Raw genomic sequence first — 44,244 nt, forward strand, 5'->3', positions numbered from 1 at the left:
GACGCTTCCCTTCCAGACCGTCTGCCACGGACCGTAGCACTCAGGCAGGTCACGCCACGGGATCCCGGTCCGGAAACGGTAGATGATGCCCTCCATGACCAGCCGGTGGCCCTGAAACGGACGCCCCCGACGCCCGGAGGAGTCCGGCATCAGGTCCTCAATCAGAGCCCACTGGTCATCAGTCAAAACGGAAGTACGTGACACCCGTCCACTATTTCAAAAACCACGCCCCGAATTAGGAGACACGCCCTAGTTGGGTGTGGCGTTTCCGGCCGCCGTCTCCTGGTCGCCGGGGTTGGCACGGGGCGCCAGCTGCTGCCGGAGCCAGGCCGCGACCTGCCGGTCCCAGCGCTCCGGATCCACGTTCCATTCCTTGGTGTGCAGGGCCCTGTCGAAGGGCTCGAACGTGACCATCTCCGGATTCTTCTCGGCCAGCGCGGCGGAAGGCCCGAACGGCACGTATTCGTCGTCCACGCTGTGCACAATGAGGGTCGGCGTCCGCAGCTCAACGGCCCGCGAAACCCAGTCCATCGCCTTGAGGTCAACGGGGGCGGCCAGCCCGGTCAGCCGCCGGCCGAGGCGGTGGCTGAGCATCAGCTGTCCGTAGCGGCCCACGGACGACGGGATCCGGTTCAGCTCCGCGTGGTGGGCCAGCACGTTGACCCAGCTGATGACCGGCGCGTCCAGGACCATTGCCCGGATCAGGTGGCGATGGCGGGAGAGGTCAGCCGTCTGGAGGCAGATCGCGCCGCCCATCGACCAGCCGAACAGGACTACCTCGCGGGCGCCCTGTTCCAGGGCATAGCCGATGGCGGCCTCGACGTCGCGCCATTCGGTGGAACCCAGGCCGTAGCGCCCGTCGCTGGCTGACGGGGCCAGTCCGTCGTTTCGGTAGGAGATCAGCAGACTGGACATGCCCAGTTCCCTGGCGGCCCGGAGTGCCCGCAGTCCCTCCTGCCGGGTGGCACCGCGGCCGTGCACCATGATCGCCCAGACATCCGGGGCCAGATCCTCCGCCGGCGTGGCGCGGACCAGCCAGGCCGGCGCGGTCCCGGCATCGACATCGATCAGCACGTCCTCCACCGGAAGCCCCAACGCGGCCGGATCCGGATAGGCCGCCCCGCTCCACCATCCGCGCCGGGCGGTGGCAATGTCCCCGCTGTAGACGTGCTCAACCTCGCGCAGCACGGTACGTTCGGCCGGCGAGTAGGACAGGATCCGGCCGATCCGCGCATGGCCACGGCCGCCGTCGAAGAAGAAACCATAGACCCCGTCCACTGTGGAATCCGGGGTGGCGGCGAGAATGACCTGCAGCGCCCGGCCTTCGCGGATGACGGCCAGCACTTCCTGGTCCTCAGCGCGGAACCGGGCCGGGGTGATGACGCGACGGGCGAAATAGAGCGCGAGGGCGGAGGACCCGGCGGCCAGCACGCCCGCAGCGGCGCTGCCGCCGATGATGCCGCCCACCGCCCACTTGGCGCTTCCGGACGCGGTGGCGCCGGTGGCCACTGCGAGGTGGACTGCTGTTTCGCGGGCAGCGGTCCGGCGGGCGGCGGTCCGGCGAAGATCCGGGCGGAGGTCCGGGCGGAGGTCCGGGCGGAGGTCCGGGCGGAGGTCCGGGCGGAGGCGCAAGGAGGATGCCATGGCACCATTCTGACTGAACCGCAGCCCAACCGTGGCATTGGCACGGCAGCCGGCATGGACACGCCAGGCTGCCGCGGGGCACAACCATGCGGGGCAACACGAGCGCGACTAGGCTGGGGTCATGAGTGATCCAATCGTCATTTTGACAGAAGAGCCCCTCGGTGCGGATGACCGCGTCAATATTGAAACCCTGATTGCCGGCGGTGATGCGCCCGTGCTGATCCTGGTGCCGGCCAACACCGAGCGGCACCTGGTGGTGGATTTCCTGGAGAACCTTTCCTTGCTTGAAATCGCTAAAGCCTTCCGTGAACTGACGGCACACTCCGACCCCGCCGTGGAGCGGGCCGAAGCCGCCGACACCCTGGCCGCGTCGCTGGCCGCACTGGCCGGCCTGGGCGGCGGCGTCTCGGGCGAAGTCGTCGAGGGCAAGGCCGTCGACGGCCTGGTTGCCAAGGTCAAGGAACTCAGTGCCGGACAGGCTGTGGTCATCACGCGCCCGCACGCTGTCGCAGACACTTTCCACACCGACTGGGCCACCAAGGCACAGGACAAGCTGGGGCTGCCCGTCCTGCATCTGTACGCCGGTTCGGGATTTATCGGGGACTCCTGAGCGTTATTGAGGCTATGAGCATCTTTAACAGGTCCAAATCCATGCCCTCCGCAGTGCCCGCCGCTGACCCCGCCGCGGCGCCTGCCGCTGCGCCGCTTGAACAGCCCTCCGGCGAACACACGCCGGGCCAAAAGCCGGTCGAAAAGACGGACGCCCAGTGGCGCGAGGAACTGACGCCCGAGGAGTACCGCGTACTCCGCCAGGCCGGCACCGAGCGGCCGTACACCGGCGAATACTGGGACACCCACACCCGGGGCGTCTACCAGTGCCGGGCCTGCGGCGCCGAGCTCTTCACCAGCAACGAAAAGTTCGACTCGCACTGCGGCTGGCCGTCCTTCTGGGCTCCGCTCGCCGAGGGAACCGTGCGCTACATCCATGACCGCACCATGGGCATGGACCGGGTGGAAGTCCGCTGCGGCACATGCGATTCCCACCTGGGACACGTGTTCGACGGCGAGGGCTACGGCACCCCCACGGACCAGCGGTACTGCATCAACTCGGTCTCCCTGAAACTCGTTCCCGCGGACGGCGCCGGGCAGTAGCCCGCAGCCCTTCCTCTCCTTCCGCTGGAACGGGCTTTCAGAATCACTTGCCCCAGACTTTCTTATGCTCGAAGCAATTTTGCATTAGCGCCTCTGTTTGCTTGCTACGCTCGATTCAGATCCAGCGACACGCTCCACAGCAACCAGAAAGGCGACCGTCGACGATGACCACGACTGCTCTCACCGCCCCCGCCCCGATCACTGCCAGCAACCAGGAATGGCTGCGGCTCAAGGCTGCGGCCACGGCCCTGCAGGCCCTCCAGGTCAAGGACGGATCCGTGCCGGATGCCGAAGCCCACGACGCCGCGGCCGGCCACGTTGGAACCATCACCGCGGCGGTCACGGCCCTGGCCCCGTCCTTCCCGCACGATGCCCGTTACCTTGACCTGCTCGTCACCGACTTCGGCCGGTGGGCCGACGCCGGCTTTGGCGTGCCGGACTTCCTGGATTCCCTGCAGGCCTTCCAGCCGCAGCAGCACCGGGTCAACGGGCTCCAGCACCTCGTCGTGTTCCCGATGTACACCCAGAACGGCAGCAGCAGCCGCCTCGTCGAGGCCGTCCTGATCGAGGTCATCTGGCCCGAGTTCATAGGCGGCCTGGAAACGGGCGAATACTCCAACAAGCTCTTCGTCCCGATCCGTTTCCTCGACTTCACCCCGGGCTACAACACCAACTCAGCAGTCCTCTTCCCGGAGACCGTCGCTGTCCGCGAGACCCCGACGTTCACGTGGGGCGCGATCTTCGCCGACCGCGAGGCCGCCCGCTTCCGCCGCGTCCTGCGTGCCGCCGCCGAGATCACTTCCCTGCAGCTGCCCAAGGACGCCGCCGGGCTGCTGGAGGACCAGGAGCTGACGCAGGAAACGTTTGTCATGTGGGACCTCATCCATGACCGCACCCACATGCGCGGGGACCTGCCCTTCGACCCGTTCATGATCAAGCAGCGCATGCCGTACTTCCTCTACTCGCTGGAGGAACTGCGCTGCGACCTCACCGCCTTCCGCGAATCGGTGAAAATCGAGAAGGACGAGGACGCCGACCCGGAGGCCCGCCGGCACGCCAAGCTTGTCCAGTACGCCGTGATCTTCGACCGCATCTTCCGCTTCGCCATCACCGGCACCCGCGTCCGCAATTACGACGGCCTCGGCGGCCAGCTGCTCTTCGCCTGGATGCACCAGCACCACGTCCTGCACTGGACCGACAGCAAACTCAGCATCGACTGGGACGAGGCGGCCGGGGTCGTGGTTGAACTCGGCGCCAAGATCGAGGAACTGTACTGGCGCTCGATCGACCGCCCCAAGATGGCCCACTGGCTCGCCGCCTACGAGCTCATCTCCGGCACGGTCACGCCCAACCCGGCCTCGGTCTGGGCCAAGGGTCCGGACGCCCTTCCCCTGGACGGCCCGCCCCGCGGCCTCACGGACCAGGTCCTCGACGACGAGTTCCCGCTCTCCATGTTCTACGAAGCGCTGGAGAAGAAGATGCGGCCGGTCATCGAATCCACTGCCGGCATCACGGGATCTTCAGACACCGGATCTTCAGACACCGGCGAGGCCAGCGGCGCCCGGGCCCTGAACGCCGGATGAGCAACGGACGCACCTTGAACGTGCTGGTCACCGGCGGCAGCGGGCCGTCTGGGATCGCCACGGCCCGGGCCCTTCGCGACGCCGGCCACAGGGTCTTCACCGTCGGGTCGAATGCCGCCCGCATCGAGGCCGCCGCCGCCGAAGCCGGCGGCGGCGTCACCGCGCTGGTGAGCGACCTCGCCAGCCTGGCGGAGGTAAGGGCCTTGCGGGCGAGCGTTGCGGGCATGGCCGGAAACGTCGACGGCGTCATCCACCTGGTGGGCGGCTGGCGCGGCGCCAAAGGCATCACGGACCAGAGCGACGAGGACTGGGACTTCCTGGAACGCAATGCCGTCACGACACTGCGGAACGTCACGCGCGTGTTCTTCGACGACCTCGCCGCGTCAGACACCGGACGCTTTGCCATGGTGTCCTCCACGGCCGTGAGCACCCCGACGGCGGGCGGGGCCAGCTACGCCGCGGCCAAGGCCGCCGCGGAAGCCTGGACGCTCGCGGTCGCTGACGGCTTCCGGCGGGCCCACGCCGCGGCCGCCGGTGCCGGCAACACCGGGCAGGAAAGCCCGGATCAGGAAAGCACCCAGCAGGAAAAGCCGGAGCTGCGCAGCGCCGCCACCATCTTCGTGGTGAAGGCCCTCGTTGACCCCGGAATGCGGGCCAAGGCCCCGGAACGGTCGTTCCCGGGCTTCACGGACGTGGCTGACCTGGCGGCTGCCGCAGCCGGGCTCTTCAGCACTCCTGCCGGCGAGCTGAACGGCCAGCGGCTGCTGCTCAGCCGCTGAACAGATCCGGATCCACTGACCCCGGCTCAGTGGCCCGGACTGCCGCCGGACTTAGCCCCCTGACTTAGCCCTTGGGGCCCGACCTCTTAGACTGAAAGCGTGAGCAAAACGATGACCAGCACAGTTGAAACTGTCCCTGCCAGCACTTCGGTGCGGCTCCACGATCCTTCCGTCCGCGGCTTCGCCTCGGACAACTATTCCGGCGTGCACCCGGAGGTCCTCGCGGCCTTGGCCGCCGCGAACGAAGGCCACCAGGTCTCCTACGGCGAAGACGACTACACCGCGCGCCTGCAGCAGCTGATGGAAGGGCACTTCGGCGAAGGCATCGAGTGCTTCCCGGTGTTCAACGGCACCGGCGCTAACGTCCTGTCCCTGCAGTCCCTGCTGCCGCGCTGGGGCGCCGTCATTTGCGCCTCCACCGCCCACATCAACATGGACGAAAACGGTGCACCGGAGCGGATCGGCGGCATCAAACTGCTGCAGGTCCCCACCCATGACGGCAAACTCACGCCCGCGCTGATCGACCAGGAGGCCTGGGGCTGGGGCGACGAGCACCGCGCCCAGCCGCTGGCCGTCTCCATCACCCAGACTACCGAGCTGGGTACCTGCTACACCCCGGACGAGGTCCGGGCCATCGCGGAGCATGTCCACGCCAAGGGCATGAAACTGCACATGGACGGCGCCCGGCTGGCCAACGCCGCCGCGCACCTGGGCGTCCCGCTGCGGGCCTTCACCCGCGACGCCGGYGTGGACATCCTCTCCTTCGGCGGCACGAAGAACGGCCTGCTGTTCGGCGAGGTTGTGGTCGCGCTGAACCCCGAAGCCGCCCACGGCCTGGTCTACCTGCGCAAGATGAACATGCAGCTGGCGTCCAAGATGCGGTTCATGTCCGCCCAGTTCATTGCCCTCCTCGAGGGGGACCTGTGGCTGCGGTCGGCCTCGCACGCCAATGCCATGGCCGCCCGGCTGCGCGCCGGCGTCGAGGCGATCCCGGGCGTCGAACTGAGCCAGAAGACCGAGTCCAACGGCGTCTTCGCCGTCCTGCCTGCCGGTGTCGCGGACCGGCTGCGCAAGTCCTTCCGCTTCTATGACTGGAACGAGGCTGCCCGCGAGGTCCGCTGGATGTGTTCCTTCGACACCACCGAGGAAGACGTTGATTCCTTCATTGCGGCCATCAAGCGCGAGCTCGCCGCGGCCTGAGCCCTGCACGGCTTCCCCTGCCCGGCGGCGAGTCTGCCGGGCGGGGGCCTGGCCGTTGCATAACCTTCCAAGGTGAGCTCCCTTGATCAGGTTCCGGCAGATTTCCTCTTCGCCTTGGGGACCCTTCGACAGGCACGCTGCCGCAGCGAGCTGCACCTGGACGAAATTCCGGCCCCGTCGCGGCTGGCGCCGTTCGCGGTGGCCCTGGGTGCCGAGGTGATCGGACCGGGCGAGTCCCCCGCCGGCGGGCCGGTCCACGGCCCGGCTGCCGCGGCCCTGGAACGGGCGTCCGGCAGTGACGACGTCGAACTGGCCACTGGCCGCTTTATTCTGCTCCACGATCCCGACGGCTCCGCCGTGTGGGACGGGGAGTTCCGGATCGTCACCTACATCCGTGCCCAGCTGGAACCGGAGATGGGCAACGACGAACTCCTGGGGTCCGTGGCGTGGACGTGGCTGGTGGAGGCACTGGACAACCATCAGGCCCCGTACCGCTCCGCCGGCGGCACCGCCACGAGGGTGCTCTCGGAGAGCTTTGGAACATTGTCGGACCGGCCGAATTCAATCGACATTGAGCTCCGGGCCTCCTGGACCCCGGCCACTCCGGACATCACCTCGCACCTGGAGGCGTGGTCGGACATGGTCTGCACCTTCGCCGGACTGCCGCCGCTGCCCGAGGGCGTGACGCCCCTTCCCCGGCGCCCCCGCGGATACGCATGAGGCGCTTGTTCGGCCACGGTCACGGCCTTAGACGCCATGTTGTCGGTAAACTGTAGAGACCATGACCCCTCAGAATCCGGAAATCAGCACGGCCGCCGCCATTCGCAATACGGCCGAGGCTGCTGACACCACAGCCCACATCACCGTGGAAGGCTTCGACAGCCTGGTCCCTGAAGTGATCGACCTCGACGTTCCCCGCGATGGCGTGCCGCTGGTCATTGAAACCCAGTCCGGACTCGAACGCTGCGCCGCGGCCCTCGCCGCCGGCCACGGCCCTGCGGGCGTGGACGCGGAGCGGGCCTCAGGCTTCCGCTACGGCCAGCGCGCCTTCCTGGTCCAGATCCGGCGCGAAGGCTCCGGGACCTGGCTGATCGATCCAGAGCCCTTCGGGGACCTGAGCATCGTCAATGACGCATTGCGCGGCGTCGAATGGATCCTCCACGCCGCCAGCCAGGATCTGCCCTGCTTGTCCGAACTCGGGATGTGGCCGGACAAGCTCTTCGACACCGAGCTCGCCGCGCGCCTGGCCGGACTGCCCCGGGTGGGCCTCGCCGCCGTCATTGAACAGCTCCTGGGCTTCGGCCTGGCGAAGGAACATTCCGCCGCCGACTGGTCCACCCGCCCGCTGCCGGAACCGTGGCTGCGCTATGCGGCCCTCGACGTCGAAGTCCTGACCGAGCTTCGCGAGGAACTGATCGAACTCCTCGTCGCGGACGAAAAGCTGGAATACGCCGAGCAGGAATTCGCCGCCATCCTCGAGGCCGGACAGGCCCCGCCACGCGTTGATCCGTGGCGCAAGACGTCCGGACTGCACCAGATCCGGGACCGCCGCCAGCTGGCCGCAGTCCGGGAGCTGTGGCTGGAACGCGATTCCCTGGCCCAGAAGCGCGACGTCGCCCCCGGCCGACTGATCCCCGACTCCGCCCTCGTCGCTGCCGCGAAGGCGATGCCCTCCACGGTTCCCCAACTTCTGGGCACCAAGGGGTTCCACGGCCGCGCCGCCCAGCGCGAGGCGCCCCGCTGGCTGCGCTGCATCGGCATTGCCAGGGCCCTGGAAGACCTGCCGCCGCTGCACCTGCCCACCAACGCTCCCCCACCCCCGCGCGTCTGGGCAGACCGGGACCCGGAGGCGGCCGCCAGGCTTGCCACCGCACGTCCGAAACTCCAGGCCAGGGCCGAGGAGCTGAACCTGCCGGTGGAAAACCTGCTGACTCCGGACTATCTTCGGCGGGTCGCGTGGCGTCCGCCGGCAGAGCTCAGCGAGGAAGGCGTCGCCGAGGAACTGGCGAACCTCGGGGCGCGCCAGTGGCAGATCGAAATTACTGCCCCGCTCATTGCCGAGGCCTTCCTGCACCCCGAGCCGTTGCCCGTGAAGGAGCCCAAGGCCCCCGCAGAGGCGCCATCGGCTTCCACGCTCTAGCAGATCCTCCCGGGGCGGTACCCCCCTCCTCCTTGCCAGCCATGTTACTGGCGAGTAACATAATTCATGATGTCGTTCGGATCCCTCCCGCCCGTGGCAAGCCCGGCCACCGGCGGGGTTCCGGCAACCATGTCTCAATGAGGAGTAACACGTGAGCCAAGCCCACAGCAGTGGAACCCCCGGCAGCGGAACAAACAAAAGCGGACAAAACAGCAGCGGAACAAACAGCGGCGCGAGTCCGCGCGGCGCTAGTCCCCGCGGCGCGAGTCCCCGCACGGTCCGCGACGTCGTCTTTGTCGACGGCGTCCGCACCCCCTTCGGCCGCGCGGGCGAAAAAGGCATCTACGCCGGCACCCGCGCCGATGACCTGGTGGTCAAGTGCATCCGCGAACTGATGCGCCGCAACCCCTCTCTACCTGCGGACCGGATCGACGAAGTCGCGATCGCCGCCACCACCCAGACCGGCGACCAGGGCCTGACCATCGGCCGCACCGCCGCGCTGCTGGCCGGACTCCCCCGGACCGTGCCCGGCTTCGCGATCGACCGCATGTGCGCCGGCGCCATGACGGCCGTAACCACGACGGCCAGCGGCATCGGCTTCGGCGCGTACGACGTCGTCATCGCCGGAGGCGTCGAACACATGGGCAACCACCCGATGGGCGTCGGCGCGGACCCCAACCCGCGCTTCATGTCCGAACGGATCGTGGACCCCGCCGCCCTCAACATGGGCAACACGGCCGAGAACCTGCACGACCGCTTCCCGGCCATCACCAAGGACCGCACGGACGCCTACGCCGTCGCCTCGCAGGACAAGCTCGCCGCCGCCTACGCCAGCGGCCAGATCCAGCCCGACCTCGTGCCCGTCGCCACGATGAAGCCGGGCAGGGGCTGGACCGTCAACACCGTGGACGAACCCCCGCGCCCCGGAACCTCACTGCAGGACCTGGCGGCCCTCAAGACCCCGTTCCGCGCCCACGGCCGGGTCACGGCGGGCAACGCCGCGGGCCTGAACGATGGCGCAACGGCGGCCCTGCTGGCCTCCGCCGATGCCGCCGAGGAACTCGGGCTGCCGGTCAGGATGCGCCTGGTCGCCTACGCTTTCGCCGGCGTGGAACCCGAGGTCATGGGCATCGGCCCGGTCCCGGCGACCGAAAAGGCCCTCAAGAACGCCGGACTCGGCATCGGGGACATCGGCCTCTTCGAAATCAACGAGGCCTTCGCCGTCCAGGTCCTCAGCTTCCTGGACCACTTCGGGATCGCCGACAACGACCCCCGCGTCAACCGCTACGGCGGCGCGATCGCCGTCGGGCACCCGCTGGCGTCCTCGGGGGTCAGGCTGATGAACCAACTGGCCCGGCAGTTCGAGGAGGACCCCTCGGTCCGCTTTGGCATGACCACGATGTGCATCGGCCTGGGCATGGGCGCCACCATCATCTGGGAGAACCCGCATCACGCGGACTACGGCACCGACGCCCACAGCACCGAAACACACAGCACCGAAGCAGATCAGGCAGAGACTACGACCACCGAGACTGGAGCCACAGCATGAGCGCCGCTGATTTCCGCAAGCTTGCCGACCTCTTCCCGAACGAGACGGTCACCCACTCCTATGTCCAGGACATCGAACTGCCTCCCGTCGACGGCACAAGCCCCGGCACCTTCGCACTGGTCACCCTCGACAACGGCCTGGACCACTCCAAGCCCACCACCCTCGGACCCAACACCCTGATCGAGCTCGGCACGGTGCTCGAGGGGCTGAAGGAACGCGCCGCCCGCGGCGAGATTGCCGGCGTCGGCGTCACCGGCAAGCCGTACTTCCTCGTGGCCGGCGCAGACCTGTCAACGGTCAAGTCGGTCAGCGGACGCGAGCAAGGCAAGTGGATGGCCCAGCTCGGCCACGACGTCTACTCCACCCTGGCCACCCTGGGCGTGCCGAGCTTCGCGTTCATCAACGGCATTGCCCTGGGCGGCGGCCTGGAGATCGCACTCCAGTCCACCTACCGCACAGTCTCCACCGGCGCCGGAGCGCTGGCCCTTCCCGAGGCGTTCATCGGACTCATCCCGGGCTGGGGCGGGGTCTACATCCTGCCGAGGCTGATCGGGCCGGAGAACGCCCTCAAGGTCATGATCGAAAACCCGCTGACCAACAACCGCACCCTCACCGGGCCGCAGGCCTACCAGCTCGGCATGGCGGACGCGATGTTTGAACCGGCTGACTTCGTGGAACAGTCCCTCGCGTGGGCCGCGAAAGTCATTGCCGGCGCCGTGGCGCCGGAGCGGGCGAACGCCGTGGACCCGTCCGCCCCAGAGGTCGCCGCACGCTGGTCGGCCGCCGTCGCCAAGGGCCGGGCCTTCGTGGAGGCCAAGACCTCCAACGCCTCACCGGCGCCGGCCAAGGTCCTGGACGTAATGGAAGCCAACCGCACCCTGACCCAGGCGCAATCCGCCGGGCTCGAATGCGAGACACTGGCGGACCTCATGCAGACTGACGAGTTCCGCTCCACCGTCTACGCCTTCCTGGACCTCGTGCAGCGCCGCTCCAAGCGTCCCGCCGGCGCCCCGGACCGCAAGCTCGCACGCCCGGTCACGAAGATCGGCGTCGTGGGCGCCGGACTGATGGCGAGCCAGCTGGCACTGCTCTTCGCCCGCCAGCTCAAGGTTCCGGTTGTACTGACGGACATTGACCAGGCCCGCGTGGACAAGGGCGTGGGCTACGTCCACGCCGAGGTGGACAAGCTCCTTGCGAAGGGCCGGATCAGCCCCGACGCCGCCAACCGCACCCGCGCGCTCGTCACGGGATCCGTTTCCAAGGAGGCCTTTGCCGACGCCGACTTCGTCATTGAGGCCGTCTTCGAGGAACTCAACATCAAGAAGCAGGTCTTCAAGGAAGTCGAGGCGATCGTCTCGGCCGAGTGCATCCTCGCCACGAACACGTCCTCGCTGTCCGTCACCGCGATGGCGGAAGATCTGGAGCACCCGGAGCGCCTGGTGGGCTTCCACTTCTTCAACCCGGTGGCCGTGATGCCGCTGCTGGAGATCGTGCGCGCACCGAAGACCGACGACGCCGTGCTGGCCACCGCGTTCGAGCTCGCCAAGGGCCTCAAGAAGTCCGCCGTGCGGGTCTTGGACGCCCCGGCGTTCGTGGTCAACCGCGTCCTGCTGCGCCTCATGGGCGAAGTCACCGCGGCCTTCGACGAAGGCACGCCGGCCGAAGTGGCGGATAACGCGCTGCGGCCGATGGGCTTGCCCATGACTCCCTTTGTGCTCGGTGCCATGGTGGGCCTGCCCGTGGCCCAGCACGTCCAGGAATCGCTGCACGCGGCGTTCGGGGACCGCTTCAGGGTTTCGAGGAACCTGCAGGCGCTGATCGACAACGGTGTGACGTCCATTTGGGCCGTGCAGAATGGGGCGCCGGTGCCGGGCCCGGACGGCAAGCCATTCATCCCGGCCGAGACCCTGGCGCTGATGTCCTTTGGCAGCGCACCGTCCACCGGCGAGGAAGTGCTGCGCCGGACGCAGGACGCGCTGGCTGAGGAAATCGGACTCATGCTCGAGGAGGGCGTCGTGGCCGGCCCCGAGGACATCGACCTCTGCATGATCCTTGGCGCGGGCTGGCCGATGTTCCTGGGCGGCATTACGCCGTACCTGGACCGGGTGGGCGCCTCGGAGCGGGTCAACGGGAAGAAATTCCTGGCGCCGGGCGTGGCGTCCGAACCGGCCTAACTCCGGCGTTCGGCGGTCAGGCGCCAGCCTGAACCGGCCCTGCCTTATGGCGCCGCTGCCTGGACTTTGGTCCGGGCGGCGGCGCCGCTTTCGTTGGTGCCGCGCGTGTTCAGGCTGAGTGTGCCTGTGCCGCGTGATTGTCAGGTACGGCGATCATTTTCCGGGTGCCAGCGAGGCATCGATGCGCTGGCGGATCTGGTGGAGAGCGTGTGCAGCGATCGCTCCCTCGAACGCGAGTAGCGGAGAAACCCCGCCGGAGTCAGATCTCGCTCAGCCGGCCGTCCGTGAGTTCCAGGACGCGGTGCGCGTTCATCCGCGCGTAGGCCAGGTCATGGGTGACCATGACGACCGCGGCGCCCCGCGCGGCGGCGCGGACAACGGCGGCCTGCAGCGCCTCGAGCCCGTGCCGGTCCAGCCCGACGGTGGGCTCGTCCAGGGCCAACACTGCCGGTTCACGGGCCAGGACCGTGGCCAGGGCGAGCAGACGTTGCTGGGAGGCCGACAGTTCAGCCGGGTGGACCTCCCCGGTACCGGACAGCCCCACCGCCGCCAGCGCCGCCCGGGCCTTGCCCTCGGCTTCGGCTTTCCCGAACAGCTGCCGGAGTCCGAACGCGGCTTCGCGCAGGACGGTCCGTTCGAACAGCTGGTCCCGGGGGTGTTGGAACAACAGGCCCATGGAGGCCGCGACGGTTCCCACCGGCACGCCGGCAATACTGCGCCCGCAGACCCGCACGTCCCCGGCCGAGGGCCGGAGCAGTCCGTTGAAGTGACGCAGCAGTGTCGACTTGCCGGCGCCGTTGGGCCCGGTCACGGCGATGATCTCGCCCCGCTGCACGGCGAAGTCCACGTCCCGGAGGACCCGAGCCTGCGTAGCGGTGCCTGGCCGCCGCGGGTCCTGGCCGTAGCCGAACCCAACCCCGTGCAATTCCAGCGCTGCCGGCCCGGGGCCGGGCGCAGCGACAGGCACCGGACCGGGGCCGCGGGCTCCGGCGGTAACACCGGGCCCCAGAACGCCGGGACCAGATACGGGAGGGCCAGGAATGCCATGGCCGCGCACGCCAATCACACCGGCCCGCTCCAGCTCGGCCGAGCCGGACAGCTGCGCCGGCGTTCCCGCAGCGGTGACCGTCCCGCCGTCGAGAACTGTCCAGTGCGTTGCTTCGCCGGCGAGGCGGTCCGCCGCCTGGCTCAGCAGGACGACGCCGGTCCCGGTGCCGCGGAGGCTGCGGACCAGATCCTCAACCTGTGCGGCTCCGGCCGCATCCAGCGATGCCAGCGGCTCGTCCAGGATGAGGATGTCCGGTTCCGCGATGACGGCGCAGCCCACGGCGAGCCTGCGCAGCTCTCCTCCGGAGAGCGTGGCCGGGTCCCGGTCCAGCAGGTTCGAGAGTCCCGTGCGCGCAGCCGTCCGCCCCACCGCGCGGAGCATGTCGTCCCGCGGCGTCGCACGGTTTTCCAAGCCGAAGGCCAGCTCTTCGGCGACGGTGGCGCGAACCGAGGAGAGCATCGCGGCGGGGTCCTGCGGGACGAAGGCCACGCGGCGCGACCATTCGGCGGGGTTGATCCGGGGATCGTCAGGGGCGCCGCGGAATTCCAGCAGGGTGCCGTCAAGCTCCAGGCTGCCGCGGAATGCTCCCGCGTGACCGGCCCGGAGCCAGCCGGCCATGAGTTTGCCCAGCGTGGATTTTCCGCTCCCGGAGCCGCCCAGGACAGCGGTCAGGGAGCCGGGCGTGACCGAGACCGACGCACTGCTCAGCACCGGGGTGCCCTCGCCGTGGAACGTGAACGCCTCGATCCGGATCTGGAGCGCCGTCCGGGTGGTGGCCGTCACGTCGGCACCCCGGCAGGCCAGGAGGCCACTATCCGTCCGGCGACGGCGGCTGCCGCGAAGAGCAGCGCGGCAGTCCGGAAGCGACGCTGGCCGGGCGGGTCGGCGACTTCGCGGTAACTGGTGCGGGGTCCCGGGCTGCCGAAGCCGCGGGCGTCGAGCGCCTGGGCGCGGCTGCCGGCGTCGTCGATCAGGGCCAGGACCAGCGGCACTATCTGCAGGCGGAGCGCGCCGAGGCGGGACAGCAGGCCGCGCCGGACCTCCATCCCGCGCGTTTCCTGGGCCTGCCGGATCCGGTCCAGGCGGACGGCAACGGCGGGCAGGAGGGTGAGGGTGGATGCCAGGACAAAGCCGAACTGCGGCGGGATCCTGCGCCCGGCGAGGGCTGAGACAAGGTCGGGAACGCTCACGGCGAAGGAAAAGAGCAGGAAAACCAGGACGCAGGCGGTGGTCCGCGTTCCGAGTTCCAGCGCGAAGCCCAGGCCCTCGGCCGTGACCCTGGCAGGGCCCCAGTGGGCCAGCACGATCTGGCCTTCGGGGAAGAACAGGCCGTGCAGCACCAGCAAGGACAGGCACAGGGGCGTCAGGATCACCGCCGCGGCAGGCAGGACCCGGCCCGCAACTCCAGTGCGCACCGCGAGAAACACCGCGGCGAGGGCCACGGCGACAGACAGCGGCCAGTAAGCAGCCGCCGTCGTGACGACGGCGGCACTGGCGGCGGCGGTCAGCGCGGTGAAGGGGTGGAGACGCGGTTTCATAGGCACGGTCTCATAGGCACGGTGTCAGGGTCTCACTGTCACGAGGTCACAGTGGTCACAGGGCTCAGGCCTCCGGCGCTGCCGGAGCCTTGCCGGCGAGCACCCGGTAGCGGCGCACGAAGGGGAACTGGAAGGTGGTGCGGCGGGGCAGGGCGTAGGCGAGCAGCGCCGCGATCGTGAAGACGATCGCCTTGTCCATGGGATCGGAAATCAGCGCCTGCTTGGTGATGGCGGCCAGGAGGGTGTCCCCCATGGCCCGGAAGGCGCTGACGATCGCCCCGGTGCCCAGGCCCGAGGTACCGCCAAAGACGAAGGCTGCGATCGGGGCGGAGACGACGCCGGCCAGGATGCCGGTGACGAACCCGGCGATGGGGGCGAAGTAGAAGCGGCGGAACAGGCCGCCGCGGGCGGCCATGCCGGCCAGGAAACCGATGAGCGCAGCACCGGCGGCGAAGGGCAGCACGGTGGGGTTGAAGAAGGACCAGACGATGCTGCTCAGCGCGCCCGTGGCGGCACCGGCCGCGGGGCCGGCGAGAACGGCGATCAGGACGGTGCCGATCGCGTCGAGGTAGAACGGCAGGCCGGTGCTGCCCATCAGCTGTCCGAGGACAACGTTCAGGACCAGCGCCACCGGGATCAGGACCACGGTGGAAGTGGGGAGAACGGGCAAGACGGCCACAATCAGCAGCACCGCGCCAAGCAGGAAGCCGCCGAGGGCCACGAGTGCGGAGAAACTGGCCGGGCCGTTGGCAATGTCCACAGGCTGGGTCAGCACCAGGAAGATGTACGTGGCGGCGATGGCGGCGGCGCCTGCGATTTCGAGCAGGCGGCGCCTGCGGCCGGCCGCCTGTCCAGGGGCAGTGACGGTGAGGGCTGGCTGTGACATGGGCGGTGTTCCTTTGGCTGGGTGCAACAAGTTCCGCCTCATGTCACCTCGGCGCAGCTACCATCCTAGCGAGCAGCGACGGTTCTAGCGATCTGCAGACCCGCCCGGGAACTCCCCGCGTTGACCCAGCAAAAATGTCCGGCTTCAGGGCGTCGGGGACCGGGGGCCCACCGCGCGGGCAAGGGCGCCGACCGAGGAAATCAGTTCGTCGAAGCAGTGCCCGGGGTTGTTGTCCGAGACAATCCTCGCGTTTGGCGGTAGCCCCCACAGCCCGCGGAAGTCGGCCACCGTGGTACCCATCAGCAGGGGCGAATCCGTTTCGACGTCGACCGTGGCCAGCCGGGTGGCGAACGGTGTGCGTCCCGCGGCAGCGCAGGCCGCGAAGGCGTCGTGCACGTGCGCCACATAGCCCTGGTCGTAGAGCCGGTGAAATTCCATATAGAAACGCAGGGCGTCGGACAGGCAGGCGACGAGGGGGTTGCCTGACTGGCTGCGCTGGCCTTCGGGCTGGTCCGGGAGGACGAGTTCAGGCTCCGGCGCGCCCGCAGCCTCGCCGAGGCGGCGCAGGTGCTCCGGGCGCATCTCGATCCGCTCCGTCATTTCCAGGGCACACAGGATCGGCAGTTTGTCCTCGGGCATCCCCCGGTAGGCAGCAAACACTTCCTTGGCGGCATGCGGGTCCACCGAGGTGTTCCATTCTGCCGTCGGGGTCGTGTTGCCCTGGTAGTAGAAGCTGCCGCCCATGATGACGAGTCCCTTGAGCAGCCGCGGCAGCTCCGGCTCGCGGCGCAGGGCCAGGGCGAAATTGGTCAGCGGACCGGTGATCAGCCCGGTGAGCTCCCCCGGGTGCGCCCGTACCTCCTCCACCCAGACGTCGACGGCGTGCCGCGCCGAGATCTGCTGGTGCGGCGGCGGTAGCTCGGCGTAGCCGATCCCCTGCGGCCCGTGGGTCTCCTCGGTGGTGACCAGCGGGATCTCCAGGGGGACCTCGGCGCCGATGGCCACCTCGATGCCCCCGCGGCCGCACAGCTCCAGCAGGGCCAGGTTGTTCAGCGCCACCTGCCGGGCCCCGACATTCCCCGCGGTGCACGTGATTGCCTGGAGGCGGACCTCGGGCCGGGACAACAGGTAGACCAGGGCCAGGGCGTCGTCGATCCCGGTGTCGACGTCCATCAGGATCGAATGCGTGACCTCAGGACCGGCCCCGGGGGCGCCCAGGGCCGGCTCATTCAGGGGCGGACCGTTCAGAACAGTGCCACCTTGGGCGTGCGCGGGAAGAGGACGTCCAGCTCGGCGAGGTCGGCGTGGCTGGGGACCCAGGCCACGGCAGCGGCATTCTGGCGCACCTGCTCCGGCGTGGTGGCTCCGGCGATGACGCTGCTGACGGACGGCTGGGCGGCAAGCCAGGAGAACGCCACCTGGACTTCGTTGAGCCCGCGTTCGGCCGCGAACTTGCCGAAGGCACCCAACTGTTCCCAGTCGGCGTCGTGGACCAGATTGGTGCGGGTGTGGCTGAGCCGGGTTCCCTCAGGGGCCTGCCCGGACGAGTATTTGCCGGTCAGCAGGCCGTTGGCGAGCGGGAAGTACGGCAGGACGCCCAGGCCATAGGCCTCGGCCGCAGGGGTCACCTCGAGCTCGGCGCGTCGGTCCAGCAGGTTGTAGTGGTTCTGGCTGGAGATGAAGCGGGCTCCCCCGCGGGCGCGGGCCACGTACTCGGCCTCAGCGATCTGCCAGCCGGCCCGGTTGGAGTGGCCGATGTAGCGGACTTTGCCGCTGGTGACGAGGTCTTCGAGGGCCGAGAGCGTCTCATCGATGGGCGTGAGCGGGTCCGGGGTGTGGAACTGGTAGAGGTCGATCCAGTCCGTGCCGAGCCGGCGCAGCGAGGCTTCCGCAGCCTTGATGATATAGCGGCGGGATCCGCGCGCACCGAAGTCCTCGCCGTTGGCGCCGCGCATGTCCATGCCGAACTTGGTGCCGATGACGGCGTCATCCCGGCGGGCGCCGAGGGCCCTGCCGAGCATCGTCTCGCTGAGGCCCGGCTCCCGGCCGTAGGTGTCCGCGACGTCAAAGAAAGTGATCCCGGCGTCGAGGGCCGCATGGACGACGGCGTCCGTGCCTTCCTGCGATTCGGTCACGGTTCCGGGGCGGCCCAGGTTGTTGCAGCCAAGTCCCACGACCGAGACGGACAGTCCGGAATTTCCTACGCGGCGGTATTCAGTCATGGATTTAGCCTATATCGCCCGGGCGGGCGTGCCGGCCAAGGCCGCGGCAGCACTACCCTGCGGGCAATTCCAGCCCGTGCTCGTCCATGGCATCCTGGAGCTGCGCGACCGTGCGCGGGCAGACACCAGGCATCCCCGCAAGCCGGCGCTGGCCAAGCTGCACGAGGTTTTCGAGGGTTTCGACCCCCGCGTGTGCAAGCGACTTGCGCGCGGGCGCCGCCAGTCCTGCGGGGAGTGGAGTGCTGCCTGGTCGAGAGGATTTTCGCGTCACTGCGTTGCCTTCCAGTCGGTTGCCCCCAAACTGATGTGAGCCGTGCCCGGCTCCTTACCGGTGTGGCCTAGAGCGTGAAGCTGTTGGCCGGTTTCGGTGAGTGCTTGAGCTTATAAGTGTCCTCGCCAAACGGCGCGGCGCCAATGCTCAGCTTGGTAAAGTCCAGGTCCTCGCCGCGGATGCAGACCTTGATGGCGCTGACCGTCTTGTTGACGTCCGGGGTGAGGCAGAAGATATTGAGCCTGGAGTCGGAAAACTCGCTGCGGTCCACAATCCCCAGGCCACGCCAGGCCAGGTGGCTGATCAGGGCGTCCTTGGCTTTTTCCTCGAGGTAGCGGTCGCGGCTGGTTCCGTCCTTGGTCTTCAGCGCATACTGGGCCACCACCCAGAACTGTTCCTCCTCGGGGATTTCGGCGTACCCGTCCTCGGCGCACTGCACCGCGAAGGCGTCCATGAGGCGCTCGGCGGCTTCGGCATTTTCGACGTCGGTCTCGTCGGTGGTGCTCTGGTGTCCAACGACGCCGTGGTTCATCACGAACTGGCTGTAGTCCTCGTCAAACCAGGCTTCCCTAAACTGCAGGGCGCCCTCTTCGTCGCGCCTGTAAACCCGGATAATTCCACTCATATGCCAGTTCCTTCCTGGGCCGTCCCGCCGCCAAGGATGGCGCCGCACGGGGTAATGCTCAACAGATGTGCTGGCTACAGCGTCGGCAGGCTGCCGGTGCTGGGGTGTTCCTGGCCGGGCAAGGGGCGCGCAAACGGCACCTTTGTGCCCAGGACCTGGGCGACGACGTCGTGCGTGATCTTCTGGGCGGTCAGCCCGACGCGTTCGAGCACCTGGTTGCGGGTGCCGTGATCGAGGAACTCCACCGGGAGGCCGACCTCGTTGAGGGCGGTGTCCACGCCCGCGGCACGCATCTCCTGGCGGATCCGGGAGCCGACGCCGCCGGCCCGCACACCATCCTCGATGCAGATGACCAAGCGGTGGCGTGCGGCGAGATCGATGATGGAACGCCGGACCGGGAGGACCCAGCGCGGATCCACCACCGTGGAACTGATGCCTTGGGCACCGAGCCGGTTGGAGACGTCCAGCGCGAGTTCAGACATGGCGCCCACGCTGACGATCAGGACGTCGTTCTCGCTGGAGCCCGCGGGACGGCGTGCCAGCACGTCCACGCCGTCGTCCAGGCGTTCGACCGCCTCGATTTCGGCACCGACGCTGCCCTTGGAATAGCGGATCACGCTCGGGGCGTCTTCGATGGCCACGGCCTCGCGCAGTTCCTCCCGCAGCCGGGTGGCGTCGCGCGGTGCCGCGAGGTGCAGCCCGGGGACGATCTGGACCATGGCCATGTCCCACATGCCATGGTGGCTCGCGCCGTCTGGTCCGGTGACGCCGGCCCGGTCCAGCACGATCGTGACGCCGGCTTTATGCAGGGCCACATCCATCAGCAACTGGTCGAACGCACGGTTCAGGAAGGTCGCGTAGACCGCGACCACCGGGTGCAGTCCCCCGAACGCCATGCCGGCAGCCGAGGTGAGGGCGTGCTGCTCGGCGATGCCGACGTCGAACACACGCTCCGGGTGCCGGGCGGCGAACTTGTGCAGCCCGACCGGAATCAGCATGGCGCCGGTGATCCCGACGATGTCCTGGCGCTCGTCGGCGATGTCGGCGATCTCGTCGGCGAACACGGCGGTCCAGGATTTGGCGCCGCCGGCCTCGGTGGGTGCGCCGGTCTCCGGATCAATAATGCCCACGGCATGGAACTGGTCAGCTTCATGGGCGCGGGCCGGGGCGTAGCCGTGGCCCTTTTCCGTCATGGCGTGCACGATCACGGGGCCGGCGTAGTTCCTGGCTGTGGAGAGTGCGTTTTCCATGGCCTGGAGGTCATGGCCGTCGACGGGACCGATGTACTTCATGCCAAGGTCCTCGAACATGCCCTGCGGGGCCCACCAGTCCTTGAGGCCCTTCTTCATGGCGTGCAGGCTCTTGTAGGTGAACTGGCCCGCGGGGCCGCCGTTCTGCAGTTTGCGCTTCCACCACTCGAGGGTGCCTTCGTAGGAGGGGGCGGCGCGGAGGGAATCGATGGTGGGGCGCAGGGACGCGAGGTAGTCGGCGAACCCGCCGACTGTCGCGGCGTAGGAACGGCCGTTGTCGTTGACCACAATCACGACGCGGCGTTTCTTGTCCGCCGCAATGTTGTTGATGGCCTCCCAGGCCATACCGCCGGTCAGGGCGCCGTCGCCCACCACCGCGACGACGAAGCGGTCGCCGTCGCCGGTCAGCTGCCGGGCGCGGGAGATGCCGTCGGCCCAGGACAGCGACGAGGACGCGTGCGAGCTTTCGACGATGTCGTGCTCGGATTCGCCGCGGTCGGGGTAGCCGGACAGGCCGCCCTGCTGGCGGAGCGTGCTGAAATCCTGCCGTCCGGTGAGGAGCTTGTGCACGTAGGACTGGTGCCCTGTGTCGAAGACGATGCTGTCGCGGGGGGAATCGAAGATCCGGTGCACCGCGATGGTGAGCTCGACGACGCCGAGGTTGGGGCCCAGGTGCCCTCCCGTCTGGGAGACGTTGCCGATCAGGAAATCCCTGACCTCGGCTGCCAGTTGATCCAGCTGCGCCCCGGACAACTTACTCAGGTCCTGCGGATTCCGGATGGTGTCCAAGATTCCCAACGGCCCCTCCTTCGGGTGGTAGACATACCTTTTAACTCTAACGCCTCCGGGCGAGCCGCCGCGCCGGAGCCTGCACCGGTCCCCCGCACCGTCCCGGAACCTGTCCAAAACCGGTCCAGACCGGTCCAGAACCGGGAACGCAAAGGCCCCGGCCGGTCAGTGACCGGCCGGGGCCGTTGCGTGCGTTACCGAAACTGGCCGGCAGCTCCGCCTAGTGCGCGGAGATCTGGCGCAGGACGTACTGCAGGATGCCACCGTTGCGGTAGTAGTCCGCCTCGCCCGGGGTGTCGATGCGCAGCACAGCGTCGAAGGACGTGACGGTGCCGTCCTCGGCCGTGGCTGTGACCTTGAGGGTCTTCGGCGTAGTGCCTTCGTTCAGGGCGGTGACGCCCTCAACTGCGTAGGTTTCCGTGCCGGTCAGGCCCAGGCTGGCAGCATTCTGGCCGGCCGGGTACTGCAGCGGCAGGACACCCATGCCGATCAGGTTGGAGCGGTGGATACGCTCATAGCTCTCGGCCACAACAGCCTTGACGCCCAGAAGGGCGGTGCCCTTGGCGGCCCAGTCGCGGGACGAACCGGAGCCGTACTCCTTGCCTGCCAGGACCACCAGCGCGGTGCCGGCAGCCTGGTAGTTCTGCGCGGCGTCGTAGACGTAGGCCTGCGGGCCGTCGGCCTGGCTGAAGTCGCGGGTGAAGCCGCCCTCCACGCCGTCCAGGAGCTGGTTCTTGATGCGGATGTTCGCGAACGTGCCGCGGATCATGACCTCGTGGTTGCCACGGCGTGAGCCGTAGGAGTTGAAGTCCTTGCGCTCCACACCGTTGGCCAGCAGGTACTGCCCGGCCGGGGTGTCGGACTTGAAGGAACCGGCCGGGGAGATGTGGTCCGTGGTGACGGAGTCGCCGAGCTTAAGCAGCACGCGCGCACCGGTGATGTCCTGGACCGGCTCCGGCTGGGCCTTCATGCCCTCGAAGTACGGGGGCTTGCGGACGTACGTGGACTTCTCGTCCCAGGCGAAGGTGTCGCCGGCGGGGGTGTCGAGCGCCTTCCAGCGGTCGTCGCCCTCAAAGACGCCTTCGTAGCCGCGGGCGAACATTTCCTTGTCGATCGAGGAATCGATGACCTGCTGGACCTCGACCGGGTTCGGCCAGATGTCCTTCAGGAAGACGTCGTTGCCGGCCTCGTCCTGGCCCAGGGCGTCGTTGTCGAAGTCGAAGTCCATGGAGCCGGCCAGGGCGTAGGCGATGACCAGCGGCGGGGAGGCCAGGTAGTTCATCTTCACGTCCGGGTTGATCCGGCCTTCAAAGTTACGGTTACCCGACAGCACGGCCGTGACGGAGAGGTCGTTGGCCTGGATGGCCTCGGAGATCTCGGCGTCGAGCGGACCGGAGTTACCGATGCAGGTGGCGCAGCCGTAGCCCACGATGTAGAAGCCGAGCTTCTCCAGGTACGGGGTCAGGCCCGACTTGTTGTAGTAGTCGGTGACCACCTTGGAACCCGGGGCCACCGAGGTCTTGACCCACGGCTTGGACGTCAGGCCCTTGTCGACAGCGTTGCGGGCCAGCAGTGCGGCGGCCAGCATCACGGACGGGTTGGACGTGTTGGTGCAGGAGGTGATCGAGGCGATCGACACTGCGCCGTGGTCCAGCTCGAATTCGCGTCCGTCCGCGGTCTTGACGCTGACCGTGTTGGACGGGCGGCCGTCGGACTTCGGGCCATGCCCGTGCGGGGCCACGTCACTCAGGTGCGAGGCTGAGGCGGTGAACGCGGGCGAGTCCGAAGCCGGGAAGCTTTCGTCGATCGCTTCGTCCAGGCTTCCGCCGGCCAGGTCTTCCTTTACGTAGTTGCGCAGGTCCTCGCGGAACTGGGCCTTGGACTCGGTGAGGATGATGCGGTCCTGCGGGCGCTTCGGGCCGGAGATCGACGGAACAACCGTGGACAGGTCCAGCTCGAGGTACTCGGAGAACTTGATCTCGCGGGAGGGATCGTGCCAGAGGCCCTGTTCCTTCGCGTAGGACTCCACCAGGGCGACGTTCTCCTCGGACCGGCCGGTGAGGCGCAGGTAGTCAAGGGTGACGTCGTCGATCGGGAACATCGCGGCCGTGGAGCCGAACTCCGGGCTCATGTTGCCGATCGTTGCACGGTTGGCCAGCGGCACAGCCGCGACGCCTTCACCGTAGAACTCGACGAACTTGCCGACCACACCGTGCTTGCGCAGCTGCTCGGTGATGGTCAGGACGACGTCGGTGGCGGTGGCGCCGGCCGGGATGGAGCCGGTGAGCTTGAAGCCCACGACGCGCGGGATGAGCATGGAGACGGGCTGGCCGAGCATGGCAGCCTCGGCCTCGATGCCGCCAACGCCCCAGCCCAGCACGCCCAGGCCGTTGACCATGGTGGTGTGCGAGTCGGTGCCGACGCAGGTATCCGGGTAGGCGCGGACAACGCCGTCAACTTCGCGGGTCATGACGGTGCGGGCCAGGTACTCGATGTTGACCTGGTGCACGATGCCGGTGCCCGGCGGGACGACCTTGAAGTCATCGAATGCCGTCTGGCCCCAGCGCAGGAACTGGTAACGCTCACCGTTGCGCTGGTATTCGATCTCCATGTTGCGCTCCAGTGCGCCGGAGTTGCCGAAGGCGTCAATCTGGACCGAGTGGTCAATGACCATTTCGGCCGGTGCCAGCGGGTTGACCCGCTTCGGGTCTCCGCCGAGCTCCTTGACGGCCTCACGCATGGTGGCGAGGTCAACGACGCAGGGCACGCCGGTGAAGTCCTGCATGATCACACGCGCCGGCGTGAACTGGATCTCGGTGTCGGGCTCGGCGCTGGGATCCCAGCCTGCCAGCGCACGGACGTGGTCGGCCGTAATGTTGGCACCGTCCTCGGTCCTCAACAGGTTTTCAAGCAATACCTTGAGGCTGAACGGAAGGTTTTCTGCACCTTCGACGGAGTTCAACCGGAAAATTTCGTATTCGGTTCCGGCTACATTAAGTTTGCCTTTTGAACCGAAGCTGTCCACAATGCTCATCGCAGGACTCCTCTCGCAACAGTTTCATCTTTGTCGCGCCGCAGGACCCTTGCTAGTTAGGTCGGCCTAACTAATACAGGCATCAGTACATCGTGGTACGCAATGCAGGTAAGAAACGCAGGGAACGGCCGATTAACGCCAAGTCATTAACAGCTGTGGTGATTTAACAGCTGTGGTGATGGAGCGCGACGACGGACTACTACGCCCATCCTAGTGGCATCACGGTTGGGGAGTCAGTAACGCCACAGTCTCCATGTGATGGGTGTGCGGGTACAGGTCGAAGGCACGCAGCCCGGCCATCCCCCAGCCGCCCTGCCGGAAGTAGCCGAGGTCGCGGGCGAACGAGGCCGGATCGCAGGAGACATACGCGATGGCCCGGGGACCGGCATCGATCAGCTGCTTGACTACCGCTTTGCCGGCGCCGGCACGCGGCGGGTCCAGGATCAGTGCGTCGAAGTTGCGCGGTTTCTGCCGCAGCACCCGTTCCACGCGGCCCTGGACGATCTCCACCTGGGCTGCGTCGTGCAGGTTCTTGCGTGCATCACGGCTGGTTCCGGGTGCCCCCTCGACCGAGAGCACGGATCCGGTCACGCCCACGGCATCGGCCAGCGGTGCCGTGAACAGCCCGGCACCGGCGTACAGGTCCGCCACCACCGAGCCCGGCTCGAGGTAGCCGCCGTCGTGCAGGAAGCCGGTAACGGCTCCGACGAGCGTCTCCGGGCCGTCCCGGTGGATCTGCCAGAAACCGTCGCCGGTAACCCGGTAGTCGTGGCCCGCCGCAGACTCCTGGACATAGGTACGGCCGCGCAGCTGCAGCACCTCGCCGGTGGCCGGGTCCAGGCTGGCCACCGAGACGTCGTCGGGCAGCTGGGCCAGGATGCCGCCGAGCCGCTTGGACCGGGTTCCCGGGGCGGGCACCAGCAGCACCAGCGGCCGGGAGCCGTTCGCCGGGGCGGCGACCTCGACCCGTTCGATGCCCTGCAGGTCGATTTCCCAGAGCCGGAGGGCGTTGATGCCCGCCACGGCCAGCGGCATTTCGCGCACGGGCAGGATGGCATCGGAGCGGTGGGCGTGCATGCCGAGCTTGCCCGCCGGCGTCACGGCAAAGCCGGCACGCGTCCGCCAGCCCAGGCCGGACACGGCGGCGCCAGCAGCGCCGTCAGTTGCGCCGCCGGCCCCGCCGTCGCCGGCCGCCGTGCCGACGGCTTCGACTGTGATCTGCCCTGCGGGCGAAAGGTCGACGCCGGCCAGCCGCTTGAGCTGTTCGGCCAGGACGTCGGCCTTGAGGCTGCGCTGGCGGGCCAGCGAAATGTGCCCAAGTTCGGCGCCGCCGACGGGCGGATGCCGGTGCGACCAGGAGCGCGCGGAATCGGCGAGGTCCCAGAAGTGGGGCACCCGGTCCGGCGAGGGCTCCAGGACCTCCACCACATCGGCGCGCCAGAACTTGGCGGCGGGGCCGTCGTCGGTGAGCCTGACCCTGACCCTCTCGCCGGGAATGCCGTGCCGGACGAACACGACGCGTCCCTCGTGCCGGGCAACGCAGTGCCCGCCGTGGGCGACGGGTCCGACGTCGACGACGAGATCGGTGTGGGCGTGCGTCCGGGTGTCGGGGGTCATTGGATATCCTGCAGTTTCTTGGCTTCTTCGGACGATTTCAACTGCCATGGCACGCTACACACCATGACGCCGGGCTCGAAGTGCAGCCGGGTCTTGATGCGCAGCGCGGTCTGGTTGTGGACCAGCTGCTCCCACCATTTGCCCACGACGTACTCCGGGATGTAGACCACGATCAGGTCGCGCGGCGAATCCCGGCGCATGTTCTTGATGTACTCCATGATCGGAGTCACCGTTTCGCGGAAGGGGCTGGCAAGCACGGTCAGGGGCACCGGGATTTCGAGCTTCTCCCAGTCCGCGACAGTCGCCTCGGTCTCCTCGGAACTGATGTCCACGGTAATGGCGTCCAGCCGCGACGGGCGGGAGGCCCGGGCATAGGCCAGGGCGCGCAGGACCGGCTTGCGCACGTGCGAGACGAGCAACACGGCGTGCACCCGGGTGGGCAGCGCGCGCGGCGAGGAGTCCTCGTCGACGGCGAGTTCCTTGGCCACGTTGTCATAGTGCGCCCGGATGCTCCACATGATCAGGAACAGCACGAACATGGCCAGCAGCGCGATCCAGGCCCCCTGTGTGAACTTGGTGATCAGGACGATCACCAGGACCAGGGCGGTCATGCAAAAGCCCACCGTATTTATGGTCCGGGACTTGATGATGCGCCGCCGCACGGCGGGGTCCTTGGACAGTTTCAGTTCCCGGCCCCAGTGCCGGATCATGCCCAGCTGGCTCATCGTGAAGGAGATGAAGACGCCCACGATGTAGAGCTGGATGAGCTTTGTGACGTCGGCGTTGAAGGCGAGGATCAGGACGATGGCGCCTGCCGCCAGTGCCAGGACGCCGTTGCTGAAGGCCAGCCTGTCGCCACGGGTGCGCAGCTGGCGCGGCAGGTAGCCGTCCTGGGCCAGGATGGAGCCGAGCACCGGGAAACCGTTGAACGCCGTGTTGGAGGCGAACACCAGGATGACGCCGGTGGCGGCCACCACGATGTAGAACGGGATGGAGCCTGGGCCGAAGACGGTCTGCGCGATCTGGCTGATGGCCGGATTCTGGATGTACCCCTCCTCCAACGGTTTGCCGTCCAGGAGGAATTCCGTTGCCGGATCCAGCACGATGTGCACATTGGTGGCGTTGGCCAGGTAGATGATGCCGGCGAGCATGGCGGAGGCAATCACGCCGAGCAGCAGCAGCGTGGTGGCTGCGTTCTTGCTCTTGGGCTTCTGGAAGTTGGGCACACCGTTGCTGATGGCCTCGACACCGGTCAGGGCCGCGGCGCCGGAGGAGAAGGCCCGCAGCAGCAGGAAGGCGCCGGCGAGCCCGACGAGTCCTTCGTCGAAGCCCGGCTCCGGCACGATCTCGAACGCCGCCGACGGCGCCTGCCCCAGCTGGCCGGTTACCGACTGGAAAACCCCGACGGCGGTCATGCCGAGGATGGAGGCCATGAAGATGTAGGTCGGTACGGCGAAAACGCTGCCGGCTTCCTTGATGCCGCGCAGGTTCACGAGGGCCAGGATGATGACGCCGATCGTGGCAATCGCCGCCTGCTGTCCGTGCAGCGAGGGCACGGCGGTGGTCAGGTACGTCGCGGCCGAGGACATGGACACGGCCACGGTCAGCACGTAGTCAACCAGCAGCGCCGAGGCCACGGTCAGGCCTGCATACTTGCCGAGGTTGACGTTGGCGATCTCGTAGTCACCGCCGCCGGAGGGGTAGGCGTGGACGTTCTGGCGGTAGGAGGCCACGACGGTCAGGAGCACCACCATGACGGCGAGACCTACCCACGGCGAGAGGGCCACTGCGCTCACGCCGGCCAGGGCCAGGGTCAGGAGGATTTCATCGGGCGCATAGGCCACGGAGGACAAAGCGTCCGAGGCGAAAATGGGCAGCGCGATCCGCTTCGGCAAGAGGGTGTGGGCCAGACGGTCGTTCCGGAAGGGCTTGCCTACCAGCACCCGCTTCACGGCATTGAAAATTGTCAGCACCACACAAAACTAGTCTGATTCGGACGCGATGTCATGACGGCGAAGTTGGCGTCCGCAAGGTCGTCGCCCGGCGCCCCGTGGCCGTGGCCTCCCGGCGCCGCGTGGCCGGTAGAGTTTTACGCAGTATCAGACGCAGAACCAAGAGGAGGCCCATGTGGCGCACTTCGTGATCATGGGTTGTGGCCGTGTCGGGTCAACCCTGGCACACACGCTCGAGGACGCCGGCCATTCGGTGGCCATCATCGACCAGGATGACCGCGCCTTCCGGCGGCTCCGCACAGGGTTTTCCGGACGGAAGGTCACCGGGGTCGGGTTTGACCGCGAGACGATGAAGCGGGCCGGCGTCGAGGAAGCCTATGCCTTCGCCGCCGTTTCCAGCGGCGACAACTCCAACATCCTCGCCACCCGGGTGGCACGGGAGACCTTCCACGTTCCTCATGTGGTGGCCAGGATCTACGATCCGGGCCGCGCCGAAATCTACCAGCGCCTCGGCATTCCCACGGTCGCCGCGGTCCGCTGGAGCGCCGACCAGGTACTGCGCCGCATCCTGCCCGAACAGCACATCGCCGGCGACTACCGGGAGCCCTCGGGCCGGCTGGTCCTCGCCGAGGTTGACCTTAACCCCGACTGGATCGGGCACCCGATCTCCTCGATCGAGAAGGCGGCCGGCATCCGGATCGCGTATCTGACCCGGTTCGGTGAGGGCATGCTGCCCGCTGCCAGCACGTCATATCAGGACGGCGACACCGTCCACGCCATGCTGAACGTGGACCGGAGCTCCGAGATCGGCCATATTCTCGCCAAATCCCCCGCCAAGGAGTCCTGAGTGAAAGTCGTCATCGTCGGTGCCGGAAGCGTCGGTTCCTCGATTGCCCGCGAGCTGTTGGCCCACAAGCACGAAATCCTGCTGATCGACGAGAAGCCGGAGGTCATCGGCCGCAGCGGGCTGCGCGGCGCGCACTGGCTGGTCGGTGATGCCTGTGAGCTGAGCACCCTGCAGGACGCCAAACTCGAGGACGCCGACGTCGTGGTCTCCGCCACCGGTGACGACAAGGTCAACCTCGTCGTCTCGCTGCTGGCCAAGACAGAATTCGGCGTCGGGCGCACCGTCGGCCGGGTCAACAACCCCAAGAACGACTGGATGTTCGATGACTCCTGGGGCGTCGACGTCGCGGTCAACACCCCGCAGCTCATGACCGCCCTGGTGGAGGAGGCGGTGGAGATCGGTGACCTCGTCCGGCTGCTGACGCTCCAGACCGGAGTGTCCTCGCTCGTGGAGTTCACTGTCCCGCACGACTCCCATGTGATCGGGCTGACCGTGGGCGATGTCCAGTGGCCCGAGGACTCCACTCTCGTGGCGATCCTGCGGGACCAGGCGCCCATCACGCCGAGCCGCGACGACGTGATCGACGGCGGCGACGAACTGTTCTTTGTCACCACGATCGCGGCCGAGGACGAACTCCGCGCCCTGCTGGCACCCGAATCCCCGCTTGAGGACCAGCACCCGGTGACCTCGGACCAGCACCGCCACGGCACCCAGCCGGCCGCGGACGACGGGTTCGACGGCTAGGGCGGTTCCGCTCTCAATAGTTGCGATATCAGTTATGGCCGTTCCCAAGGCTGGGAAACGGCCATAACTGATAGCGCATCAGGTCAGTTGGGCTCTTTGGCTCCGGCGGGCACCGGGGCCGGCCGGGTGAGCAGCCAGGCAATCCAGATGCCGAGGATGTAGAGCGGGGCGCCCATGAGGAGCCGGGTGGTGGCGAGGGMGGCGAAGCCCTGCTCCCCCATGAAGTACAGCGGCACCTGCACCACGAGCCGCAGGACCAGCACGGAAACTATCACCCAGGTGCCGATGCTGTAGGCCCTGACCCGTTTCGGGTCCTTGCGCCATTCCAGGCCCTCGTTGCGGATGAAGCCGAAGAGCAAGCCGGCGATCGGCCAGCGCACGAACACGGAGATGGACATGGCCAGGATGTAGCCGATGTTGGTGAAGAACCCCAAAACATAGAAGTTCTCTGCCTTGCCGGTCGAGGTGGCCAGCCATGCGGAGAGTCCGACGCCGATGAAACCCGCCAGCGCCTGCGTCAGCGGTTTGCGCTGGAGAAGCCGTGCCACGGTAAAGGCGGCGGCCACCGCCAGGGAAGCGATGACAGCCAGCGTCAGGTTTTCCCTGTCGATGGTGAAGGCAATCAGGAAGACGAGGCCCGGCAGGATGCTCTCGGCGATGCCCTGGATGCCGCCGGCGCTCTTGAGCACGTCGATGTTGCCGTTGCTCGACCGGTGCAGGCCGGCCTTGGCCGCGTAGTCCTGGGCAAGTTGGGCGACGCTTGGCTGGGCTGCGGCGGGCTGGGCTGCGGTGGGCTCGGAAATGTCCCGGTTGCCGCCCCCGGCTTCCCCCGGCTCCTGCCGGCCGGTGTCCCTGTCTTCCCGCTGGGGGGCCAACTCGGGGGGTTCTGGCAAGGTCATTGCTCCTCCTGGCGGGAGAGTATTTCGTAGCGGGGATTGAAGATCGTGGGCAGCCCGTCGCGCATGGTGACCATGCCCTCGAGCCGGAGCTCCGTTCCGGCGTCGACGCCGGGGATCCGGCGCCGGCCCAGCCACACGACGCGCAGCCGTTCCTTGGGCCCGGTGGGCCGCTGGCGCTGCGCGCTGGGACGCACCCGGTGGGTGGACACGCCGTTGGCGGGCAGGCTGCTGGCCGTTCCGGCGCCGGCTCCGGCTTTGGCACTCAGGCCCGGGAAGCGGGTGACGGGGGCGGGCGTATCGTGATCGATCAGGATCGCGATGAAGGATGCCACCTGGTTGGCGGGCATGTACGTGACGGACTCGATGAAGCCATGGCACAGCACCCGCCCGCGGTCCGGCAGGTCCCGGACCGACACAGCGGCGGCGGCTTTCCTGCCGGCGGCATCAGCCAATCTGGGTTATCTCCGGTCCGCGTTCGGGCTGTTCGAACTCGGGGGCCGCCTGCGGCGACGGGGCGGCCGCGGTGTCCTTGGGCAGGCGCAGCTGGAGCAAATCGCGCGGCGGCATGGGGTTCTCGCCGCGGACCACGACGATCTGCCGGAACAGCCCTTCCAGCCCGGCCGCGGCGTCGCGGTCCAGGGCTGCCTCGCCGCCGAAGACGCCGCGGAGGAACCAGCGCGGGCCGTCGACGCCGATGAAGCGGGCCACGCGGTACCCCTGGCTGCCGTCCGCGCCGCCGGCGGGAAGCTTGGCCACGAGTTCGGTRCCGAAGCTGCCCTCAACCTCCTCGACCTGGCCGCCCTGGCTGCCGACCGACTGGCCGATCTGCTCACGGATTTCGTCCCACAGGCCCTCGGAGCGGGGGGCGGCGAAGGCCTGCAGCTGCAGGCTCGAGCCTTCCAGGTCCATGGTGACGGCGACGACGCGCTGGCTCGCCTCTTCAACTTCCAGGCGGAGCTGGAGTCCCTCACGGGGTGCGATCAGCAGCGCACCGAGGTCCACGTACCCGTCCTGGTCGTCGATTTCCGAGACGTCGAAGGGACCGGTCGCGGCCCGGCCGGCGGTTTTGGCTGCGTTCCCGGCCGGCGTCGCGGCGGCGTCAATAGCAGCTTCCGTGGCCTCGCCCGGCTCTGTCGGTTGCTCCTGCTTGGCTTTCCTGCCGCGCCCAAAAACCATGGGGTGTCTCCTTCAGTTGTGATCCTGTGCCGCCGCCCGGCGCCGTCCTGGCGCCTGTCCGCGTGGCCGCCCGCTACCCTGCGGCCGCCTGCTCATTTTTTTCTGCACCGCTGATCTTGCCTCAGCGCCTGCCTTGCTTCCGTGTCTCATTGCTTCAGTGCCTGTGTTGCTTGGGTGTCTGTGTTGCTTTAGTGCCTGTATTGCTTTAACGCCTGTGTGGCACGGCAAACCCTGAACGGCTCCCGTGGCCAGGCCGGGCCTGCGCTCAGGCCGGTCCGCCGAAACCGCCGGTCGAGCCGAAGCCGCCCCCGCCGCGAACCGAGCCGTCGAGCTCCTCGACCGGGAGGAATCTGGCGTACTCCACACGCTGAATGACCATCTGTGCAATTCTATCGCCGCGACGGAGCTCGATCGCTTCCTCCCGGTCCGTATTGAGCAGTGTCACCGCGATTTCTCCGCGGTAGCCGGCGTCTACCGTGCCAGGGGCGTTCACAACTGTCAGTCCGTGCTTGGTGGCGAGGCCGGACCGGGGGTGGATCAGCGCAACGAAGCCATCCGGGAGCGCAATCGAGACGCCCGTGGGAACGAGGCGGCGCTCCCCCGGTGCGAGGACGACGTCCTCGCGGGCGCGAAGGTCGGCGCCGGCGTCCCCCGGGTGTGCATACGACGGCGGCTCAAGCCCGTCGTCGAGCATTTTCAGCTGTACCGTCAAGGTGGGCGTTCCGTAGGCTGCGTCGCTGGCCGTCAATGCGGCACTGGCGACGGCGGTGTTTTCTTCAGTCACAGTCCCTCACTCTAACTCCCGTAGGGATCATCGTCCTAGCCGCCGCTGGCCTGCCCGCGCACGCCGCCCACGGGATTGGAGCGGGCTCGATGCGGCGTTGGAGCCGGCCGTGGGGCCGAGATGAAATACCCCGGGAAAGATGAAAAGCTGTGCTTATGCCCGAATCCAGCGCAGCTGCGCCTGCACCAAAGAACGCCCCGAGCGACTCCACTGTCCTTTACGCCGAGAAGCTCTGGCCGAACTTCTGGATCTGGCTGGTGTCGGCAGGGTTCTCCAGCGCAGGGATCCTCATGCTGGCACCCATCAGCATCTGGGCCGGCATTACCGCGGCGATCGTGCTCTTCGTCGTCATTTCCGTGCTGCTGGTGCTGTCCACGCCGTCAATCACTGTCACCAGGACCACTCTGAAGGTGGGCCGGGCCTCGATTGAACGCGGGTTCCTGGGCAAGGCCACGGCGTTCCGGGGCAAGGAAGCGACGGCGGAACGGGGCACGCGGCTCAATGGGCTGGCGTTCTTGTGTATCCGCGGCTGGGTGGATCCGGTGGTCCGGATCGAGATCGAGGACCCTTCGGATCGCACCCCGTACTGGCTCACGTCCACCCGCCACCCGGAGCAACTTATCGCCGCGCTCAACTCCTAGTTCCTCTCCGCCTCCTACCCGCCGGGCACAGGGTTTTGATATCCGGGTTCCTGATCAGGGCTGCCGCCTGCCTAGCCCTCGCAATCCCTGCAGTACTTAAGGCCGTCCTTTTCGCGGGCAATCTGCGAACGGTGGCGGACGAGGAAGCAGGAGGCACAGGTGAATTCGTCTGCCTGGGCGGGCATGACCCGGACCAGCAGTTCCTCCCCGGACAGGTCAGCGCCGGGAAGTTCGTAGCCTTCGGCGAGGTCGGACTCATCTTCATCCACCACTGCGGAAGGCTTCTCCGTACGCCGCGCCTTCAGAGCCTCAATCGAATCCTCGCTGAGGTCTTCTTCGGTCTTACGCGGCGCATCGTAATCAGTCGCCATTATTTGTTGCTCACACTCCGCATTCGTTCGATTGATTCGCCGCTCCAGGTTGGCCCGTCGGGATGGTAACCCTGGGCTCCGGGAGCGGTTCACCGATGTCAACGCCGGACATGCGGTTTTTGTGCCCGGTGTCGGGTCATTTTTGCTTAAGCGCCTCCCGAATGCCAGAGCCCGCCGGTCCCCTTCCCACGATCTCTTCCGCACACCGGCCAAAACCGGCGGAAAGACGCGGAAAGTCGCGGAAAATCACGGCGCGCCTGCCGTCCTAACCCGAAATGTGTCCCGCTGGTGGCAGAGTTTCGATTGTTAGCAATGCCAGGGTGGAGGATTTGTATGCAGGATCTACGGCTTGTAGGCGTCCACGACGACGGAGAGCATCTCCTGTTGAGTGGCACCGGCGGCGAGATGTTCCAGCTGCCGATCGATGAAGCACTTAGGGTGGCAGCCAGCCGGATGTCGGCGAAGTCCGCGTCCAGCGCGGCCGCAGCCCCTATTGCCATGTCTCCGCGCGACATCCAGACCAGGATTCGCAACGGAGCCACCGCCGCCGAGGTGGCGGAGCTGTCCGGAATTCCGCTGGAGAAAGTCCAGCGCTATGAGGGCCCAGTCCTGGCCGAACGCGAGTACATCGCCCAGCAGGCCCGCAAGGTGGAGGTTGCCTCCCCCGCCCCGGGCCACGACGTCTACCGCTCCGTGTTCGGTGAAAACCCGGCGTCGCTCAGCGACATGGTCGAGCACCGCCTCAGGGCTTACGGCGTCGAACCCTCAACGCTGGAGTGGGATTCCTGGCGACGTCCCGACGGCAGCTGGAACGTGGTGGCCCGCTTCGAGCCCAAGCCCGGCGGTCCGGCCGGGATCGGCGAGGAGCCGCCGGCCATGTGGACCTTCCACCCCGCCCGGAAGTCCCTGCAAAACGCTAACCGCTGGGCCCAGCAACTGAGCGAACTCGAGCCGCTCGAGGGTCCCGTGCCGGCCCGGCGCCTCACGGCCGTCTCCGACCGGCCCTTTGACTTTGAAACCGATGCCGAGGCCGCAGCCCGCACAGCGACCGGCCAGCACAGCATTATTCACCAGATGCTTCTTCAGCAGGACAGGATCCACCAGGAACAGGACGCCGACGGGCTGCTGGACATGCTGCGTTCCCGCCGCGGCCAGCGGATCGGGGTGGACGAGGACGCGGATGACGCCTTGGCCACGCTCCTGACCACTGGCGTTCCCGCGGCCCACCCCCGTCCGGCAGAGGTGCCCGAGGCGCCCGAGGTTCCACAGGCGACGGAACCGCAGTCCATCTCCGAAGCCGCTGCGGCCGACGAACCCGACCCTGCCGAAGCTGACGCTGCCCTCATCCAACCCGGGCAGCCAGAGGTTCCGGCCCTGGAGGCCGCAGCCCCGTCGGAAACCGATGCCTTCGCCCGGCGCCGCGATGGAAGGCCGTCAATGCTTTCCCGCCTGAGCCTCGCTCCGCGCCTCCCGGAGGAGGACGATGCCCTGAGACTGCACGACGGCGTCAGCACCGAGACCCGGGAAGTCACCATCGCGGCCTCGCAGCTGCGCCCGGCGGGCAAAGCCCCCACCGCAAGCCCGGGCCTGGATGAATTGATCGGCGGCGGATCATCCCGGCGTCAGCACCGCGAGTCCCACGGCACTACCCGGAACGACGCCGGCACCGAGCAGCCGGAGCGCCAGCCGGCCAAGCCGAAGCGGTCCAGCGTTCCCAGCTGGGACGAAATCGTCTTCGGAACCCGCAACGACCAATAAGGGCGTCAGTCATGACGCCCAGGAACGCCTACGAACGGCTGCGACCCGCCGGGAAACCGGCCAGTCAGCCGCGCGGCGCTTTCTTGCCATCAGCCTGGAAGTAGAGCAGCGGCACTTCCCGCTCGGCTTTCGTCAGGGACCCGTGCTGGCCCACCACCTCCAAGGCAGTGGGCCGGACCCTGCGCGTATCGTAGAGCGCCAGCGAGTCCCGGGCCGCGATCATGATGTCACCGATCCGCAAGGCGGCCTCGGCCCGCACGTCACCGAACAGCCCGCCCGCGATCGCTTCCTCACGGGTGAAGGCCCATATTCTGTCTCCGAAACGGGACCGCCAGTTTGCCAGCAGGCGGGCGCGGGCGGCGTCGTCCCTTCCATCCTCGAGGTACAGGTGGACCATCCGCGGCTCCCCGGCGGTGTGGCGGACACCGGCCAGGAGCGCCGGCTCCGCGGAGTAGTCGATCCGCTGCGACTCGGGCACGTCCACCATGCCGTGGTCCGCCGTCAGCAGCACGGTGGTGCCGGCCGGCAGCGTGGCGTGGAGCCGCCGCACCGTGGCATCGAGTTCTTCGAGCTGGTGCTCCCACTGCGGTGACTGGCAGCCGTGGCGGTGCCCGGCCTTGTCGAGCTCATTGACATAGAAGTACATCAGCGAGGGCCCGGCGCCGGCCATGGCCTCGGCGGCCGCTTCGGTCCGGGCGTGCGATGTGGTTCCGGTGATGAAACGACCTCCGCGGAGCGCGGCCTCGGTCATAGCCGAGGTGCTGAACTGCGGGAGGCTGACGGTCGTGACATCGACGTGCTCCGCGGCCCTTTCGAAAACGGTGGGGAACGGCTGCCACGTCCGCGGGTCCACGCCGGCGTCCCAGTTGCCAAGCATGTTCACTACCCGGTCCTGATCCGGGTCCAGGACGTCGTAGCCCACCATGCCGTGCTGGCCCGCCGACAGTCCGGTGCCAAAGCTGGCGAGGGATGCCGCGGTGGTGGACGGGAAGGCCGAGTCCAGCGCCACGGGCACCTGGCCCTGGCCGGCCTGCACGAGGGTGCGCAGGAACGGGGTGTGGGCGATCTTCTGCTTCAACAGGCTGCGGCCCAGTCCGTCGGCCAGCACCACGCACACGCGTTTGGCGGGCGGAAGATTCAGTTTGTTTTCGAATCCCGGGACACCCAGGCTCGCCGCCGCGCTGGTCAGCACCTCGGCGATGGAGCGGTGCCCAAACGCCGGAGCGGCCGGGAGCGGGGACTGACCGACGCCGGCGGCCAACGGGGCGGGCAAGGCAGCACCGGCGGCGGCTGGCGAGGGACTTAGCAGCGGCTCTGGAAGCTGATCTTGGGCAGACGCGGGCTGACGGAGGTCAGCCATGTCAGCGCTGGTGGCCGCGGCTGAGGCGGTTCCCGAACACACCCATCCGCGGGCGGGGCGGCAGGCCGGGCCCGTTGTGCGGGACCGGGGCGGCGGAGCCGGTGTTCACTGCGCGCAGGGCACGGGCGAATAGCTTGGCGTCCTGCACGGCCTGCAGACCGTCCGCTTCGGCGCTGATCCGCAGGACGATGTCTTCCTGCGCGATGGTGCCGCTGTAGCCATGGTCGGCCTCGCACTGCGGGTCCCCGCAACTGGCCGGGCCCATATCGAGGCGCTGGCCGCCGGACCACGCGATGGACAGCGTCAGCTCCCGGACAGGGTCGGAGGGCTTGTAGTCCTGCGGCTGGGCGTAGACGTAGCTCAGGACCACCGAGCGGATCTGGGTGACGGGGACGGACTCGGTCGACACCTGGGCAACGGTCTGCTCACCGGCATCATCGAGCTGCTGGTCATCGACGTGGGTGATGACCAGCATGTCCTCGGTCAACACCAGGACAGTGATATGGCGGCGGACCTCGGCGCGGTCGAAGTGGGTCTCAAGATGCACCAGATGGGCCACGCAGTCGCGGCCATCCAGGGCATCGGCGACGACGTCAGCCACGAGCCGGGGATAGAAACCGGCCTGCTGGAGCGACCCTTCCAGGCTCTGGCCCTGCGCACTGTGGTCATGGAGGCCGTGGTGGTGCGCGGTCTGGCGTGCGGGGGCGGTCGCCAGGGGCTTGGGTGTTGGAGGCTGGGAGCTCATAGTCTCCATTTTCACAGATCGGCTGGGGACTTGCTAACTGCACGGCCCCGGACGCGGGCGTCGGCTGAGGCGGCTGACCGGGCCGGACCCGCAACAACGGGCCTAGCTGCGCATCGCCCGTCGCGCACTGTCCGTCCGCTGGGCGGCGTTCGCGATCCTGACGTCGGCGGCAAGGATCGAGGCGCCGTCGGGCCCGGCTAGGACGGGATTGAAGTGCACCAGCGCGATCTCCGGATGGTTGTCCTTGAGCCTGGTGAGGCGGGCGGCGAGATCCTCCAGGGCCGTGACGTCTACGGCGGGGAGGCCCTGGTACCCGAAGAGCTTCCGCGACGCCCGGGGCGCCCGGATGAAGTCCTGGACGTCGGAGCCGGAGAGCGGCGGCACGCGGTGGGCCCAGTCATCGAGCAGGTTCACGGCGTCGCCGGCCAGGCCGAAGGAGATCACGGGCCCCAGCAACGGATCTTCAATGGCACGGAAGGTGCAGGCCTGCCCCACGGGCACCATCGTCTGCACTTCGAGGGACGGGGAGCCGTACCGCTCGAGCGACTTGCGCATCTGGTGCACGTTGTCCCGCAATGAATCGGCGTCCTGGATGTCCAGCCGCACGCCGCCGAGGTCCAGCCGGTGCCGCAGCGCCGGATCCGTGGTCTTCAGCGCCACGGGCCAGCCGAGCTGCTCGGCCGCTGCCACGGCCTCCTCCGCCGTCTCGAACCCGACGGACGGGACCAGCCGGATGCCGTAGTGGCCCAGCAGCCGCGCGGCCGTGTCCTGGTCCAGCCGGACGAGCTGCTCGCCGCCCACATTGCGCAGCAGCTGCTCCAGGTCCGCCCGGGCAGCCTCCGGGTGGCACCCTTCGGGTTCCACGAACAGGCCCTGATCCCGGTCCAGCCACTGGGCGTAACGCACGACGGCGGCCAGGGCCGCCACCGCCGCACCCGGGTTGGAGTAGCACGGAACAGGTGGAGCCAGCAGGAGCTGGTGTGGTTGCTCCGGTTCGGCGCCGACCATGCCTTCCACGTAAATGGAGGGATCAAGAATTCCGCTAAAGGCAGCAACCACCGGTTTGCCCGCCGCCGCGGAGCATTCGGCCAGCACGCCCGCGATCTTTTCGACCGTGAGACCGCGCGCCGGAAGCAACGCCACCACCGCCGCATGCACAGTGTCCGCGGTGAGGGTTTCCTGCAGGCTCCGCCGCAGCGCCGGCAGCGCCCGGGACATGCCGGCATCGAGGTCAACGTCGGCAACAATCCGCTCCACCCCAAGCCCCTGGCGGGCGGCGCTGTCCGCGACCACCTTGCCCAAGGCGCTCGAGTTGCTGAAAACGGCGATCCCGGCGCCCTTGGGCAGCGGCTGGCTGGACACGATCTGGGCGACGTCCATGAGCTCTTCGATAGTCTCGACCCGGATCACGCCGGCCTGCCGCATCATGGCGTCCAGTGCTTCCGGGGGCGCCTGGGTGGTGCGGACGGCGTGCCCCGGCGGCAGGTTCAGGCCCATGGCGTCGGACTTGGCCACAATCACCGGCTTGGTCCGGGCCAGGCGGCGGGCCAGCCGGGAGAACTTGCGCGGGTTGCCGATCGATTCCAGGTACAGGCCCACCGCCGTGGTGTCGGCGTCGTCCTCCCAGTACTGCATCATGTCGTTGCCGGAGACGTCGGCCCGGTTGCCGGCGGAGAGGAAGGTCGAGATGCCGACCCGGCGGCGGCTGGAGGCGGCGTAGAGGGAGACGCCGATCGCAGCCGACTGGCTGAACAGCCCCAGCCCGCCGCGGCGGGCCAGGGCCGGTGCCATCGAGGCGTTGAGGGACACGGCCGGGTTGGTGTTGACGATGCCCAGCGACGCCGGACCGATCACGCGCATGCCGTTGGCGCGGGCCTGCCGCACTAGTTCGCGCTGGCGGGCCAGGCCGCGTTCGCCGTCGTCCGCGTACCCGGAGGTGGCCACGACGATCCCCTTGACTCCGGCGGCGGCGCATTCCTGGACCACTTTGGGGACCTCGTCGTACGGGACCGCGATGATGGCGAGCGTGACCGGGCCGGGCACGTCGGAGAGCCGGGCGAAGGAGAGCATGCCGGCGAGTTCCAGGGCCTCCGGGTTGATCGCATAGACCGGGCCGCTGAACCTGCCTTCGATGACATGCTCGAGGAGCTGGTAGCCCACGGTGCCCCATTTGCGGCTGGCTCCGATCACGGCCACGGACGACGGGGCGAGCAGTTCCTGGATGCTGCGGGCCTCGGCGCGGTGCTCGCGGGATTCCATCACGGCACGGGACTTGTCGGTGGGGTCGATGTTGAACTCGAGGCTGACCACGCCGTCGTCGAAGTGCCGTTTGACGTCGTAGCCGGCATCGGAGAAGACCATGAGCATCTTGCGGTTCTCCGGGAGCACCTCGGCGCTGAACTTGCGGATCCCGTTCTCGCGGGCGGCGGCGGCGAGGTGTTCGAGCAGGATCGAGCCGATGCCGCGGCCCTGGTGGGCGTCGGCGATGTTGAAGGCGACCTCCGCCTCCGCCGGGTCATTCAGCCGGTCGTATCGGCCGATGCCCAGGATCTCGCCGCCAATGGTGATCACCAGGGCCACCCGGTCCTTGAAGTCCACCTCGGTGAAGCGCTTGAGTTCCTTGCTGGAAAGCTTGGACTTGAAGGCGAAGAAGCGCATGTAGATGGACTTCTGGGACTGGCCCACGTGGAAGGCCTGGACCGCGTCTGCATCGGAGGGGTGGATGGGGCGCACATGCGCTGTGCCGCCGTCGCGCAGGACAACATCGGCTTCCCAATATTCCGGATATACGCCGTCCGCCGGCTGATCCACCATAGGCTTAGCCTAGTCATAAACTTACGCAGTACCCGTTCAGCACCCCTCAGAAGGATCCACCAGCCTTATGGCACGCCGCCAAACCACGCCCCCGGCAGGGGAAGCCAGTCAGGATTTCACCGAGAACATCGTCGATATCGATGTCACGTCCGAGATGGAAGGCTCGTTCCTCGAGTATGCCTATTCGGTGATCTACTCGCGGGCCCTCCCGGACGCCCGCGACGGGCTGAAGCCCGTACAGCGGCGCATTCTCTACATGATGTCCGACATGGGGCTGCGCCCGGACCGCGGCCACGTCAAGAGCGCCCGCGTGGTGGGCGAGGTCATGGGCAAGCTGCACCCGCACGGCGACGCCGCGATCTACGACGCCATGGTGCGCATGGCCCAGGACTTCTCCCTGCGGCTGCCGCTGATCGACGGGCACGGCAACTTCGGCTCGCTCGACGACGGCCCCGCGGCCCCCCGCTACACGGAAGCCCGGCTGGCAGCCGCGGCCCTGACCCTCACGGACCACCTCGACGAGGACGTCGTCGACTTCGTTCCCAACTACGACAACCAGCTGACCCAGCCGGAGGTGCTGCCGGCCGCGTTCCCCAACCTGCTGGTGAACGGCGCCACGGGCATCGCCGTCGGCATGGCCACCAACATGGCCCCGCACAACCTCATGGAAGTCATCGCCGCCGCCCGGCACCTGATTGAGAACCCGGACGCCACTCTTGAGGACATCATGAGGTTCGTCCCCGGCCCGGACCTGCCCACCGGCGGCCGGATCGTGGGCCTGGACGGCATCCGCGACGCCTACGCCACGGGCCGCGGCTCCTTCAAGACCCGGGCAAAGGTGGACATCGAGCAGCTCTCGGCCCGCCGCACCGGCCTGGTGGTCACGGAACTGCCGTACATGGTGGGCCCGGAGAAGGTGATCGAGAAAATCAAGGACGCCGTCAACGGCAAGAAGCTCACCGGCATCAGCGACGTCGTGGACCTCACGGACCGCAAGCACGGCCTGCGCCTGGTCATTGAGCTGAAGAACGGCTTCAATCCCACAGCCGTGCTCCAGCAGCTCTACCGCTACACCCCGATGGAAGACTCCTTCGGCATCAACAACGTCACCCTGGTCGACGGCCAGCCGCAGACCCTCGGGCTGCTCCAGTTACTCTCGGTCTACGTGGACCACCGGATCAATGTTGTCCGGCGCCGCACCGCCTTCCGGCTGGGCAAGAAGAAAGACCGCCTGCACCTGGTCGAGGGCCTCCTGGTCGCGATCGTGGACATCGACGAGGTCATCCAGATCATCCGGTCCTCCGACGAGGTTGCCGCGGCCCGGACGCGGCTGATGTCCATTTATGATCTCTCCGAGATCCAGGCCAACTACATCCTGGAACTGCGGCTGCGGCAGCTGACTAAATATTCACGGGTCGAGCTGGAGAAGGAGCAGGAGGAGCTCCGCCGGGAGATCGCCGAGCTGGAGGCTATCCTGGGCTCCCCTGCGCTGCTCCGTACCCTCGTGTCGGACGAGCTCGGCGAGATCTCTGAGAAGTACGGCACACCGCGCCGGACCGTGCTGCTGGAATCCGAGGCCGTCTCCCCCACCGTGGCAGCCGCAGTTGGTGCAGCCACCGGGGCCAAGGGCAAGGCCGCACCGCTGGCCCTTGAGATCGCGGACGATCCTTGCTGGGCCATCCTCACCGTGTCCGGCCAGATCGCCCGCACCGCCAGCCAGGACAGCCTGGCCGAGGCCGGTCCGCGGACCCGGCATGACGTTTTCTCCTCCGTGGTCAAGACCACCGCCCGCGGCGAGATCGCAGCAGTGACCTCGCAGGGCCGCATGCTGCGCCTGCAGGTCATGGACATGCCCGTGCTGCCGCCGACTTCGGGCACGCCGAACATGGCCGGCGGCGTACCGGCCAAGGATTTCATCACGCTCCTCAAGGGCGAGTCGCTTATGGCCTTCGCGCCGCTGGACCAGGTCCTCGCGATCGGAACCGCCCAGGGAGTGGTCAAGCGGGTGCAGCCGGACTATCCGCTGAACCGCGAGGACTGGGAAGTGATCGCGCTCAAGGACAAAGACACCGTGGTGGGCGTTGCACCCGCCGGGTCCGACGACGACGACCTTGTCTTCATCACGCGCCAGGCCCAGCTGCTGCGGTTCAGTGCCTCCGCCGTCCGCCCGCAGGGCCGGACAGCGGGCGGCATGGCCGGGATCAAGCTGGCCGCCGGGGACCGGGTGATGTTCTTCGGGGCCGCCAGTCCCGCGGACGCCGCCGCCGTCGTCGTGACCATCGCGGGGACGGACGGCGCCCTACCGGGCACGGCCCCCGGGGCTGCGAAGGTCACCGCCCTGGCCGAATACCCGGTCAAGGGCCGGGCCACTGCCGGGGTGCGGGCACACCGCTTCCTCAAGGGCGAGGACACGCTCCTCCTCGGCTGGGCCGGTCACGGTCCGGCCAAGGCTTCCTCACTCGCCGGTGTGGCCCGCTCACTGCCCGGCGAGCACGGCCGCCGCGACGGCTCCGGAATCCCGCTGTCCCAGGCGATCGACGCCATTGGACCCAGCATGGCGTGGTCAGAGGAACCCGAAGCCGGCACCGACCCGTAGCCGCGGGCACGCACGAAGCCCCGGGGATGCACGAGGCCCGGGGGTTGCATGAGGCCCGGCCGGAAACGCTTTCGCGATCCGGCCAGGCCTCGTGACCTTGGGTTGTGTTCGGGCCGCCTGCCCGGGGTCTCTGTCCGTTCGCCGTCTTCGGGCTCAGGGACGTGGCACCGTGTCCGGCAACCTCAGTCCCGGCAAGGCCGTGCCAGCATCCACCGGCCAGGCGCTAGGTCAGGGAGACGAGGCTCAGGATGTTGCCCTCCGTGTCCAGGAACCACGCGGCCGAGCTTCCGTCCGGAGTGGTGGCGATGCCGCCCTCGGTTTTTAGGCCCGGGAAATCGTATTCCTCGAAAACGACTCCCTTGGCGCGGAGTTCCGCAACGGCGCCCGGCACGTCATCGACCATCCAGCCGATCTGCGTGTTCTTGGCTGTTCCGGCATTGGGCGTCTGGTACAGCAGGAACGCGGTTCCTCCGCCGCATTTGTACTGCAGGTTGTCCTCGGCGTCCGGGTTTTCGGGTTCGAGCCCGAGCTTATCCCGGTAGAAATCCCGTGCACGGGCGATGTCCGCTGCCGGTAGCACTGCGCCGACTTGCTTGTCCTTGAGCATGGCTATTCACTTTCCAGGCCCGCCCCCCGGAAGGAATAATACTCCTCCACGTGCCGCACGTACCTGAGAAACTGAAGGGCGTTTCCCGCGGCCGCCGGCGGCATGGCCGGGACGCCAGTCCGCGGTGCAGCGGACTGCTGACTGAGGTGCGGCGGTCACTGCACAGGTACCGCCGTCTAGCTGTCGTGGAGCCGTCGCGGAGCCGTACAGGGGTGCCTTTGTCACCTCCGCCTGGGCCGTGGTCATGCGGCCGTCACGAGGTCGTCTGGTCGGAAGTAGTGGTTCCGTCTGGGTTGCYGGCGSGGGTCGAGGTGGGGTGGCGGGATGAACCAGGGRATCCCGGTTTTGAGCCGGATGGTCCAGTGTTCCTTGTGGATCACGTGGTGGTGGTGGGAGCARAGCAGGRYYCCGTTSTCYGTCCCGGTGGTCCCGCCGCGGGACCAGTAGGTGATGTGGTGGGCCTCGCACCAGGGTGCGGGGATGGTGCAGCCGGGAAAGGCGCAGCCCCGGTCCCGGGCCGTGATGGCTTTGCGGAKGTGCGGCGGGAAGACCCGGGAGGCGCGGCCGATGTCCAGGACCCGGCCCTCGCCGCCGAGGACGACCGGGATGATGTCCGCGTCGCAGGCGATCTTCCGGATCGTGGAGGCGGTGACGGGCCCGGTGAACAGCAGCRCCCCGGTACCCGTCCCGGTGCCCGTCCCGGGCTGTCCGGTGTTTGCTGTGGCGCCRGGGGTGTTCTGCAGCCGGGTGAGCAGGTCCCGGTAGTCGATGGTCGCCATGACCTGGGGGCGGAGCCCGCCGGCGGCGGGCAGCGTTCCGGCGGCGAGGGCGACCTTGCACGCGCCGACCAGTCCGTCGAGCAGCCTCTGGGCCCGGGAGCGGAGGTCCAGGGCCGGCAGCGCGGGGTCCTCWTCCGCGGCGGGCTCATCGCCGGGGCCGGGCTGGTGCTCCGGGCTGGTCGCGGCAGCCGAAGCGCCTGCACCGKTCGAAACGTCGGAAGCMGAAGCGCCTGCACCGGACGGGKCGTAGTCGGCACGGGATACGCAGGCCGATGCCCCGGCGGCAGCAGCACTGACCGAAGCCTCACCGGAGGCCGCGCCGGCGGCCCAGTCGCCGCCCGAAGCGTCACCGGAGGCCGCGCCGGCGGCCCAGCCGTCGCCGGCGACCGAAGCGTCACCGGAGGCCGCGCCGGCAGTCCAGCCGTCACCGAACGCCGTGTCTGCTGAGCAACCGTCGCCGGCGGCAGTGGCGCCGGCGGCGGACCTCTCGGCGGTGTCCGTGGCCGGGGAGGTTCCGGTGTTGCCGGTGCGGGGGTTGGTGGCGGTGTTCATGACGGTCAGGAGGTGTTCGAACTGTTCGGTGGTCGCGAAGATCTCGAGGTGGTGCAGGCCGTGGCGCCGGCGGCGGATGAAGGCGCCCTGGAGCTGGCGCAGCAGTTCCTCGGAGGGC

At 68.1% G+C, this 44,244-nt stretch carries 37 protein-coding genes; 15 read left to right on the top strand and 22 right to left on the bottom strand.

Annotated features, from left to right (window positions below; all coding sequences use genetic code 11):
• Positions 1-204, bottom strand: a 204-nt coding sequence (locus AC1D2F_RS21265) for a transposase (protein WP_476967655.1), incomplete at its 3' end; no start/stop codon positions are given.
• A 45-nt stretch (positions 205-249) separates the two neighbouring features.
• Entirely contained in the window at positions 250-1,644 is a 1,395-nt protein-coding gene (locus AC1D2F_RS21270) for an alpha/beta hydrolase family protein (protein WP_476967656.1), read from the bottom strand.
• A 121-nt stretch (positions 1,645-1,765) separates the two neighbouring features.
• Here AC1D2F_RS21270 and AC1D2F_RS21275 point away from each other — a divergent pair, with 121 nt between their 5' ends.
• From AC1D2F_RS21275 to AC1D2F_RS21315, 9 genes are all read left to right on the top strand, one after another.
• Entirely contained in the window at positions 1,766-2,254 is a 489-nt protein-coding gene (locus AC1D2F_RS21275) for a hypothetical protein (RefSeq protein ID WP_229993284.1), read from the top strand.
• 14 nt (positions 2,255-2,268) lie between these two features.
• Complete coding sequence (gene msrB / locus AC1D2F_RS21280; RefSeq protein ID WP_229993283.1) at positions 2,269-2,796, top strand: peptide-methionine (R)-S-oxide reductase MsrB; 528 nt, start codon at positions 2,269-2,271, stop codon at positions 2,794-2,796.
• 164 nt (positions 2,797-2,960) lie between these two features.
• Complete coding sequence (locus tag AC1D2F_RS21285; RefSeq protein WP_476967657.1) at positions 2,961-4,379, top strand: DUF6421 family protein; 1,419 nt, start codon at positions 2,961-2,963, stop codon at positions 4,377-4,379.
• The gene (locus AC1D2F_RS21290; RefSeq protein ID WP_476967658.1) at positions 4,376-5,158 is read left to right on the top strand and encodes an SDR family NAD(P)-dependent oxidoreductase; all 783 of its coding nucleotides are present in this window, start codon (positions 4,376-4,378) and stop codon (positions 5,156-5,158) included. Before AC1D2F_RS21285 ends, AC1D2F_RS21290 begins: the two co-directional genes overlap by 4 nt.
• 111 nt (positions 5,159-5,269) lie before the next feature.
• A complete protein-coding gene (locus tag AC1D2F_RS21295) occupies positions 5,270-6,358 on the top strand; it encodes a threonine aldolase family protein (RefSeq protein WP_476967664.1) in 1,089 nt (362 codons plus the stop codon).
• Positions 6,359-6,430: 72 nt separating this feature from the next.
• Complete coding sequence (locus AC1D2F_RS21300) at positions 6,431-7,078, top strand: DUF3000 domain-containing protein (protein ID WP_476967659.1); 648 nt, start codon at positions 6,431-6,433, stop codon at positions 7,076-7,078.
• Positions 7,079-7,139: 61 nt separating this feature from the next.
• A complete protein-coding gene (locus tag AC1D2F_RS21305; protein WP_229993279.1) occupies positions 7,140-8,498 on the top strand; it encodes an HRDC domain-containing protein in 1,359 nt (452 codons plus the stop codon).
• Positions 8,499-8,649: 151 nt separating this feature from the next.
• Positions 8,650-10,047: a thiolase family protein gene (locus AC1D2F_RS21310; protein ID WP_476967660.1), complete on the top strand. Its 1,398-nt coding sequence runs from the start codon at positions 8,650-8,652 to the stop codon at positions 10,045-10,047.
• Entirely contained in the window at positions 10,044-12,221 is a 2,178-nt protein-coding gene (locus AC1D2F_RS21315; protein WP_364744496.1) for a 3-hydroxyacyl-CoA dehydrogenase NAD-binding domain-containing protein, read from the top strand. Before AC1D2F_RS21310 ends, AC1D2F_RS21315 begins: the two co-directional genes overlap by 4 nt.
• A 259-nt stretch (positions 12,222-12,480) precedes the next feature.
• On the opposite strand, the gene AC1D2F_RS21320 is transcribed toward AC1D2F_RS21315, so the two are convergent.
• From AC1D2F_RS21320 to AC1D2F_RS21340, 5 genes are all read right to left on the bottom strand, one after another.
• Entirely contained in the window at positions 12,481-14,052 is a 1,572-nt protein-coding gene (locus AC1D2F_RS21320; protein ID WP_364744493.1) for an ABC transporter ATP-binding protein, read from the bottom strand.
• On the bottom strand, positions 14,049-14,807 hold the full coding sequence (locus AC1D2F_RS21325; RefSeq protein ID WP_364744490.1) for an energy-coupling factor transporter transmembrane component T: 759 nt from the start codon (positions 14,805-14,807) through the stop codon (positions 14,049-14,051). Before AC1D2F_RS21325 ends, AC1D2F_RS21320 begins: the two co-directional genes overlap by 4 nt.
• A 64-nt stretch (positions 14,808-14,871) precedes the next feature.
• The gene (locus tag AC1D2F_RS21330; protein ID WP_229993275.1) at positions 14,872-15,693 is read right to left on the bottom strand and encodes an ECF transporter S component; all 822 of its coding nucleotides are present in this window, start codon (positions 15,691-15,693) and stop codon (positions 14,872-14,874) included.
• 144 nt (positions 15,694-15,837) lie between these two features.
• Positions 15,838-16,866: a nucleoside hydrolase gene (locus AC1D2F_RS21335; RefSeq protein WP_476967661.1), complete on the bottom strand. Its 1,029-nt coding sequence runs from the start codon at positions 16,864-16,866 to the stop codon at positions 15,838-15,840.
• Between the two features lie 71 nt (positions 16,867-16,937).
• The gene (locus AC1D2F_RS21340) at positions 16,938-17,915 is read right to left on the bottom strand and encodes an aldo/keto reductase (protein ID WP_229993273.1); all 978 of its coding nucleotides are present in this window, start codon (positions 17,913-17,915) and stop codon (positions 16,938-16,940) included.
• Between AC1D2F_RS21340 and AC1D2F_RS21345 the strand changes: the two genes are divergently transcribed.
• Complete coding sequence (locus tag AC1D2F_RS21345) at positions 17,914-18,225, top strand: hypothetical protein (RefSeq protein WP_229993272.1); 312 nt, start codon at positions 17,914-17,916, stop codon at positions 18,223-18,225. The genes AC1D2F_RS21340 and AC1D2F_RS21345 overlap by 2 nt on opposite strands.
• 28 nt (positions 18,226-18,253) lie before the next feature.
• On the opposite strand, the gene AC1D2F_RS21350 is transcribed toward AC1D2F_RS21345, so the two are convergent.
• The 5 genes from AC1D2F_RS21350 to AC1D2F_RS21370 all read right to left on the bottom strand — a co-directional run bounded on the left by AC1D2F_RS21350 (position 18,254) and on the right by AC1D2F_RS21370 (position 27,474).
• Positions 18,254-18,811, bottom strand: coding sequence for a hypothetical protein (locus AC1D2F_RS21350; protein WP_229993271.1), 558 nt, complete (start codon positions 18,809-18,811; stop codon positions 18,254-18,256).
• A gap of 74 nt (positions 18,812-18,885) precedes the next feature.
• Positions 18,886-20,859 (bottom strand): 1-deoxy-D-xylulose-5-phosphate synthase, encoded by a 1,974-nt coding sequence (gene dxs / locus AC1D2F_RS21355; protein ID WP_229993270.1) that lies wholly within the window; start codon positions 20,857-20,859, stop codon positions 18,886-18,888.
• Between the two features lie 211 nt (positions 20,860-21,070).
• On the bottom strand, positions 21,071-23,884 hold the full coding sequence (locus tag AC1D2F_RS21360; RefSeq protein WP_229993269.1) for an aconitate hydratase: 2,814 nt from the start codon (positions 23,882-23,884) through the stop codon (positions 21,071-21,073).
• 219 nt (positions 23,885-24,103) lie between these two features.
• On the bottom strand, positions 24,104-25,501 hold the full coding sequence (locus AC1D2F_RS21365) for a class I SAM-dependent RNA methyltransferase (RefSeq protein WP_364744484.1): 1,398 nt from the start codon (positions 25,499-25,501) through the stop codon (positions 24,104-24,106).
• The gene (locus tag AC1D2F_RS21370) at positions 25,498-27,474 is read right to left on the bottom strand and encodes an APC family permease (protein WP_229993290.1); all 1,977 of its coding nucleotides are present in this window, start codon (positions 27,472-27,474) and stop codon (positions 25,498-25,500) included. Before AC1D2F_RS21370 ends, AC1D2F_RS21365 begins: the two co-directional genes overlap by 4 nt.
• A gap of 154 nt (positions 27,475-27,628) precedes the next feature.
• On the opposite strand from AC1D2F_RS21370, the gene AC1D2F_RS21375 reads away from it, so the two are divergent.
• Together AC1D2F_RS21375 and AC1D2F_RS21380 are read left to right on the top strand one after the other, a co-directional pair.
• Positions 27,629-28,300, top strand: a complete 672-nt coding sequence (locus tag AC1D2F_RS21375) for a potassium channel family protein (RefSeq protein ID WP_229993267.1) — start codon at positions 27,629-27,631, stop codon at positions 28,298-28,300.
• Positions 28,301-29,044: a potassium channel family protein gene (locus AC1D2F_RS21380; RefSeq protein WP_229993266.1), complete on the top strand. Its 744-nt coding sequence runs from the start codon at positions 28,301-28,303 to the stop codon at positions 29,042-29,044.
• Between the two features lie 83 nt (positions 29,045-29,127).
• Here the strand turns inward: AC1D2F_RS21380 and AC1D2F_RS21385 are convergent, their stop codons facing one another.
• The 4 genes from AC1D2F_RS21385 to dut form a co-directional block, all read right to left on the bottom strand.
• Positions 29,128-29,943: a DUF3159 domain-containing protein gene (locus tag AC1D2F_RS21385; RefSeq protein ID WP_476967662.1), complete on the bottom strand. Its 816-nt coding sequence runs from the start codon at positions 29,941-29,943 to the stop codon at positions 29,128-29,130.
• Entirely contained in the window at positions 29,940-30,395 is a 456-nt protein-coding gene (locus AC1D2F_RS21390; protein WP_229993264.1) for a hypothetical protein, read from the bottom strand. The genes AC1D2F_RS21385 and AC1D2F_RS21390 overlap by 4 nt, the downstream gene beginning before the upstream one ends.
• Positions 30,388-31,119, bottom strand: a complete 732-nt coding sequence (locus AC1D2F_RS21395) for a DUF3710 domain-containing protein (protein ID WP_229993263.1) — start codon at positions 31,117-31,119, stop codon at positions 30,388-30,390. Before AC1D2F_RS21395 ends, AC1D2F_RS21390 begins: the two co-directional genes overlap by 8 nt.
• 265 nt (positions 31,120-31,384) lie before the next feature.
• Positions 31,385-31,903, bottom strand: coding sequence for a dUTP diphosphatase (dut, locus tag AC1D2F_RS21400; protein ID WP_229993262.1), 519 nt, complete (start codon positions 31,901-31,903; stop codon positions 31,385-31,387).
• A gap of 155 nt (positions 31,904-32,058) precedes the next feature.
• Here dut and AC1D2F_RS21405 point away from each other — a divergent pair, with 155 nt between their 5' ends.
• Complete coding sequence (locus AC1D2F_RS21405; protein ID WP_229993261.1) at positions 32,059-32,544, top strand: DUF3093 domain-containing protein; 486 nt, start codon at positions 32,059-32,061, stop codon at positions 32,542-32,544.
• A gap of 71 nt (positions 32,545-32,615) precedes the next feature.
• Here the strand turns inward: AC1D2F_RS21405 and AC1D2F_RS21410 are convergent, their stop codons facing one another.
• Positions 32,616-32,915, bottom strand: a complete 300-nt coding sequence (locus tag AC1D2F_RS21410; RefSeq protein WP_229993260.1) for a DUF4193 domain-containing protein — start codon at positions 32,913-32,915, stop codon at positions 32,616-32,618.
• A 333-nt stretch (positions 32,916-33,248) separates the two neighbouring features.
• Here AC1D2F_RS21410 and sepH point away from each other — a divergent pair, with 333 nt between their 5' ends.
• Positions 33,249-34,673 carry a septation protein SepH gene (gene sepH / locus AC1D2F_RS21415; protein ID WP_229993259.1) on the top strand — a complete coding sequence of 475 codons (1,425 nt, stop codon included), beginning with the start codon at positions 33,249-33,251 and terminating at the stop codon, positions 34,671-34,673.
• A gap of 64 nt (positions 34,674-34,737) precedes the next feature.
• On the opposite strand, the gene AC1D2F_RS21420 is transcribed toward sepH, so the two are convergent.
• The 3 genes from AC1D2F_RS21420 to AC1D2F_RS21430 form a co-directional block, all read right to left on the bottom strand.
• The gene (locus AC1D2F_RS21420) at positions 34,738-36,033 is read right to left on the bottom strand and encodes an alkaline phosphatase family protein (protein WP_229993258.1); all 1,296 of its coding nucleotides are present in this window, start codon (positions 36,031-36,033) and stop codon (positions 34,738-34,740) included.
• 1 nt (position 36,034) lies between these two features.
• Positions 36,035-36,778, bottom strand: a complete 744-nt coding sequence (locus AC1D2F_RS21425; RefSeq protein ID WP_229993257.1) for a DUF5998 family protein — start codon at positions 36,776-36,778, stop codon at positions 36,035-36,037.
• 102 nt (positions 36,779-36,880) lie between these two features.
• A complete protein-coding gene (locus tag AC1D2F_RS21430) occupies positions 36,881-39,592 on the bottom strand; it encodes a bifunctional acetate--CoA ligase family protein/GNAT family N-acetyltransferase (protein WP_364744474.1) in 2,712 nt (903 codons plus the stop codon).
• Between the two features lie 67 nt (positions 39,593-39,659).
• On the opposite strand from AC1D2F_RS21430, the gene AC1D2F_RS21435 reads away from it, so the two are divergent.
• Entirely contained in the window at positions 39,660-42,188 is a 2,529-nt protein-coding gene (locus AC1D2F_RS21435; protein WP_364744471.1) for a DNA gyrase/topoisomerase IV subunit A, read from the top strand.
• Positions 42,189-42,411: 223 nt separating this feature from the next.
• Here AC1D2F_RS21435 and AC1D2F_RS21440 read toward each other — a convergent pair whose 3' ends face one another.
• On the bottom strand, positions 42,412-42,795 hold the full coding sequence (locus AC1D2F_RS21440) for a VOC family protein (protein ID WP_229993254.1): 384 nt from the start codon (positions 42,793-42,795) through the stop codon (positions 42,412-42,414).
• Between the two features lie 242 nt (positions 42,796-43,037).
• Positions 43,038-44,244: HNH endonuclease (locus tag AC1D2F_RS21445; RefSeq protein ID WP_476967663.1), on the bottom strand; the 1,207-nt coding region annotated here is incomplete at its 5' end.

The organism is Arthrobacter sp. P1_B3 (genome assembly GCF_056406615.1).

What these genes read in the sequence shown, in the direction of transcription:
- AC1D2F_RS21270 (WP_476967656.1), bottom strand. Translation starts at nt 1,644, where the DNA reads ATGGCATCCTCCTTGCGCCTCCGCCCGGACCTCCGCCCGGACCTCCGC.
- AC1D2F_RS21275 (WP_229993284.1), top strand. Translation starts at nt 1,766, where the DNA reads ATGAGTGATCCAATCGTCATTTTGACAGAAGAGCCCCTCGGTGCGGAT.
- msrB (WP_229993283.1), top strand. Translation starts at nt 2,269, where the DNA reads ATGAGCATCTTTAACAGGTCCAAATCCATGCCCTCCGCAGTGCCCGCC.
- AC1D2F_RS21285 (WP_476967657.1), top strand. Translation starts at nt 2,961, where the DNA reads ATGACCACGACTGCTCTCACCGCCCCCGCCCCGATCACTGCCAGCAAC.
- AC1D2F_RS21290 (WP_476967658.1), top strand. Translation starts at nt 4,376, where the DNA reads ATGAGCAACGGACGCACCTTGAACGTGCTGGTCACCGGCGGCAGCGGG.
- AC1D2F_RS21305 (WP_229993279.1), top strand. Translation starts at nt 7,140, where the DNA reads ATGACCCCTCAGAATCCGGAAATCAGCACGGCCGCCGCCATTCGCAAT.
- AC1D2F_RS21315 (WP_364744496.1), top strand. Translation starts at nt 10,044, where the DNA reads ATGAGCGCCGCTGATTTCCGCAAGCTTGCCGACCTCTTCCCGAACGAG.
- AC1D2F_RS21325 (WP_364744490.1), bottom strand. Translation starts at nt 14,807, where the DNA reads ATGAAACCGCGTCTCCACCCCTTCACCGCGCTGACCGCCGCCGCCAGT.
- AC1D2F_RS21330 (WP_229993275.1), bottom strand. Translation starts at nt 15,693, where the DNA reads ATGTCACAGCCAGCCCTCACCGTCACTGCCCCTGGACAGGCGGCCGGC.
- AC1D2F_RS21335 (WP_476967661.1), bottom strand. Translation starts at nt 16,866, where the DNA reads ATGGACGTCGACACCGGGATCGACGACGCCCTGGCCCTGGTCTACCTG.
- AC1D2F_RS21345 (WP_229993272.1), top strand. Translation starts at nt 17,914, where the DNA reads ATGGATTTAGCCTATATCGCCCGGGCGGGCGTGCCGGCCAAGGCCGCG.
- AC1D2F_RS21340 (WP_229993273.1), bottom strand. Translation starts at nt 17,915, where the DNA reads ATGACTGAATACCGCCGCGTAGGAAATTCCGGACTGTCCGTCTCGGTC.
- AC1D2F_RS21350 (WP_229993271.1), bottom strand. Translation starts at nt 18,811, where the DNA reads ATGAGTGGAATTATCCGGGTTTACAGGCGCGACGAAGAGGGCGCCCTG.
- AC1D2F_RS21360 (WP_229993269.1), bottom strand. Translation starts at nt 23,884, where the DNA reads ATGAGCATTGTGGACAGCTTCGGTTCAAAAGGCAAACTTAATGTAGCC.
- AC1D2F_RS21365 (WP_364744484.1), bottom strand. Translation starts at nt 25,501, where the DNA reads ATGACCCCCGACACCCGGACGCACGCCCACACCGATCTCGTCGTCGAC.
- AC1D2F_RS21405 (WP_229993261.1), top strand. Translation starts at nt 32,059, where the DNA reads ATGCCCGAATCCAGCGCAGCTGCGCCTGCACCAAAGAACGCCCCGAGC.
- AC1D2F_RS21410 (WP_229993260.1), bottom strand. Translation starts at nt 32,915, where the DNA reads ATGGCGACTGATTACGATGCGCCGCGTAAGACCGAAGAAGACCTCAGC.
- sepH (WP_229993259.1), top strand. Translation starts at nt 33,249, where the DNA reads ATGCAGGATCTACGGCTTGTAGGCGTCCACGACGACGGAGAGCATCTC.
- AC1D2F_RS21420 (WP_229993258.1), bottom strand. Translation starts at nt 36,033, where the DNA reads ATGGCTGACCTCCGTCAGCCCGCGTCTGCCCAAGATCAGCTTCCAGAG.
- AC1D2F_RS21425 (WP_229993257.1), bottom strand. Translation starts at nt 36,778, where the DNA reads ATGAGCTCCCAGCCTCCAACACCCAAGCCCCTGGCGACCGCCCCCGCA.
- AC1D2F_RS21430 (WP_364744474.1), bottom strand. Translation starts at nt 39,592, where the DNA reads ATGGTGGATCAGCCGGCGGACGGCGTATATCCGGAATATTGGGAAGCC.
- AC1D2F_RS21435 (WP_364744471.1), top strand. Translation starts at nt 39,660, where the DNA reads ATGGCACGCCGCCAAACCACGCCCCCGGCAGGGGAAGCCAGTCAGGAT.
- AC1D2F_RS21440 (WP_229993254.1), bottom strand. Translation starts at nt 42,795, where the DNA reads ATGCTCAAGGACAAGCAAGTCGGCGCAGTGCTACCGGCAGCGGACATC.